Consider the following 47119-nt stretch of genomic DNA (forward strand, 5'->3'; position numbering starts at 1 on the left):
CGCCCCGCTCGCGCCCGCTCCACACACCTCCCCGGCCTCGTCGCGCTCCTCGCGCCCCCCTCGGGCGCTCGGAGGCGCGCGCCGCTGTATTCAGGCGGGTTTGTTCGCCTCCTCGGGGGCCAGGATTCGCGTCGTCGGAACCCGGAACGGGCCGCCGAAGCCGCCGGATACATTGGGCTTCCGGCGCTCATACGGCTATGGTTGCCGACGAGCGCAACGCCTTCGAAGTGTACCGCGACCGGGTGGACCGACCGCTCGGGCGGTTGTTCCACGAGTACGGGGCGTCCGAGGCGCACTGGCTCGTGATCGGGATGGTCGCCAACGTCGTCGCCCGGGTCGCGGGGCTGATCCCGCCGGTGGTGCTGGGCGTCGCCATCGACGCCGTCTTCACCGGCTCCGGCCCCTACACGCTCCCGATCGTTCCCGACGCGTGGCTGCCGACCGCGGAGGCCCCCCAGTTCCGCCTCTCAGTGATCCTCATCTTCGGGTCGTTCATCGTGACGGGCGTGTTCACGTACGTCTACGGCATCGCGGCGAACAACTTCGCGCACCGCGTGATGCACGCGGTCCGCACCGACTCCTTCGACCAGATGCAGCGGCTCGACATGACCTTCTTCGACGACAAGCAGACCGGCGAGGTCATGTCCGTCCTCAACAACGACGCCTCGAACCTGGAGGTGTTCTTAGACAACGCCCTCCAGAACTCCGCGCGCCTCGGCGTGATGGTGGTCGGGATCGCGACCGTCCTCGTCTACTACAACTACGAGCTGGCCGTGATCACCCTCGCCGCCATCCCGCTGATGTTCCTCTTCACGCTGTGGTTCATGCGCGCCGTCGAACCCCGGTACGTCGCGCAGCGCTCGGTCGTCGGCGACCTCAACACCGCCCTCGAGAACGCGCTCTCGGGCGTCGAGCTGGTGAAGACCTCCAACACGGAGGCTCACGAGAGCGAGCGCGTCGAGGACGCCTCCTTCTCGTACTTCCGGCGCACGATGTCGATCCTCCGGCTCAACTACGTCTACCGCCCCGGGATGGAGCTGCTCGCCGGGCTGGCGTTCGCCGCCACCTTCGCGGTCGGCGGCTTCTGGCTCGCGAACGGCCCGCCGGGCCCCTTCTCGACGGAGCTGACCGTCGGGACGTTCGTCACGTTCGTCCTCCTCACCCAGCAGTTCGTCGCCCCGCTCGCGGAGGTGTCGAACATCATCGACCAGTACGAGAACGCGAAGGCCTCCTGCGAGCGCGTGTTCGGCCTGCGCGACATCCCGGTCCGCATCGAGGACGACGACGACGCGATCGAACTCGGCGGCCAGACCCGGAGCGACGGCGGAAGTAAGCGCGGCCGCGGCGTCGACGGCACGGTCGACGACGCGACCGGCGACGCGGCCGACGCCGCGGCCGACCACGGCGGCGTGGCGGGCGCCGTCGAGTACGACGAGGTCTCCTTCGCGTACCCCGGGAACGCCCTCGTCGACCCCGAGGACGCCGACGAGGAGGTTCTCAGCGGCGTCTCCTTCTCGGCCGATCCGGGCGACACCGTCGCGCTGGTCGGACCGACCGGCGCGGGGAAGTCGACGCTGCTCAAGCTCCTCCTCCGGCTGTACGACGTGACCGACGGCGCGATCCGCGTCGACGGTCATGACGTCCGCGACGTGACCGTCGAGAGCCTCCGCTCGTCGGTCGGCTACGTCGCGCAGGACACCACGCTGTTCGACGGCACCATCGCCGAGAACATCCGCTACGGGCGGTTCACGCGGATCGATGAAGCGGACGCCGAGGAGAGCGAGGTGCGCGAGCGAGTCGTCGAGGCCGCGAAGGCCGCGGAGGCCCACGAGTTCATCGCCTCACTCCCGAACGGCTACGAGACGCGGATCGGCGAGCGCGGCGTGAAGCTCTCGGGCGGCCAGCGCCAGCGACTCGCGATCGCCCGAGTCGTGCTTCAGGACCCCGCGATCTTGATTCTCGACGAGGCGACCTCGGCGGTCGACACCGAGACGGAGATGCTGATCCAGCGCTCGCTCGACCGCCTCGCGGCCGACCGCACCACGTTCGTCATCGCGCACCGGCTCTCGACTGTGACCGACGCCGACACCGCCCTGGTGTTGGAGGACGGCGAGGTCGTCGAGCGGGGGAGCCACGACGAACTGCTCGCCGCGGACGGCCTCTACGCGAAGCTCTGGGGCGTTCAGGCCGGCGAGATAGACGAGCTTCCGGAGGAGTTCGTCGAGCGCGCCCGCGAGCGCCACGTCGACCGCGCGGTCGAGCGGGCGACGGAGAGCGAGGTCGACGCGGAGTCGCTCGACGACTGATCGGGAGACCGGTCGGCCTCGGTGGCCGGTGAAATATTCACCGGCGTCCCGTCGAGACGGGCGAGTGGCCTGAACCGGCGCCGTCGATCACTTCGTCTCGTCGCTTCAGATCGGCTCGTGCGTGTCCGGTTCGGATGATCGGATCGTATTAACGGCTATGAGCGCGAGCAGACTCGCCGCAGCGAGGAAGAGAGTAGGTACGGCGGTCTTGACGAGGAGGAGCACGCCGAGGAGTTCACCTGCGAGCGCGATGAGAAGGGCCACCGGTACGAGTCCGGCCGGCCGGTCCCGCGATTTCGAGGTCATACGCTGAACCGGTGGGAGACGGGATCGAGAGACGGTGAGGGCTCGGTGCTGTTGCGACCGTGTTCGTCCACGGACACAGGTCCGACCAGTAACGAAGGCGATAATAATCCTGTGGCGACTGACCTGGGAATCGCTCGGTGCGAGAGACGCGTTCCGTACGCCTCCAAGCTGTCGAAATCCATCGCCGACCCCGGGCTTCGACGATGCCGTGAGAGGCGGTGCGAATCAGTCGTCGCCGGAGATTTGCCCGGCCGCGTCGGCGTCGGCGTCCGGCACCGCGGCGGCGGGCGCGGGCGGCTCCTCGCGCACGTCGGCGCCCTTGCCCTCCGCGATGACCTCGGCGTACGCGTCGGGGAAGACGCGGACGAAGTCGTCGAGCGCGGCCTCCCAGTCGTCGAGCAGTTCGGCCGCGCGCTCGCTGTCGGTGTACTCGCGGTGGTTCTCGACGAGGCGGCGGAGCATCCGCTCGTCGGACCCCTCCAGCGTCTCGGAGACCGACACCATCCCGCGGTTCACCCGGTCGGCGAACCGGTCGTCGGGGTCGTACACGTACGCGATGCCGCCGGACATCCCGGCCGCGAAGTTGCGGCCGGTGTCGCCGAGGACGGCGACGACGCCGCCGGTCATGTACTCGCAGCCGTGGTCGCCGACGCCCTCGACGACGGCTCTGACGCCGGAGTTGCGGACCCCGAACCGCTCGCCGGCGACGCCGTTGACGTACATCTCGCCCGACGTGGCGCCGTACAGACAGACGTTCCCCGCGACGACGTTCTCGGTCGGATCGTACGACGCCTCCGCGGGCGTGTCGATCACGATCCGGCCGCCGGAGAGCCCCTTGCCGACGTAGTCGTTGGCGGCGCCGGACAGCTCCAGCGTGATCCCCGGCGCGAGGAACGCGCCGAAGCTCTGGCCCGCCTCGCCGTCGAAGCGGCACGAGACCGTGTCGTCCGGGAGCCCCTCGCCGCCGTGTTCGGAGACGATGCGGTTCGAGAGCGTCGCGCCGACCGCGCGGTCGACGTTGCGGATGTCGCGGGTAAGCGCGACCGGCGCACCGTCATCGATGGCGGGCGCGGCCTCGTCGATGAGGTCCCAGTCGAGCAGGTCGTCGATGCCGCCGTGCGCCTGCTCTCGGACCTTCGTGCGGGACTCGCCGGCGGGCTCGGCGATGACCGCCGACAGGTCGAGGTGCTTCGCCTTCTCGTGGTCGGTGTCGCGTTGGGCGAGCAGCCCGGGCCGACCGATGAACTCCGCCAGCTCGGTGTACCCCTGCTCGGCCATGATCTCGCGCAGCTCCTGCGCGATGAACGTCATGTAGTTGATGACGTGGTCCGGCTGGCCGGGGAGCCGCTGGCGGAGGTCCTCGCGCTGGGTCGCGACGCCGACCGGACAGGTGTTCTCGTGGCACTGCCGGGCCATCACGCAGCCCGACGTGACGAGCGAGGCGGTGCCGAAGATGTACTCCTCCGCGCCGAGGGCGGCCGCGACCGCCACGTCGCGGCCGGTCCGCAGTCCGCCGTCGGCCGAGACGCGAATGCGGTCGCGCAGGCCGGTGGCGCGCAGCATCTGGTTCGCCTCCGCGAGCCCGAGCTCCCACGGGAGCCCGGCGTTCTTGATCGAGGTCTTCGGCGACGCCCCCGTCCCGCCGTCGTGGCCGGAGACGTGGACGACGTCCGCGTTCGCCTTCGCGACGCCGGCCGCGATGGTGCCGATGCCGGCCTCCGAGACCAGCTTGACGTTGACGTCGGCCTCGGGACTGGCGGCCTTCAGGTCGAAGATGAGCTGCTTGAGGTCCTCGATCGAGTAGATGTCGTGTTGGGGCGGCGGCGAGATGAGCCCGACGCCGGGGGTGGAACACCGGACGTGCGCGATCATCTCGTTCACCTTCTCGCCGGGAAGGTGGCCGCCCTCGCCCGGCTTCGACCCCTGCGCCATCTTGATCTGGAGCTCCTCGGCGTTCGCGAGGTACTCCGAGGTGACGCCGAACCGACCGGAGGCGACCTGCTTGACCGTACACTCCTTCTCGGTGTCGAACCGCTCCGGCGGTTCGCCGCCCTCGCCCGTGTTTGACTTCGCGCCTAGGCGGTTCATCGCGATGGCGTTGTTCTCGTGGGCCTCGGGCGAGAGGCTCCCGAGGCTCATCGCGGCCGTCGAGAAGCGCTCGACGATCGACTCGACCGGCTCGACCTGCTCGACCGGCACGGGGTCGCGGTCGGAGTCGAACTCAAGGAGACCGCGCAGCGACTGGAGCTCCTCAGTCTGGTCGTTCACCAGTTCGGCGAACTCCTGATACTGCTCGTAGTCGCCCCCACGGACCGCCTGCTGGAGCGTGCCGACCGTCTGGGGGTTCCAGCCGTGTTTCACGCCCGAGGAGCGGTGTTCGTACTCGCCGACGGTCTCCAGCTCGGGGTCAGCGCCGAAAGCCATCGCGTGGCGCGTGCGGAGGTCGTCTTCGATCTGCTCGATCCCGATCCCCTCGGTGCGGATCTCGGTCCCCTCGAAGTACTCGGCGACGAAGTCGGAGTCGAGCCCGACCGCCTCGAAGATCTGGGCCCCCTGGTACGACTCCATCGTCGAGATGCCCATCTTCGCCATCGTCTTGAGGAGCCCGTCCTCCAGCGCGTGCCGGTACGCCCCGAGCGCCTCGTCCTCGTCCGCGCCGTCTGGGCCGGCGACCACGTCGGCGATCGAGGCGTACGCGAGGTACGGGTCGACCGCGTCGGCGCCGTAGCCGACGAGCGTCGCGAGGTGGTGGACCTCGTGCGGCTCGCCGGACTCGACGACGACGCCCGCGCGGTTGCGAAGCCCCTTGCGCACGAGGTGGTGGTGGACCGCGCCGGTCGCGAGCAGGCTCGGCACCGCGAGCCGGTCCGGCCCGACGGCGCGGTCGGAGAGGACGACCACGTCGGCCCCGTCCTCGATGGCGGCCGCGGCGTCCTCGCGGACGCGGCTCACGGCGTCGACCAGCGAGCCGTCGCGGTCGTAGGTGACGTCGACGGTGACGGAGGCGAACGCGGGGCCGTCGGACGCGCCCTCGTCCCCGGGGGTCCGTTCGCCCGGTCCGGGCAGGTCGCGAAGCGCTCCGGTCTCGGCGTCCGTCAGAACCGGCGTGTCGGCGACGATCTGCTCGGCGTGGGCCGGCGTCTCGGCGAGGAGGTTGCGCTGGTTCCCGATCCGGGTCTCCAGCGAGGTGACGAGCTCCTCGCGGATGTAGTCGATCGGGGGGTTCGACACCTGCGCGAACAGCTGCTTGAAGTAGGTGAACAGGGGGCGGTCGACGTCCGCCAGCACGGACAGCGGGGTGTCGTCGCCCATCGAGCCGACCGGGTCCTTCCCCTCGGTCGCCATCGGTTCGACGAGGTGGTTCAGCGAGTCGGTCGTGTAGCCGAACGCGGCCTGGTGGGCGCGGACGGTCGGCCTCGACTCTTCCCCGTCGCCCTCGGTGGTGGAGTCGGCGCCGATCCCCGCCGCGGCGCCGTCCTCGTCGGTAAGCGCGTCGAGGTCGACCTGCCCGTCCGCGACCCACTCGCCGTACTTCTCGTCGGTGAGCTCTTCGAACACCTCGTCGTCGGGGACGATCCGGCCCGCCTCGGGGTCGGCGACGAAGATCTCACCCGGCCGGAGCCGCCCGCGGCGGCGCACGTCGGCGGGCTCGGTCGGGAGCGCGCCCACCTCGCTGCCGACGACGAGGCGGTCGTCAGTCGTCACCTCGTAGCGGCACGGGCGGAGACCGTTGCGGTCTAGGACGCCGGCGACCTGCTCGCCGTCGAAGCCGATGACGAGAGCCGGCCCGTCCCACGGCTCGACGAGCGACGCGTGGTAGTCGTAGAAGTCGGTGCGGTCGTCGTTCATCAGGTCGTCGTCACGGAACGCCTCGGGGATCAGCATCCGCAGCGCGTGCGGGAGGTCGCGGTCGGTCTGGAGGAGGAGTTCGAGCGCGTTGTCGACGCTCGCAGTGTCGGACTGGTTCGGGTCGTCGATCACCGGCTTGATCGTGTCTAGCTCGGCCCCGAACGCCGGGTGGTCGAGGTCGGTCTCGCGGGCCCGCATCCAGTTGACGTTCCCGCGGATCGTGTTGAACTCGCCGTTGTGGACGATGTTGCGGTACGGGTGCGCGAGGTGCCACGCGCCCAGCGTGTTCGTCGAGAACCGCGCGTGGACTAAGGCGACGTGGCTCGCGAACCGCTCGTCGGTCAGGTCCGGGTAGTAGTCGGCGAGCTGCGACCCCTTCAACAGCCCCTTGTAGACGACGCGTTGCCGGTCGAGCGAGCAGACGTAGAAGCGGCCGGCGCCGTCGACCTCGGACACCGCGTTCTCGATCTCGCGCCGGGCGGCGTACAGCGCGCGGTCGAAGCCGAGCAGGTCGGGATCGGCGTCGTCGGCCCGGTCCTCCTCGCTGGTGAACCGCTGGGCGAGCCCCGCGCCCTCGACGGGGGCGACGAACACCTGCGACACCTCGGGCTCCGAGTCGAGGGCCGTCGCGCCGAGGTCGGAGTTGTCAGTCGGAACCGACCGCCACGCGAGCACCTCCAGCCCGTAGACGGCGCACACCTCGGCGATGACGTCGTGGATCTCCGCCTGAACGCTCGGCTCCGGGGGCATGAACACGGAGCCGACCGCGTACTCTTCGGGGAGGTCCGCCTCGACGACGTCGCGGAATAACGCGTCCGGCCGTGCGACCATGATCCCCGCGCCGTCGCCGGTGTTTTCCTCGGCACCCGTCGTCCCGCGGTGTTCGAGGTTTTCGAGCAGAGAGACCGCGTCCGTGACGGTCTCGTGCGTGGGCGCGCCGTCAAGGTCGACGACGCCGCCGATCCCGCAGTTCGACCGGTCGTCCGTCGGATCCGCGAGTCCCCCCTCCTGACCCGAGGGCTCCGAGTCGCGTACGCCCCGGGTGGTACTACGTGACTTGGTCATACGTCTCGCTTCGAATGAACAGGTAAAGGCATGACCCTGATAGGGGTAGGATCCATCGTACACACATTAGGGAATATAAGGTAATTATTCATCACGGGTGGTGAACAATTAACACGGACCAGAATCGATCAAGTATCTCGGTTGCTAGCTCCCGGAATAATATTATATCTATTTATATGATACGTGCGACTTTGCTAGGGCGACAGAAGTGGCAGATCGTCCAGTCGGAAGCTACTCTTCGAGGGGAACGAACGAGCCGTTGATGTCCCACTCGTGGATACAGTAGACGTTTCCGGGCTCCGCCGCGATCCGCCACCCGTCGGCCTCGTCGTCCCACCGCTCTTCGCGCCCGCACAGTTCGCAGGTGCGCTCCTCCGGCGGTGTGATGGTCACGCTCATGCGCGAGAGGACGGCACCGCCGAGCAAAAGCATATCGACGATGGGTGGCGGCCGAGGACCAGCGGTGAACCGCGCGAGTGAAGAGGCCACTCCGAGGTGGCGACCGCCCCGTCGCAGTTCACGAGTTGCGGCCGCGGCGCCGAGCGAGCAGCGACGCGCCCGCGATCGCCGCGGCCGACGCGACGGCACCGAACCCGGGGAGGTCGTACGCGGTCGAGCGTATCGGCGCGTCGTCGTATCCGAGGTCGCTCGGGGCGACCGAGTCGGAAGATGAACCGCTCGCCTCGGACGACGTCGACGACTCGGCCGAATCGGTCGACTGCGCGTCCACGCGCTCGTCGGCGCGGTTCGCGGTCGACTGCTCACCGCCCGAGGGGTCCGCAGGGCCGGGTCCGTCACCCCCGGTGAGGCCGCCGGTACCGAAGGCCTCGGACGGCCCGGCAGACGACGGGATATCGGTGCGACCCGGAGCGACCGAGATCCCTACGTCGGGGGGACGCGTCGAGCGATTCGCGTCCACGCCGGTCGACCCTCCCGTGGGGTCCGAACGGTTGCTGGCAGCGGCGTCGGCGGAGTCTGGTGGAGTAGTAGTGTCCGACGGAACGGCGGGATCAGCACCACTTCCGGCGTTAGCGGGGGCACTACCCGGACCGTCGCTCCCGTCCGACTCCCTACCTGTCGAACCACCCCCGGCGACCGGCCCGCCACCGGGGGCCGCCGACCCGCCGCCGCTGGCCGGCCCGCCGCCAGACGCGCTAGTGCCCGCCGTCGCCCCGGACGGGTTCGCCGCCGTCGGGCCGCCCGGCGCGCTCACGGCCGTCGATCCGTTCCGCCGAACGCTCGGTCCGTCTCGACAGTTGCGTTGGCACTACGCGATTGATCTGTTCCGGCGGTCTCGTTGTCGCTGAGCGATTGGTTCGTTCCGACCGTTTCGTTACCACTGGGCGATCGGTTCGTTCCGACCGTTTCGTTACCACTGGGCGATCGGTTCGTTCCGGCCGTCTCGTTGCCACTAATCGATTGATTTGTTCCGGCCGTCTCGTTGCCACTGAGCGATCGGTTTGTTCCAGCCGTTTCGTTGCCACTAATCGATTGGTTCGTTCCGACCGTTTCGTTACCACTGGGCGATCGGTTCGTTCCGGCCGTCTCGTTGCCACTAATCGATTGATTTGTTCCGACCGTCTCGTTGCCACTGAGCGATCGGTTTGTTCCAGCCGTTTCGTTGCCACTAGTCGATTGGTTCGTTCTGGCCGTCTCGTTGCTACTGAGCGATTGATTCGTTCCGGCCGTTCCCTCGGGCGTCGCGTTCTCCGCGAGGGAGTCGGCCGGATCGAGAGCACCGTAGGTCAGGTTGGTCGTCACGCGGTGACGGTCGTTCGCCGCGGTCTCGCGCAACCGATCGTCGTCAACTCGGAACGTGCCCTCGAACGTCTCGCCCGGATCGGGCGGTGTCTCGGTGCCGAACGCGTGCTCTCCGTCGGCGACGAGGAACAGGCCGTCCCGGTCGAGGTGGACCGCGGATTCGTTCGGCATCCGGCCCACTGCCTCGCCCTCGGTCGAACCGTTCGCGTCGTCCGCGTCTGCCGGTGCCACTCCGAACGACAGGCCGTCGAGACGAGCAAGGTCCTCCCCGCGTTCCAGCGACGCGTTCGCGGCCGCAGGAAGGCCGGTGAGTCCGGACGCATTCACCCCGTACACGACCGTGTCGTTCGCGGTCGCAGTCGCGGCGGGTGCGAGCGTTCCGTCGGCGATCGCCTCGCGTATCTCGGTCGCGTTCGCGAAGTCGCCCGCCGAGGCCGCCCGCGTCGTGTACGCGGTCAGGTTGCCAGTCGAGCGGGGTCCGACCGTGACCGTGGCGGTATCTGTGGCGGTCTCGGTGCCGTGTTCCGACCGCAGCGTGAGATTATACGTTCCGGGCGAGAGCGGGTCAGTATGGCCCGTGACCGACTCGATGTCAACTCCGGACCCCGTCGTGACGAACGCTGAAGAGTTCGGCGACGCATACGTGTTGACCGATACGGGAGTGGGTCCCGTATCAGTAGTTGTCATTTCGAGTGCTGTTGTACTGTTACCTGTCGTATTGGCAAGAACAAGTTCCAAATCTGGGACACTATGAGACAAAGAAGTCTTGATAGAGTCCGCATAAGCAACTCGGCTGGGGGAATCATTCAAACTGATGTCTTTTTTCTCTCGCCCAATAATGTCAAATTTTCTTGTGTTTCCAGTATTCGTGTGAATATAATATGTACCTGAAGATAGCAGTGAAGTGTTATACTGAATGTAGGATGAATTATTCACCCGCGTGCCTACTGAAACGACACGGGTTGTGTTGTCCTTACTAATTTTGTGTAATTCGACACTTTTTGGGTCTGAAGGACTTCTATAACAAATGGGTTGGCCAGAATATACTGGTTTATTTAGCGACTCGTTACGTTTAATGTGGATACCTTCTGAGCAGGAGACGTTTGTGCTAACAGTGGTTATTGAAATAACACCGCCATCTGCAACACCGTCGGAAACAAACTGCTCATTAAGATCAGAGTTACGAAGCAGCTCGGAATCCCTCGGAGAAATCCAGTCACCACCGCTATAGTCACGTGCTAGTTGAATAGCAACAGCATAACGATTACTGCGGAAAATACCACGCTTGTAAGTTGTAGTGTTGAAATAGAGAGAGACATTGTCATTCCATCCTGTCAGGACTTTCGAATTAGCTATTATATTATCTTTTAGAATATATCCAGTTGAATTGACTGGATGAAGTGATACAAAGAATGGAGTCTTTTCATCAATTGTATCAGAAACTCTGGCGAAAGAAACTACAATTTTATTTCTCTGTGGACTGCTATATGATCGATTATGGAAATATACATCTGCGGTAACAATGCGCCCACTATCAGTGGACAATGCCGAAGAGGTCATATTGGGGGGTAATTGTTCTAAAGTGCTATAATCAGAATCACCAAGAGTGGAGTTAGCAACAAGAAAAGCCTTGACATCACCTCCAGGGTGTGCTGTATCCACAGAAATTGATTCTTTCTGATTGAAAGTATTTATAGAGACACCTCGTTGTCCAATCACTTCATTCTCATCGTCACGTGTGATGAATAATGTAGAATTTGTATTCCCACTAAGATTGTCAACTGTTATTCCAATTGTTGTGGGTGTATTTCGATGTAACTGTGGTGAGCCAGTCGCCTGATCTGGGACGTTAAGAGTACCGTCAATGATTTTGAACGGACTTGTATTTGACACATCTTGTATTTCTCTAGAAGGATGTGTAGAACTATTAGTGACGCCGACACTATATGTTAGCTTCTCTGATTTACTTGCGTTATTTGTGGCAATTCCAGATATTTGAGCAGAGTCAATTTGTATTGAGTGAGCCGTTTTATTGGGACGAATAGTTGCTGTTAAAAATGACTTATGGTCAGAATTCAGGTAGGAAGTATTAGTTACAGATCCATTTTGAATGCTATTAATTGATATTGAAGCAGAAGAGGTGCGAACACCTTTTGATTTAACGCTAGTCAGGTTCACAAACAATTTGATACTTTGAACACTGTCTGCTTGATTTAATATAATGCTTATATTACTAATGTTTTGACTGGATTTGCCTACCCGAAGACTATCTGGACTGCCAGATTTATTTAAATAGACGCTCTGATCAGAATTTTGGGCTGTAACGGTATTTGCGCCGAGCAGTAGCGCAACAGTAACAATTACCAGACAGGCAACTATTCCGACCGACACCCATCGAAGCGATCGCGTTCGGATCATGGCGAACGGGCCGCGGATGCCAAGCGATAGCTCTCGGAACGGCCGAGGTCGACAGTCGACCCGGCGACCGCGAGGCGCGTCTTGTACCCGCGGGATCTCTCACTCCGGCCGATCGTTTATAAATGACTTACGGAGGTGAAAGCTTCCGCTCGAGAAAATAATCGCATGACTGCGGCGCCACGAGTGCGGAGATGAGTTTCGAAAACGGGTGGAACGTGGGTGGGAAGGCGAAGCGGTCGTTAGAAGCGGTCAGTGCTCGACCGCTTCCATCATCGAGAGGAGTTGGTCAGACTGGTCGATCTCGACGGGATGGACGCCCACCAGCGCGATCACGTCGTCGTCGTGCTGGACGGTGCCGATGTAGACGAGGACGGGAATGTCTTCGACAGAGCCGCTCTGACCGCCGTCGCCACTGACCTCCGCGCTGACGGTGGTTTCGAGGATCGAGACGGAGGTTTCCTCGTCGAGGATCGTCCGAGTCTCCTCACCGCGCTTCTCGATGTCGTCGGCTTGGATGTCGGTGCCGTTGCCGCCGATCCCTTGCTGGTCGACCTGACTGAGGAGCCGCCGGATGAGCTCCGCGTCGTCGGCCCGGACGAGCGGATTGACCGACTGCCCGCCGATCGAAGCGTTGGGGGTACTCGCCACGAACAGCGCTGATCCCACCGTCTGGTTGGTGTAGCGGGCGATCCACGTCGTTGCGGACACGTCCGCGTTCACGCCCGCGGCGTTGAACTCCTGATCGATGGTGAACGACTCCGGATCCTCACCGGAGAACCCCTCGGCGTACGCGCTCTCCGGGATGCGCGCCGGTTCGGCGTCGAACTCGTAGCTCCCGTCCTCGCCGGCGCACCCGGCGATTGCGACCGAAGTCGACGCTGCGAGCGCCGCGAGCCGCCCACGTCGTTTCATGCGTTCGGGTAGGTCTACGCAGTTCTTTAAGCCTATCGGCGCGGGTATCGGTCGCGAGAACCCCGCAGCCGAAGGCACAAAGTTCACGTCGGGCCGCGCGCGACGTGAGGCAAATGGAACGCCGAGGACAAACCGGGCTGGTGGAAGCGCTCTTCTTGGACGTGGTCCGCCTCCACGAGACGTGGATGGAAGTCGTCTTCCCGCGACAGCTCGACCCGAGCGCGGTCCTGGGGAAGTGGAAGCCCGAGACGGCCGTACAGTCGGTCGGCTACTACCTCTGGGCCGTGCTAGGTGCGCCGCTCGTCGCGGTCGCGTACCCACTGCTGCTCGTCGGGTTCGCCACGCGCTACTACGCGGCGAAGCTCGACTCGGCGGTCACCCGGATCGGCGTCGCCGGCGCGGTCGTCGTCGCCGCCGTCGTCTGGGGGACGCTCACGGTAATCACGCACCTTCAATTACCCTTTGACGCCGTGATCGCGGTCGGCGCCGCCAGCGCGGTCGCCGTCGTCTCGGCCGCCTTCGCCGCCGGCTTCTCGAAGCTCGGCGGGCGGTTCGTCAGCGTGTTGCTCGCGTACCCGTTCGCGATGACGGCGCTGTTCTTACCGCCGGTTGTCGCGGCGCTCGTCACGCCGACGTTAGAGGAGCTGATCCTCCCGCCGAGCTACGAGCTCGCGCGGTGGATCCTCGACACGTTCCTTTCGGTGGGCGGGATCAACGAGACGCTCCGCGGCGCGTTCGACTTGGAGACCTTCGGCGAGCAGTGGGGGCTACCGGGACTGGGATACGTCCTGATGTGGATCGGCATCTCAGTTCCGCTCGGGTGGTTCCTCGGACTGCTCGTCGCGCTGGCGAATCTGATCCGACCGGCCGAAGACGCCTGACTGGAGTCTCGGACGGGCGGTCGAGGTGGGAGCCCCGTTTCTACGGCCGTGCGGCTTCCTCACTCGTCGAAATCGTACGTCTCGCTGGCCGTTTCGAACGCCGACGCCGAGCGCTCTCGTTCTCGCCGCCGCTCGCGTTCGGCGATCGCTTCTGGATCCGGGCTCGCGTCGTCGTCGATGCGGGCGATCGACTCGTGGACTTTCGCGTGACACCAGCGGCACAGGCCGACCGTGATCTCGTGGGAGTCGTCGCCGCCGTACGGGAGGTGGTGTTCCTCGACGAGCGGGCGGGAGTCGTCGTGAGCCAGGCGCACGTTTTCGAGCCCGCACCGGACACACGTCTTCGCGTCGGTCGTCGACCGATAGTGGGGGCACGCGCGCCACTCGCCGTCGGCACCGACGTGGCAGTCGTAGCTGTCGGCGCGTCGGGCGGCCGCGAACTCGGGATCGTCGCCCGCCCGGGTCAGCGCGAAGCGGCACCGGCCGTCGTCGGTGAGGTGGTCGCAGACGCCGGCGACCGCGTAGCGGTCGTCGACGCCGACGGGCGTCCCGTCGGGGGTGCGTTCCATACCCGTCGGTGGGGGTGGAGTCACTTCAATTCGGTCGGCCACGGCGTGCGGCCGTCGCGGAAGGCGTCGGGGCCGTTCAGACGAGACTGCGGAAGGCGTCGGAGCCGTTCAGACGAGGCTGGCACCGTCGAAGTCCGTGCGGCCGTAGTCGATGTCGAGCAGTCGGAGGAGGGTGGGGGCGACGTCGAGGAGGTCGGCGTCGTCGACCGTCGCGTCACGGTGGTCGACGAACAGCGCGGCGTCGTCGAAGGCGTGCATTCCCGTCCGCGGTCCGTCGGGGTCGAAGACGCCGTCGTGGGGACGGAACCCGGACTTGAGGTCGAACCCGTCGTTCGGGAGGACGACGAGGTCGGGAGCGATGGCGGCATGGTCGCCGCGGAACACCGTCTCGCGGTCGACGACGCGGTCTGCGACGGGATTCCCGTCGGGGCCGGTCCACGACTCCAGCGCCTCGCGTAGCTCCGCGCGCGTCGCCTCGTACTCGCCTTCGGGGACGACGCCGTTCGGCTCGCGGCCCTCCACGTTGAGGTAGAAGCGGCCGGGGACGAGCGAGTACGCGCGGGCGTCGTCGTCGACGTCGGCCAGCGAGTCGGGGTCGTCGTCCGCGTAGGAGATCCACCCCTCGCGTTCGAGCCACTCGTTACAGTACACGTCGTACCGCAGGCGCCTGAACCCGTGCGTCGAGCCGACAACGAGCGTGACGTCGCTGGGGAGCGCCTCGCGGATCGAGCCGACGTGTTCGTCCATGGCGGCGTGGAACGAGAGCAGGTCCTCGCGGTACTGGCCGCCGTCCTCGTAGTCGCCCCACAGGAAGTGGTTGACCCGGTCGGGGGCGGTGAAGACGCCGACGAAGAGGTCCCAGTCGTCGCGCTCGACGTACCGCTCGAAGGCCTCGGCGCGGGCGTCGAGTGTCTCGCGGGCGTGGTCCAGGAACGCGGTCTTGTCCGCCTTGTGTCCGAGTTTCGCGTTGACGGACAGGCGGTAGTCGCTGTCGGCAAGGTACTCGCGGAACTCGTCGGGATGCGCGGCCGCGTCGAGGTCGGGGGAGAGGTAGCCTGAGACCATCCGCTGGACGGTCCGCTGCGGCGGGAACGTGACAGGGACGTTCATCACGGTCGCGTCGAGTCCCGCGTCGGTCGCGCGGTCCCAGACCCGGGGGCGCTGCACGTCGCGTCCCATCGGCACGTACGTGTCGTAGGAGCCGACTTCTCGGTCCTGAAAGCCGTACACGCCGGTCTCGCCGGGGTTCGTCCCCGTCGTGAGGCTCGGCCAGCAGGCGCTCGACTCCGCCGGGACGATGCTGTCGATCTGTCCCCCCTCACCGTCGTCCGCGATCGCCGACAGCGTCGGGAACGTCTCCGGGTTGTCGGCGACGAGCCGGTACGAGAGGCCGTCGATCCCGATGAACGCCACGCGCGGCGTGTCGCTCCCTCGCAGCCGGTCGAAGAGGCCCATACACACTCATCTGCGGTCGAGGGCAAAAGGATTGACATCGGACGCTCCGGGGAGTGCGGTCCGACGGGCCTCGGAGTCGAAGCGCTTGTTGGGTCGAGTTCGTCATGTCGGTAACGACCGGGGCGTCCGCGACGGCCCCGGACCCGCGACGACCGCGCACTGGCGTCGCCGCTCCGCTCGGGAAGGACCCCGTCCGCCTCGGAGCGCCTCGGGAGGCTTTTTGTTCGCGACCTCGGAGGGGTTCGACATGGAGACCCGACGCGCGCTGCTCGTCGACGCGTTCGCCGCGGAGCCGCTGGCCGGGAACGCCGCCGGCGTCGTCCCCGACGCAGAGGGGCTGAGCGACGAACAGCTGGCCGCCGTCGCCGCCGAGCTCGGCGCCTCGGAGACGGCCTTCCTGACCGGGGCCGACGGCGCGGCCGACGACCGGCTCCGGTACTTCTCGCCGGCCACGGAGGTCGACCTCTGCGGGCACGCCACGATCGCGATCTACGGCGCCCTGTTCGCCGAGGGAGCGATCGACGGCGGCGAGCGCACGCTCCGCACGAACGTCGGCGACCTCAGCGTCGCGGTCGACGCCGACGGCACCGTGTGGATGCGACAGCAGGCGCCGAGCGTCGAGGTCGTCGACGTCGATCTCGACCGGGTCGCGGCCGCGCTCGGCGTCGACCCCGCCGCGCTTCGCGACGTCGGCGCGGACCTCCCCGCCGCGGTCGCGTCCACGGGCCTCCCGTTCCTTGTCGTCCCAGTGAACTTCTTGGAGCGGCTCGGCGAGGCCGACCCGGACGACGCGGCCGTCGAGCGCCTCTCCGAGGAGTTCGACGTCGCCGGCGTGTACGCGTTCTCCTTCGACGCGCTCGACGCCGACTCGACGGCCCACGGTCGGGCGTTCGTGCCCTCACTGGGGATCTCCGAAGACCCGGTCACGGGCACCGCGAGCGGAGCGGTCGGCGGATACCTCCGTCACGTCGACGCCTTCGACGGGGACGAGCCGGACGAGCTCCGCTTCGAGCAGGGCCACTTCCTCGACCGACCGGGCCGCGTGCGCGTGCGAGTAGAGGCGGACGGCGTCCGCGTCGGCGGTCGGGCGACGGTCGCGCTCGACGGTGAGATCCGGATCCCCGGCGGCGAGGACGACGAGATCATCGAGGCGTGATCCCGTCGCGGAGACCGAACGTTTAGCATCGCTCGCGACGTACCGAAATCATGGAATTCGACCTTCCACGCGCGGCAGCGATCCTCGTACTGATCGTCGCGGTCGGCGCCGGCGGCCTCATCGGCGCGGAGATGATGCCCCTCCAGACGACCCTGATGATGGTCGTCCCGTCGATGCTCGTCTTCGGCGGGCTCGCGTTCGCGATCGGCGTGAAACACGGCGAGTTCCGGGCGGGACACGCCTGAACCGATCGAAGGGGCGGCCGAGACCCGCCTCGTAGCGAAACGGTAACGGCCGCCACCTCGGGCGGTCGCGGATCACGACCCTTTTGAAACGCCGTTGCGAACCGGGAGCCGTGCTGCCCGGGTCGCCACTCCTCGAACTGCTGTTGATCGCCGTCGGCGTCGCCCTCCTGTACGCCGGCGCCGAACTGCTCGTCGCGGGGGCGAGGGACCTCGCGCTCGCCGTGGGGCTGAAGGCGTCGACGGTCGGCGGCACCGTCGTGGCGTTCGCGACGACGGCCCCGGAGCTTTTCGTCTCCCTGCTCGGCGCCGTCACGGTGTCGACGGACATCGGACTCGGCGCGATCGTGGGCTCGAACATCGCGAACATCGGGCTCGTGTTGGGGGTGTCGGCGCTGATCCGCCCGCTCAACGTCTCCGACACGGTGTTTCGCCGTGACGTCCCGTTCATGGTGCTGGCCGCGCTGCTGTTGGTCGGCCTCGGTTGGGACGGGCGGATCGGGTTCCTCGACGGCGTCGTGCTGCTCGGGACGCTCGTGGCGTTCACCGCCGCGGTGCTGCGACGCGTCCGGGAGAACCAGTCGGCGATCACCGACAGCGAGCGGGACGAGATGCCGGACGCGAAGGCCCGCGACATCGCGATGGTCGTCGCCGGGATCGCGGCGCTCGTCCTCGGCTCGCGGTGGCTGATCGACGGCAGCGAGTCGCTGCTGGCGGCCGCCGGCTTCTCGGACATCTTCATCGGACTCACCGTGCTGGCGCTCGGCACGTCGCTGCCGGAGCTGGCGGCCAGCGTCGTGGCCGCGGTGCGCGGCGAGGCGGAGTTCAGCGTCGGCAACGTCGTCGGCTCGAACATCTACAACATCCTCGCCGTCATCGGCATCGTGGCCGTCGTGACGCCCATCGGCGTCGCCCCGGGCGTTCGCGGCTTCGAGTTCCCCGCGCTGCTCGCGTTCACGGCCGTCATCGTCGGCATCATGGCGTACAGCGAGCGGATCACCCGCGTCGACGGCGCGGTCCTCACCGTCGGATACGGGGCCTTCGTCTATCTGTTGCTCCCGTAGCGCGGACGGCCGGACCCCGGTCGACGCGCCCCCGCGGAGTCGGAGCAGAACCGACGGCTATTCCGTCGCGGGCGATCGAGTCGGCGTCGTGATAGCGATCGTCGTCAGCCGGGCCGACAGCGCCTCGGCGCACATCGGCGAGCGGCTGCTCGAGGTCGGCGACTGGGAGGCGCGCGAGGACGAGTCGCACCCCGACGCCGACGGGGGCGCAACGTACTACCGGGCGGCGGGGTTCGAGCTCCGCGAGTTCGACGACCTCCACATCCGCCTGTCGGACCCGGCCGCCGCGTTCGACTGCGACCCCGAGTTCCTCGCGTTCGTCTCCAGACACTCGGGGGAGACGGGCGAACTCCTGACCGCGCACCTCACCGGGAACTTCGGCGAGGCGAAGGACGGGGGCGACCCCGAGTCGCTGGCGCGGGCCGCGCCGGGCGCGGAGAAGCGCGCCGTCGAGGCGCTCGCGCGACATGCCCCGGAGGGGTACGAGGTCGGCATCGAGTGTACCCACCACGGGCCGACGGGCGTCTCCGTACCGTCGCTGTTCGTCGAACTCGGCTCCGACGAGCCGCAGTGGGAGGACCCCGAGGCGGCCGCGGCGGTCGCGCGGGCAGTCCTCGACCTGCGCGGGACCGGCGCGGACGTAGTCGGCGAGGGCGTCGCCGACGCCGCGACCGCGCCGCGCCCCCGTCACGTCGTCGGCTTCGGCGGCGGCCACTACGCGCCGCGGTTCACCCGTATCGTCCGCGAGACCGCGTGGGCGGTTGGGCACGTCGGCGCCGACTGGGCGCTCGCCGCCCTCGGCGCGCCCGAGGCGAACTGCGACGTTATCGAGGCCGCCTTCGAGCGGAGCCGCGCCGACCGGGCCGTGATCGACGGTGACCGCCCCGACCTCGCCGCGGTGGTCGAGGACCTCGGTCACCGGGTCGTGAGCGAGACGTGGGTCCGCGAGGTCGGCGATGCTCCGATCCCGCTCGTCGAGCGGCTGGAGGCGGCGATCGGACCGGTCGACGAGGGGTTGCGGTTCGGCGCGGTCGCCGACGAAGTCCCCGAAACGGCGGGGACCGAGGCGGAAGACGCCGGTGGCGACCGGGCGGACGGCACCGGCGGCGACGGGGCAGCGGTCCGGGTCCGCGACCTTCCGGCGGACCTATGCTCGCGGGCGCAGGGGCTCGACGCCGCCGCGACGCGGGAGGCGGTCGAGCGCGTCGCCGTCGCGTTCGACACGGAACAAGGCGGCACCCGCGCGGCGGGGCGGGTCGCGTTCGCGACGACTCCGGAGACGCCGGGGTACGCGGACCTCGTGGACGGGTTGGCGGCGGTGTTGGAGACCGGGTACGACGCGGTCGAGGTGGCGGCCGACCGGAACGCGGTGGTCGCCCGCGAGACCGCGTTCGACCCGTCGCTGGCGGCCGAACGAGGCGTACCGGAGGGGCCGGCGTTCGGCCGGCTCGCCGACGGGGAGGCGGTCGAGGTCGACGGCGCGACCGTCGAACCAGACGACGTGTCGCGAGCGCGGACGGAGCGGTTCCCGATCGACGGCGACGCCCTCAAATAATTTATAAAAGCCCGTGCGGCCGGCGGATCGACCGCGTCAGCCGTACTCGCTCGGGTCGGCCGCGAACGCCGGAGATTTCGGCGTCCGACCTGCGTCAGACGATCGGGCAAAAATAAATACGTCCGGGTCGCAACGACACCACATAATGGACTCCATCGTTGAGGACGCCATCGACGAAGCCGAAGAGGCCCCCGCAGAGGACGCCGGGGGAGCCGGCGAGAGCGCCGCCGGAGGGAGCGCCGGCGCGCCGCCACAGACCGGGACGATGACCGACGACGAGCTGCAGGACGTCCTCCAAGACCTCCAGACGAACATCACGGTCGTCGGCTGCGGGGGCGCCGGCGGCAACACGGTCAACCGCATGACTGAGGAGGGGATCCACGGCGCGAAGCTGGTCGCCGCCAACACAGACGTCCAGCACCTCGTCAACATCGAGGCCGACACGAAGATCCTCATGGGCCAACAGAAGACGCAGGGGCGCGGCGCGGGCTCCCTCCCGCAGGTGGGCGAGGAGGCCGCCATCGAGTCCCAAGAGGAGATCCAAGACGCCATCGACGGCTCCGACATGGTGTTCGTCACCGCCGGGCTCGGCGGCGGCACCGGGACCGGCTCGGCGCCGGTGGTCGCGAAGGCGGCCCGCGAGTCTGGCGCGCTCACCATCGCCATCGTCACGACCCCGTTCACGGCCGAGGGCGAGGTCCGACGCACGAACGCCGAGGCCGGCCTCGAACGCCTCCGCGACGTGAGCGACACGGTCATCGTCGTCCCCAACGACCGCCTGCTCGACGCGGTCGGGAAGCTCCCCGTCCGGCAGGCGTTCAAGGTGTCCGACGAGGTGCTGATGCGCTCGGTGAAGGGGATCACGGAGCTCATCACGATGCCCGGGCTCGTCAACCTCGACTTCGCCGACGTTCGCACGGTCATGGAGAAGGGCGGCGTCGCGATGATCGGCCTCGGCGAGTCGGACTCCGACTCGAAGGCGCAAGACTCGGTGAAGTCCGCGCTGCGCTCGCCGCTGCTCGACGTCGACATCTCGGGCGCGAACTCCGCGCTGGTGAACGTCACCGGCGGCACCGACATGTCCATCGAGGAGGCGGAGGGCGTCGTCGAGGAGATATACGACCGGATCGACCCCGACGCCCGGATCATCTGGGGGACCTCCGTCGACGACGAGCTCGAAGGCGAGATGCGAACCATGATCGTCGTCACCGGCGTCGAGTCGCCGCAGATCTACGGGAGCAACGGCGAACCGCCGGAGGGCGGCGCTGCTTCCGCCGACGTCGAGGACATCGACTACGTGGAGTAGTCGCCCCGTCCCGAGCCGCATCAAAAGGTAAAAACCGTCTCGTCTCGAATTCGCTGGTAACATGGACGTTCCGTACGACCTCAACAGCTACATTCGGGTGCTGAAGCTGGCGAGCACGCCGAGCACCGACGAGTTCCTCCAGGTGTCGAAGATCGCCGGCGCCGGGATCCTGCTCATCGGGTTCATCGGCTTCCTGATGTTCGCGATCATGAGCCTCCTCCCGGGGGTCGGCGCGTAATGCCGATCTACTCGGTCAAGACGACGGCGAGCCAGGAACGCACCGTCGCCGACATGCTCGCCGAGAAGGAGACGCCCGAGATCCAGGCCGTCATCGCCCCCGACCAGCTCACGAGCTACGTGATGGTCGAGGCGACCGACGGGGCCGCGTTCGGCCGGATTCTCGACGAGATCCCGCACGCCCGCGGCGTCATTCAGGGCGGCGACGGCCCGGCCGAGAGCCCCTTCTCCGAGGTCGAGCACTTCCTCTCGCCGACCCCGGACGTGGAGGGGATCGCCGAGGGCGACATCGTCGAGCTGATCGCCGGTCCGTTCAAGGGCGAGAAGGCGCGCGTCCAGCGGATCGACGAGGGGAAAGACCAGGTGACCGTCGAGCTGTACGAGGCGACCGTCCCGATTCCGGTGACGGTCCGCGGCGACCAGATCCGCGTCCTCGACAGCGAGGAACGGTAAGGCCTCCGGCCGGCCGATCGGCGCGGCGGCGGACGAGGAAGCGCGAGCCGACCCGACCGTCTGACGCCGGGATCGCACGCAACGACAAGGGCTTTATTCGACGACGACGGACCGTAGCGATATGTTCGGCCACGGCGCGCCGGCGGTGTTGAGCGTGATTCCCGACACGTTCACGTTCGCGTGGATCGTCGCGATCCTCTTCGCGACGGCGTGGCTGCTCGACGAGCGCGGGCTGGCCGCCGGTCGCGCGCTCGCGGCCGGGACGTGGGCGCTGTTCGGGCTCTTCTGGCTGTCGACGGTGCCGTACTTCGCGTTCGAACACCAGAGCTACGTCGAGTCGATCCTTGCGCTCGTCGGCTTCCCCGCCAGCGTGTACGCGGGGTATCTCCTCTACGACGGGCGCGCGTCGCTTTTCACGCTCACGCGGGCCATCGCGATCATGCTCTTCATCTACCTCCCGTTCGAGACGATCCCGGCGTTCACCGTCGGCGGGGTCGCGGTCCCGGAGCCCCGCCGGATCCTCATCGAGGTCGTGGCGACGCAGACCGGTGCGCTCATCGACCTGCTCGGGTACGCGCCGGAGGCGGTGACGAGCAGGGAGGGGTACGAGGCGGCGTACTCGTGGACGCTGGACGACGGCCACACCGTCATCATCCACATCGTACTGGCGTGTACGGGGCTGGGGAGTATGGCCATCTTCGGCGGCCTCGTCGCCGCCGTCGAGGCGCCGCTCGCGCGGAAGCTCCGCGCGCTCGCGGTGTCGATCCCGCTCATTTACGTCCTGAACATCTTCCGGACGACGTTCATTTCGGTGGTGTCTGGCAACCAGTACATGCACTGGTACCCGGACCTGGTGATGACGATGTTCGGCGCGACCGACCCGTACCGGGTGTCGTTCCTCATCTCCGACCGGATCATGAGCCAGCTGCTGGCGGTCGTGGCGCTCATCGCGATCACCTTCCTCGCGGTGCGCGAGCTACCCGAGCTCGCGGTCATCTTGGAGGACGTGCTCTACCTCATCACCGGCGAGGAGCACGACCTGACCGAGGCGCTCGACCTGCCGCGCGAACCGACGAACCGATAGGGCGGCGGGTCCGCGACGGCCCCGCTTTGGAGATACTATAGATTACTATATAGCAAGCTATAGACGTAGCGGGCCGGAACGGTCGGTCATGACTACGAGGGCGCGAGACGGACCGTCGGGCGCCGGTCCGAGAGCGCGGTCGCGCGGAGGTGGGCGGCGGTGATAGGCGGGGTCGACCCGTTCGTCTACCTCGAGACGAACGTCGCGAAGCTGGCGTTAGCGACCGCGCTCGGCATGTTCCTCGGGCTGGAGCGCGAGTGGTCGCAGAAGTCGGCGGGGATCCGGACGTTCGCGCTCGTCAGCCTCGCGGCGGCGGTGTTCTCGCTCGTCGACGAGCCCGGGCTGCTCGTCGTCGGCGGCGTGCTGGTGGTCGCCAGCGCGGTGTTACTGGCGGTCCGGAGCTTCGTCGAGGCCGAGGTCGACGGGCTCTCGCTGACCACGTCGGCGTCGCTGCTCGTCACGTACGGGGTCGGGGTGCTCGTCGCCGAGGAGTTGTTCATCGAGTCGGTGACGGTGGCGGTGCTCTCGTCGCTGCTCTTGGTGTTGAAACGGGAGCTCCACCAGTTCGCGTGGGGGCTCTCGCGCGAGGAGGTGCGCAGCGCGGTGGAGTTCACCATCCTCGCGTTCGTCGTCTTCCCCCTCCTCCCCGCCGAGACGATCGACCCGTGGAACGCGGTCCAGCCGCGGCTCGTCTGGTCGCTCGTGGTCGCGGTCAGCGCCATCGGCTTCGTCAACTACGTGCTGGTGAAGCGGTATCAGGGGCGCGGCTACGCGGTGACCGGGTTCTTCGGCGGGCTCGTCAACTCGACGGCGGTCGTCGCCGAGATGGCGAAGCGCGCGAAGGGGCGCGCCGACCTCGGTGAGATCGCGGTGGGGTCGATCCTGCTCGCCAACGCCGCCATGGCGTTCCGGAACGCCGCGGTCGTGGCCGTCTTCGTCCCCGAGGCGGCGCTCGTCGTCGGCGCGCCGCTCGGCGCGATCACGGTCGCGGGGATCGGCGTCGCCGTGTGGCGGAGCGACTGGCGGACGACGATGGAGGCGGAGCTCACCTCGCCGTTCAGCCTCGGGAACGCGCTCACGTTCGGCGCGCTCTTCCTGCTCGTGCTGCTCGCCTCCGCGGTCGCCGAGCGGACGTTCGGCGCTGGCGGGTTCGTCGCCACCTCCTTCCTCGCGGGGCTGGTGTCGTCGGGGACCTCGACGACCACGGCGGTCTCGCTGCTCGGGACCGGACAGATCGGCGTCGACACCGCGGTCGCGGGCGTGGTCGCCGGGACGGCCGCCAGCATCCTGGTGAAGACGGCGTTCGCGGCGAGCATCGCGCGCGAGCTGGTCAGGCCGGTGTTCCTGTGGAACCTCCTGTTGATCGCCGTGGGCGTGGTCGCGGGGGCGCCGCTGTTGCTGTTGTGAGGGCCCGCTGAGTCCGGTGGGCGAAGTGGGTCAGGCAGCCCGTCGGACCGGCCTCAGGAGATGTGTGCGGCGATGTCCGTCGACGACATCATCCCGACGTAGTCGTCGTCGACGACCGGGAGGTGTTTCACGCCGTACATGGTCATCATCGCGGCGACCTCCTCCAGCATGAGGTCCGGCGTCACCGTCTCGACGTCCTCGGTCATCACGTCGCGGACCGTCGTCGCCTCCGGGTCGCTCCCGTTGGCGACCGCTCCGACGACGTCGCTCTGCGTGAGGATACATCCTCCGCCCGTCGTCACGACGAGCGCACTGATGTTCTCGTCGCGCATCCGCCGGGCGGCCTCCCGGAGCGGCGCGTCCGCCCCGATCGTCTCCAAGGGCGTCGACATCACGTCCGCGACGCGGGTCCTGTCGTCGAGATCCATACCGCGCTGTGTGTTACCATGTTTCATTACTCTTCCGGAACGCACAACGCGACGCGATCTCGACTCGGATGCGGCGCCGTCACGCGGCCTCGGGCCGTCCCGGCGCCCGACCCGTCAGCCTCGCCGCGAGAGGTACGCCGTGAGGTCCGTCGTGGAGACCATGCCGATCGGTCTGTCGTCGCCGTCGGTCACCGGGAGGTGGGTGTAGCCGTGTGCGGTCGGCTCCGCCAGCTCCGCGACGGTGTCTTCGCGGCCGACCGTGACCACGTCGGTCGTCATGAACGCCTCGACCGGCGTCCGGTCTTTCGGGTCGTTGTCCCGGACGAGGGCGACGAAGTCCGTCGCGGTGATCAGCCCGGCGAGGGCCCCGTCGGAGTCGAGGACGAGGAGAGAGCTACCCCCGGACTCGCGCATCTGCTCCGCCGCGTCGGCCGCCGCGGCCCCGCGTTCGATAGTCGTCAGGTCGGTCGACATGAGTCGATCTACCGGCACGTCATTCATGATGCGTGCCAACGCCCCACATAATAATCAAACGTGCGGTCGGTTCGGGGGCGTTCGCCTCGCGACCGCGGACGCCTCACTCGTCGACGAGCGACTCGGGGGCGCCGGCGAGACCGACGAGGGCGTCAGCCTCGACGTGGTGGAGGTCACCCGGGATCACGAGCAGGTGGAGCGGGTCACCGAACTCGCGGTCGGCGAGCGCGCTCAGACGGTCGGCCGCGACGACCGCGTCCGGCGAGCCGGCGCGGGCGACGACGACCGCGAGCTCGTCCGCCCACTCCTCGGCCAGCAGTCCGGCGGCGACGTCCGCGGTCATGTACTCCTCGTGGTCGGGGTCCGGACCGGCGGGGCCCGTTCCCACCTTGATGTCGAGGTAGACGACGGTGTGGAGCCCGCGCTCCCGGTTCGCCTCGATCGTCTCGACCACGCTCCCGGGGACGTCGTCGCCGCCGTGAGCGTACGGGAACGGGAGCGTCGTCGCCTTGCCGAACCGGTAGTTCTGGAGCCCGGTGAGACTCGACGCCGCGGACTGGGCGGTCACGCCGTGGATCACGCGCGTGTCGATCCCGCGCTCCTCGGCGCGGAGGCGAAGGTCGGTGTGGGTGGTCGAGATCATCGTGTCGCCGGCGGTACAGAACGCGGCGTTGCCGGACTCGGCCGCCGCGAGTATCGGCTCCGGGTCCTGCTCGACGCCGGCGCGGTCGCGCACCTCGACGTCGACGCCGTGGTGCGCCTCAAGGTCAGCGACGTCGGCGCCGACCAGTCGGCTGGTGTAGAACTCCGCGAAGACCCTGTCGGCCGCGCGGAGCGCCTCCCGTCCCTCGACGGTGACGGAGCGCTCGTCGTAGAGACCGAGCCCGATGAACGTGAGCATACCCGGAGTCGGCGCGCGGCGAATGAAAAGAACGCGGAAAATCGGCTCGGCAGCGCGAGAACATTTGACACCCTAATAGACCTTCATGATTGTCCCTTGGGATTCCATAGCAAGCCATAAGAGGGAACCAACACAAGTTCAGGCCACGAGGCCCACTCGGGCTCACATACCATTATGACTGACGACGAACTCATCTGGCGGATATCGGGGGGATCCGGTGACGGGATCGCTTCCACCAGCCAGAACTTCGCGAAGGCCTTGATGCGATCGGGGCTCAACGTCTTCACGCATCGGCACTACCCGTCGCGAATCCGCGGCGGCCACACCTACACGGAGGTCCGCGCGTCGGCGGACCCCGTGAACTCCCGGGGCGACGGCTACCACTTCCTCTTAGCGCTCGGCGACTCGTTCGCTCGGAACCCGTCCGAGGGCGCCGTCTACGGTAACGAGGAGATCAAGCCGCTCTCGGAGAACCTGGATGAGCTCCGCGAAGGCGGGGTCATCATCTACGACGAGGGGCTGCTCGACGCCTCCGAGATCCCGAACTTCGAGGAGCGCGCCGAGGAGAACGACTGGCACGTATTCCCCCTCGACCTCCGCGGACTCGCCCGCGATATGGGTCGCGAGGTCATGCGCAACACCGCCGGCGTCGGCGCGACCTGCGCGATCACCGGCATGGAACTCGACCACGTCGAGGACCTGATGCGCGACGCGATGCCGGAGAAGATCCTCGACCCGAACCTCGAGATCCTCGAGACTGCCTACGAACAGGTCCAAGAGGAGTACGACGTCGACGCGCCGGACGTGTCGGTCCCGACCGGCGAACACGACGAGACCCAACTGCTCATGTCCGGGTCGGACGCCATCTCCTACGGCGCCATCGACGAGGGCTGCCGGTTCATCTCCGGCTACCCGATGACACCGTGGACCGAGGTGTTCACCATCATGACGAAGAACCTGCCGAAGCTCGGCGGGATCTCCGAGCAGGTGGAAGACGAGATCGCCGCGGCCGCGCTCGCGGTCGGCGCGTCCCACGCCGGCGTCAAGGCGATGTCCGGCTCCTCCGGTGGCGGGTTCGCGCTGATGTCCGAGCCGCTCGGGCTCGCGGAGATGACGGAGACGCCCGTCGTCCTCGTCGAGGCCATGCGCGCCGGTCCCTCGACCGGGATGCCGACGAAGCCGGAGCAGTCCGACCTCGAACACGTCCTCTACACCTCGCAGGGGGACTCCCAGCGCGTCGTGCTGGCGCCCGGCACCGTCGAGGAGGCGTACGAGCAGTCCCGGCTCGCCTTCCGGCTCGCCTACGGGTACCAGATCCCGACGATCCTGCTGTACGACCAGAAGCTCGGCGGTGAGATGACGAACGTCCCGAAGAGCCACTTCGACCGGGCGGCGAACCCGGACCTCGGGAAGACGCTCTCGGAGGACGCGCTGTCGGAGCAGCCCCACAGCGACGACGGGAAGTTCCACCGCTTCCAGCCCGAGGTCGACGACGGCGTCTCCCCGCGGTCGATCCCCGGCCAGAAGGGAGGTCGCTTCCTCGCGACCGGCAACGAGCACGACCCGACCGGCCACATCAGCGAGTCCCCGGACAACCGGGTCGCGCAGATCGACCGGCGGGCCGAGAAGCTGGCGGCGATCCGCGACGACCTCGACACGGTCGACACCGGGTCGTACGCCGGCCCGGAGGACGCCGAGTACGGCATCCTCACGTTCGGCAGCCAGCAGGGAACCGTCGAGGAAGCCGTCGGTCGCCTCAACGACGCCGGCGTCTCGGTGAAGTCGTACGGCGTCTCGGACATGCTGCCGTTCCCGACCGAGCAGGTCCGGGCGTTCATCGAGAGCGTCGACGAGGTGCTGGTCGTGGAGATGACCGCCTCGGGACAGTTCCGCGGGCTCGTCCAGAAGAACCTGGGCCAGTACGGCGAGAAGCTGTCGAGCCTGCTGAAGTACAACGGGAACCCGTTCGAGCCGGCGGAGATCGTCGACGGGTTCGAGACCGCGATCGTCGAGGGCGACGGCGACGCGCCCGGCCATCAGACCACCTTCGTCCCAGCCGCAGGTGACTAAGCAATGAGCACGTTTTCAGCAATCGGAGAGGAGCGAGAGATCGACCGCGACGAGTACACCCCCGGCGTCGAGCCGCAGCCGACCTGGTGTCCGGGCTGCGGTGACTTCAGCGTCCTGAAGGCGCTCAAGCAGGCGCTGCCGGAGGTCGGGCGCACGCCCGAGGAGACCCTGCTGTGTACCGGGATCGGCTGTTCGGGCAAGCTGAACAGCTACCTCGACACGTACGGGTTCCACACGATCCACGGGCGCTCGCTGCCCGTGGCCCGCGCCGCGAAGCTCGCGAACCCCGACCTCGAAGTGATCGCCGCCGGCGGCGACGGCGACGGCTACGGGATCGGTGGGAACCACTTCATCCACACGGCCCGGGAGAACCACGACATGACGTACATCGTGTTCAACAACGAGATCTTCGGGCTCACGAAGGGGCAGACCTCCCCGACGAGCCCGAAGGGCCACAAGTCGAAGACGCAGCCTCACGGGAGCGCCAAGGAGCCGATCAAACCGCTCTCGATGTCGCTGAACGCCGGCGCCTCCTACGTCGCCCGCACGGCGGCAGTGAACCCGAACCAGGCGAAGGAGATCATCGCCGAGGCGATCGAACACGACGGGTTCGCGCACGTCGACTTCCTCACGCAGTGCCCGACGTGGAACAAGGACGCGCGCCAGTACGTCCCGTACATCGACGTCAACGACTCCGACGACTACGAGTTCGACATGACGGACCGCGTCGAGGCCCAGGAGATGATGCGGACGACCGAGGAAGCCCTCTACGAGGGCGAGGTGCTCACCGGCCGCTTCTACGTCGACGAGGACCGCCCCTCCTACGGGGAGGAGAAGCGCTCGATCGGCGAGATGCCCGAGGAGCCGCTCGCCGAGCGCTACTGGGACGACGACTACGAGTGGGAACGCTCCCACGACATGTTCCTCGACAAACACGCCTGAGCCGACCGGCGGCCGTTCACGACGCGGCGAGTTCGTTTTTTGATTCGCAAGGTCTTTTTTCATTGGTGACAAACGTACTCATATGAGTACTGTATCGACAGAGGAACGGATCCTTTCCGTGTTAGAAGAGGACGCACAGGCGTCCTGCGGGGAGATCGCCGAGCGAGCCGACGTCTCGAAACCGACGGTGCGGAAGTACATCGACCGCCTCGAGGAGCGCGGCGTGATCGTCGGCTACTCCGCGGAGGTCGACCCGAAGAAGCTCTCTTCGCAGTCGATCGCCATGGTCGGCATGGATGTCGACTCGGGGCGGTACGTGGAGGCCACGCGGGATCTGAAGTCGCTCGACGAGGTTCAGGCGCTGTACACCTCCTCGGGCGATCACATGCTGATGGCGGAGGTCCGCGCCGGCGACGGCGACGAGCTCGGCGACGTCATCTCGGAAAAGCTGCTCGGCGTCGACGGCGTCACCGCGGCCCACCCCTCGTTCCTCCAAGAGCGGCTGAAGTGAGTCGGCCGAGAAGCGGTTCGTTTTGACTGTCGACGCCTCTCAGGTGAGCGCGTCGGGGTCCGCGACGACGATCGATTCGTCGCCCGCCGGGCTCCGCCGGGTCCCGCGAGGCGCGAACCCGTGCGCGCTGAAGAACTCCTCGGCGCTGGGGCGGTCCGAGGGGACGGTCGCGCGGAGCGTTTTCACCCCGCGGTCAGCGAGCGCGCTCCCCACGCGGGCGAGCAGCTCGGCCGCGACGCCCTCGCCCGCGCGGTTCGGGTGAACCCACAGCGCCAGTAGCTCGGCCTCCGTCCCGTCGGGATCCGGGTGCGCGATGGCGAGCCCGACGGGCCCCTCCTCGTCGTGTTCCATCAGGAACGACCACTCCGCCTCGGCGGCGGCCTCGCGGACGCCGGCGGCGGACACGTCGAGCAGTGGCGCGCCGATGTCGTCGAACACCGTCTCCTCGCGGGCTCGTGAGACCGCCGTTCGCAGGTCCTCCGCGTCGTCGGGGCGAGCCGCCCGGACATCCATGTTCGACCGTGAGTAAAGAACGCACCTATAGGTTTCGGGATGCGAATTGTTCCCACAGTATCGGTCGACGAAAGCTCCGACTCGTCGGGCGAGGATCGCGACGCGTTAAGCGAAAGCCACGGCCCGTCGGGGTCGTTACGCGACCGGTTCGACCCCGATCGTGACCGCGACGCCTTCGACCTCCCACTCTTCGACGAGTCCGCCGTCGGCGTCGGCGGCGTCGCTCGCGTCGTCGAGCCACGCGTCGGCGCGCACCTCGCCGGCGATCAGGTCGGCGTGCTCGTCCACGAAGCCGGCGACCCGGTCGTCGTCGACCGCGACGCCGACGCGAATCCGCGCCTCAACGTCGAGGTCCAGTTCCTTGCGCATCTCCTGGACCCGGCGGATCACGTCGCGGGCGTACCCCTCGGACTCGATGTCGGGCGTCAGCGAGGTGTCGACGTAGACGGTGCCGCCCTCGAAGTCGGCTCCGGAGACGTTCTCCGGCGGCTCCGCGACGTATTCGACCATCGCGTCGTCGAGGTCGACGGGCTCGCCGTCGACCGCGACCTCGCCGCCCTCGACCTCGGCGCGGGTCGCGCCCTGAACCGCCTCCATCACCTTCTGGGCGTCCCCGCCGAACGCCGGCCCGATGGCGGCCATCTGCGGCTCGGCGGTCTCGACCAGTTCGTCGAAGGCGTCGGTGACGACCACGTCGCGGGCGTTGACGCGGTCAGCGATCAGCGCTTTGAGGCGGTCGACCGCGGCCGCAACCGTCTCGTCGTCGGTCTCGACGACGACGCGCGGCACGGGCCAGCGGAGCTTGCGGCCAGCCTGCTGGCGCGCGTTCGCGGCCGCCTCCTCGATGTCGCGGAAGGCCGCCACGTCGCGTTCGAGGTCGTCGTCGCGCAGGTCCGCGTCCGGCTCGGGGTACGACAGCGCGTGGACCGTCGTCGCCTCGCCGTCGAGCCGCTGGTACATCCGCTCGGTGAGGTACGGGGCGATCGGCGCGAGCAGCCGGATCACCTCGTCGAGGACCGTCGCGAGCGTGGCGTACGCGCCGCGCTTCGAGGGGGAGTCGGTCTCCTCCCACATGCGGTCGCGGACGGCCTTCACGTAGAACCGCGAGACGTCCTGCGTGACGAACTCGATGACGGCGTTGACGGCGTCGCTGACGCGGTAGTCGTCCCACGCGTCGGCGACCTCCGTCTCCACGGACTGGAGCCGGGAGAGCACCCACTCGTCGACGAGTTCGAGGTCGCCGTCCGAGAGGTCGGCGTCGGCCGGGTCGTAGCCGTCGAGCTCCATGTACTCGAGGGGGAACCGGAACACGTTCCAGAGGATGTTGAGCTTGCCCTGGATCTCGCCGAGCCCGTCCCACTCGAACGCGAGGTCGACGCCCTGCTGGTCGTGGCTGAGCAGGTAGGTGCGGAGCGGGTCGCGGCCGGCGCGCTCGATGGCCTCCTCCGGCGTGACGATGTTGCCGACCGACTTCGACATCTTTCGGCCGTCCTCGTCGTTGGCGAAGCCGTGCATCAGCACCTCCTCGTAGGGGATCTGATCGACCGCGGCCGTCCCCATACCGAGCTGCGACCAGAACCAGCCGCGGGTCTGGTCGTGCGCCTCGATGATGAGGTCGGCGGGCCACAGCTCCTCGTGGGCGGTCTCGTCGCTCGGGTAGCCGAGCGTGCCCCACGAGGCGACCGAGGAGTCGAGCCACACGTCGAACACGTCTTCGACGCGGCGGTAGGTCGTCCCGTCCTCGACGATCGTGAGGCCGTCGACGGCGGGGCGGTGGAGGTCGATCGAGTCGGGATCGATATCCTCCTCGACGCGGTCGGCGAGCTCCTCGCGGGTGCCGACCACGATCATGTCCTCGTCGAGGTTCCCCGGCTCGGCGTCCTCCGGGACCCAGATCGGGATCGGGACGCCCCAGTAGCGCTGGCGCGAGACGTTCCAGTCGGGCGCGTCCTCGATGAAGTCGCGGAACCGGTTGTCCCGGGCCCAGTCGGGGTGCCACTCCGACTCCTCCATGTTGTCGAGGAGGTCGTCTTTCACGTCCGTGATCGAGATGAACCACTGGTCGGTGACCAGCTGGATGATCCCGGTGTCACAGCGCCAGCAGTGGCCGTAGCTGTGGTCGACGGTGCCGTGCGCGAGCATGTGGCCGTCGGCGACGCGGTCCTCGATGATGTCGTCGTTCGCGTCGCGCACGAACTGGCCGGCGTACTCGCCCGCCGCCGCCTCGAACTCGCCGTTCGGACCGACGGGACAGTGGATGTCGCGCCCGAGTTCGGTGCCGCGGTGGCAGTCCTCTTCACCGTGGCCCGGCGCGGAGTGGACCAGGCCGGTGCGGTCGGCCTCCACGTAGTCGGCCGCGTACACCTGTCCGGCGCCCTCGAAGTCGGGGTAGTCGGCGACGTGGTCGGCGAGCGGGTGGTCGTACGCCCAGCCGACGAGTTCGTCGCCGGTCAGCTCCGCCTCGACCGCGTACTCCTCGTAGCGGCCCTCCCCGAGTACGTCCTCGACGCACTCGGCGGCGACGTAGAGGAGCTCCTCCTCGCCGTCCTTCTCCGCGCGGACCGCGTTGTAGGTGAGGTCCTCGTCGACGGCGACGAAGGTGTTCGCGGGGATGGTCCACGGCGTCGTCGTCCAGATGACGAGGCTCCCCTCGCGGTCGGCGAGCGGGAACTTCACGTAGATGGAGGGGTCCTCGACGTCCTCGTACTCGACCTCGTTGTTGGCGAGCCCGGTCTCGCAGCGCGGGCACTGCGAGATGGACCGCTTCCCCTGCTCGACGAGCCCGTTGTCGGCGACCTCGGAGAACGCCCACCAGGCGGCCTCCATGTACTCCGGCGAGATGGTCTCGTACGGGTCGTCCCAGTCCATCCACGCGCCGATGGATTTGAAGTCCTCGTCCATCGCCGCCCGGTTCTCCAGGGCGAATTCCTTACACTTCTCGATGAACGGCTCCATGCCGTACTCCTCGATGTCCCGCTTGTTCTCGAAGCCGAGCTCCTCCTCGACTTTCACCTCGATCGGGAGCCCGTGCATGTCGTATCCCGGGCGGTCGGTGACGCGGTGGCCGGTCATCCGCTTGTACCGGATGACGGCGTCTTTCCGCGTCTTGTTCCAGGCGGTCCCGAGGTGCATCTGCCCGGAGGTGTACGGCGGGCCGTCCACGAAGAAGAACGGCGGATCGTCGGCGTGCGCCTCCTTCGCCGCCTCGTAGGCGTCGTGGTCGTCCCAGTACTCGTCGACCGCGGTCTCGACGTCCGCGGGCGCGTACTGGTCGTCGATCTGCTCCATACGCGTTGGTCTGCGCGCGCGTATTTGAATACGGCGGAGTCGTGGGAACGGTTCAGCCCGCGTCGGCGGGGCCGCCGTCGAAGTAGTCCGCGAGCCGCTCGGCCGCCTCGGTCGCTCGGGGCGTCACCAGCGCGAACCGGATCCACTCGTCGCGGGCGGTGCCGAACGCCTCGCCCGGCATCCCGGCGACGCCGGCCTCGTCGATCAGGCGCTTGACGTTCGCCATCGTGCCGGGGAACCCGTCGAAGCGCGCGAGGACGTAGAAGGCGCCCTCCGGGCGGCCGTACTCCGCGCCCGCCGCGTCGAGGGCGGCGGCGAACGCGTCGACGCGGTCAGCGAGCAGGTCGCGCGACGCGGCGTAGTAGTCGGACGGCGTCTCTTCGAGCGCGTGGTACACCGCGTACTGAGAGGGGCGCGCCCCGGTGACGTTGACGAGCATGTGTCGGGTCCTCGCGTCGCCGACGTGCGCCTCGGGGAACACCCCGTACCCGACGCGGAAGCCCGTGATGGCCATCGACTTCGAGAAGCCGCTCGTGACGATGACGCGCTCGGAGTCCAGCGTCAGCGCCGACTCGAACGAGCCGGTGAGATCGAACCGGTCGTACACCTCGTCGACGACGACGAGCGCGTCGACGGCCGCCGCGATTTCGACGACCTCGCGGACCGCGTCGAGGTCGTAGACGGCGCCGGTCGGGTTGTTCGGCGTGTTGAGGACGACGAGTGCCGTGTCCTCGCTCGCCGCCTCGCGGATCGCGTCGACGTCGAGCCCGCCGTCGCGCGCCGTGGGCACGAGCGTCGGCTCCCCGCCGAGCAGGTGCGTCTTCCCGGGGTAGTACGGGTACACCGGGTCCATCAGGAGCACCTCGTCACCAGCGTCGCGGTCCAGCGCCCGGGCCATCGCGAGGTAGTTCGCCTCGCCGGTGCCGTTGGTGACGACCACGCGCTCGGGGTCGACGCCCCGGCGCTCGGCGATCGCCCCGCGGAGCTCTCGGAGCCCGTCGCTCGGCGGGTACTGGAAGTCGGCTGGCGGGAGGTTGGCGTACTCGCGGAGGGCCTCTCGGAGCGCGGCGGGCGGCTCCCAGTCGGGGTTGCCGCTCACCATGTCGATGACGTCGCCGTCGGCGGCCGCGGCGTACTGCATCACGTGGAAGAACTTCGGCTCCTCGTACTCCATACGGTCGGGTCGGACGCGCCCGCCGTGGCTCTTTCGGCCCGTGAGCGTTTCGGCTCGTGAGTGGACCCCGGTCGACGGCGAGGCGGTGCGATCCTCTCCGGGTACGCCGCCCGGATCCGGTGGTTTGACCTGCCGACCCGCACACGCAGAGACATGAACAAACGCGGCCACGTCCTCAACGGCCTGCTGCTTGCCCTGGGGCTCGGCTTCATCGTCGAACCGGGTCTCGACGCGGCGACCGCGACGACCGTCGCCGAGATCACCGTCCCCGTCGTGTTGGGGGCGCTGTTCCCCGACGTGGACACCGCCTTCGGCCGTCACCGGAAGACGCTCCACAGCCTCCCCGTGCTCGCGGTGTTCCTCGCGTATCCGATCGTCTTCGGCAACCTCCAGTACGTGTGGATCGGCGTGTTGACCCACTACGTCCTCGACGTGGTCGGCAGCCGACGCGGCATCGCGCTGTTCCACCCGTTCTCGGACCGTGAGTTCGGAATGCCGAGCGGCGTGACGACGAGCAGCAAGTACGCCGACCTCGTCACGGTGGTCATCACCGGGGTCGAGCTGACGGCATTCTGGGCGATTCACACCTACGTCGTCAGCCTTGACCTGGACCTGTCCGCGGCGTCGGAGGCCGCGGCGGGCTTCGGGCTCTGACCGGGAAGCCGATCGGGATCCGGGCCGCCCCGAGACGCTCGCACGGCCGCTATTCGTAGACGCTCACGTCGTCGAATCGCCCCTCGTATGCGACGTTCGACGGGAGGGTCGGCTCGTTGCCGGAGAGGAACATTCGGTCGAGCTTCGTCCACGTGTTCTCGTAGCCGAGGTGCGCGAACTCCACGAGCCCGCGGAGCCGGTGGCCCAGTCCGCCGCGGTGGATCACCGTTCGGGGGCGTCGCTCGCGGAAGGCGTCGGCGACCGCCTCGGCGTCGTCGAGGTCGCCCTCGAAGGCCGTCCACGCCTCGCCGACCGTGCCGGAGAGGTGGGCGTACGAGGATCCGAACCCGGCGCAGCCGGTCTCCGTCGCGGTCCGGCGGGCGCGCGCGTTCTGGTGGGGGAGCAGCTTGGTGTTGTACGTCTCGACCGCGTCGATCCGGGCGGCGTGCGCGTCGACTTCGGGTCGCGTGAGCGAGATAGTGGCGAACCCGGGGTGCGGGACGAGGACGGCCGCGTCCTGCCGCTCGAACTCGGCCATCGCTCCCTCGAAGGTGATGTAGTCGGGGACGGGATCGGAGAGTCCGAGGACAAGGAGGTGTCGCCGGTTCCCCCAGTCGCCGGTGAACACCTCGCGGGCGGGGACGACGGTCAGCTCGTCGTCGGTGTACCGGGCCGCACGCTCGCTGATCGTCGGGAGGCGCGTGAAGTGCGGCGCGTACACGAGCGCGTCGATGTCGCGCGCCTTCGCCCGGGCGACGACCTCGTCGTCGAGTATCTTGACGTGGGCGTCGACGCGCGTTCTCGATCGGGTCACGGTCGCACGGTCGTCGCGCCCGCGCAAATGGGTATCGTTCGACGACGACGGTGCCGCGACCGCGGGGGTGAACCCGCGGTGCCGACCCCCGTCGACCCCCCGGCGCGCCCGCGCCGAGTTGGGAAACCGTTAATCCCCCTCGGGCGAGAGTCCGGGTATGGCCCCTCGCTGGACGTGCGGCATCGGCGACTGCGACGCCGCCTTCGACGACGTGGAGGCGGCGATCGTCCACCAGACGAACGACCACCAGCGCCACGAGTGTAAGGTGTGCGGCACGATCGTCCCCGACGGCTACTTCGCGATCCGGCACGCGTTCGACGAGCACACCCGCGCCGAGTTCGTCCGCGCGTACGACGCCGACTCGGCTGCGGTGCGCCGCCGCGAGGAGATCAAAGGCGAGGTCGAGTCCGAGGCGGACCTCCAGCAGGTCGTCGAACAGCTCGACCGAGGCGTCTGACCCCGGCCTCTCAGTACAAGACGCGCTTCCCGAACGCGCTCGCCGCCAGCTCAGTCGCGAGCTCAGCCGTCTCGTTGTGCTGGTCCAAGGTCGGGTTCACCTCGACGATCTCCATCGACCGGAGCGCGTCAGTCTCGTCGACGATCTCCATCGCGCTGTGCGCCTCGCGGTAGGTGACGCCGCCGCGGACGGGCGTCCCGACGCCGGGCGCGGCGTTGGGGTCGAGCCAGTCCAGATCGAGGCTGACGTGGATCCCGTCGACGCCCGCGGACGCGACCTCGAGCGCCTCCTCCGTGACCGCCGTGATCCCCCGCTCGTCGATGTCCGACATCGTGTACGCCGCGAAGCCGCGGTCGCGGATCAGCTCCGCCTCCGCCCCGTCGACCGAGCGGAGCCCGACCAAGGCGACGTTCTCCGGCGAGAGCCCCGGCGCGTTCGCCCACTCGGTGTCCGCGAACTCGCCGATCCCGAGGGCCGCCGCCAGGGGCATCCCGTGGACGTTGCCAGAGGGCGTCGTCGCGGGCGTGTTGAGGTCCGCGTGCGCGTCGAACCACACGGCGCCGACGTCCGCGTCGCGCGCGGACCCGGAGAGGCTCCCGATGGCGATGGAGTGGTCGCCGCCGAGCGCCAGCGGCACCTCGCCGTCGGCGAGCGTCGCGGCGACCTCGTCGCCGAGCCGCCGGCAGACCGCTTCCGTCTCGCGGATGAACTTCGCTTCCCCCTCGCTCGGCGCGTCCGCGTCCGGGTCGCGCTCCTCGGCCCGGGGGACGTGGAGGTCGCCCGCGTCGACGGTCTCGACGCCGGCGCCGGCGAGCTGGTCGGCGAGCCCGCCGTACCGGATCGCCGACGGTCCCATGTCGACTCCGCGTCGGTTCGCCCCGTAGTCTGTCGGCGCGCCGATGATCCTGACCGTGGTCATACCGGCTACGCGACGCCGCGGCGCTTGAATGGTGGGGATCGGCGGCCGGGTCGAGCCGACGGGGCGGGATCCGCCCGACCGCGGTCCGAGCGAATCCGACCGACCGGATCGGACAGCGTTTTGCGCCCGGGCCGCCACGGACGCCCATGAGCAGTCCCGATCCCCGCTCGGTCGACCCCGGCGACATCGAGCCGATCGGCGCGACCATCGCGGTCGCGTTCACCGGCGCGGCGATCGGGCTCGTCGGCGCCGGGGTCTCGTTCGTCGCCGTCGACTTCGGCGTCGCGCTGATCGGCGTCGGTGTCGTCGTCGCGCTGTCGAGCCCGCTCGCGTACGTGCGGATGAAGCGGCTACGCGGCGGGTGAGCCGAACCGGCCCGAACCGACGGTCTCCGGCCGCCGAGACGATTCCACACGATCGTTTATAAATGGGTTCCACCGCATTTAAGCGGGGGCGCGGTGTATTCCGCACCATGTCATCGATCGAGCTCACTTCGAGCCAGAAAAGCATCCTCTCGGCCCTCATCAACCTGTACGGGGAACGAGAGGACGCCGTGAAAGGCGAGGCGATCGCCGAGGAAGTCGACCGCAACCCCGGGACGATCCGGAACCAGATGCAGAGCCTCAAGGCCCTCCAGTTGGTCGAGGGGGTACCCGGCCCGAAGGGCGGCTACAAACCCACCTCGAACGCGTACGAGGCGCTCGACATCCAGCGCATGGACGAGCCCGCGAACGTCCCGATCTACCACGAGAGCGAGGAGGTCGAGGGGGTCAACGTCGACGGGATCGACCTCTCCAGCGTCCACCACCCCGAGCTGTGCCGCGCCGAGATCCACGTTCAGGGTTCGGTCCGCGACTTCCACGAGGGCGACAGCGTCGCCGTGGGGCCGACGCCGCTCTCCAAGCTCGTCATTGACGGGACGGTCGACGGGAAAGACGACACCGCGAACATTCTCATCTTGCGGATCGACGATATGCGAGCCCCCGACGAGCCGGCCGAACACTGACTGCGAGAGCCGCTGTTTCGTTGCGCCGTGGAGGTCGTTCGACGGAGAACAGCGTTTGAGTCGTCGCCGACCCGAGCCGAGGATCGAAAGCCGAGAGTCGCGTCGCTACCGCGCGTCGGCCGATCTCACATGTCGCCGAACGCGCTGACGCCGCGGCTCGCGGAGGAGACCTTGGCGATCCAGCGCGTGGCGATGCCCTTCTTCAGCAGCTTCGCGGGCGTGCCGCCGAACGTCTTGATCGGCATCCCCATCACGTCGTGAGCGACCGCCTCCTCACCGACCGAGATGACCGTCCCCTTGTCCTCGTGGGTCCACGAGCGGAGCGGCGCGCCGCGGGCGGCGCGGGCGAGGTTCGCGCCCGCGACCTCCGCGGCCTGCCAGGCGGCCTGCGCGGTCGGCGGGGCCACGTCGTCGTCGCCCTGCTCGACGAGGGCGGTGTCGCCGATGGCGAACACGCGGTCGTCGCTGGTGCTGAAGTCGGAGCCGGCGTGGACGCGGTTCGAGCGGTCGTCCTTCTCGACCTCGACGTTGCCCAGTTCGGGCTGGCCCGTGATGCCGCCGGTCCAGATCAGCACGTCGTAGCCGAGCTCTTCCGGCTCCTCGTCCTCGCCGCCACCGAGGTAGACAGCCCCCTCGTCGGCCTCCGAGATGAAGTCGCCGGTGAGGATCTCGATGTCGGCGTCCTCCAGCCGCTGGCGGAGCGCCCCCTGGATCTGCGGGTCGTTGCCGGGGAACACCTCGTCGAGCCCCTCGACCAGTTTGATCTCGAGCGGGGCGCGGTGCTTGTCGCGGTACTCGGCGATCTCACCGGCCGTCTGGATGCCGGAGAGGCCGGCGCCGCCGACGACGACCTGCGCCGGGTCCGAGCGGGTCGCGTCGGCGGCCGCCTCGCGGACGTCCTCGTGGATCGCCTTCGCGTCGTCGAGCCCCTTCAGCTGGTGGGCGTTCTCCTTCAGCCCCTCGATGCCGAAGAAGGCGGTCGTGGAGCCGACCGCGAGGAGGAGGTAGTCGTAGTCGACGGTCGTGCCGTCGTCGGTCTCGACGGCGCGCTCGTCGGTGTCGACGTCGACGACCCGGCCCTGGACGAAGTCGGACTCGGGGGACTTGATCTCGTCGACGGGGATCGTGATCTTGTCTTCGACCGCGGGGTTCCGGATCGCGCGGTGGGCCTCGTGGAGAACGAGGTGGTAGTCGTGTTCCGAGATCCACGTGAGCTCGGCCTCGCCCTCGCCGACCTCGTCTTCGAACGCCTTCACCGCCCCTGCGCCGGCGTACCCGGAGCCGACGACCACGACCTGTGTACTCATGCCTGCCGCTCCGCGGTCCGTGGGTAAAGTCGCTTTGGAACGCCCGCGCTCGGCAGCGAGCAGCGTGACGGCCGGAGCGCCCGCTACAGCGAGAGGCCGGCGTGCCAGCGGTCCGCGCCCGCCTCGCGTTTCACCTCGTCCATCCGCGTGAGGAGCTTCACCGCGAGGCTCGCGGTCTCGGCCGCGCGCGACTCGCCCTCGGTCCGGAACTCGCCGGTCACGCGGTTTGCGTACACCGAACAGACCGCGCCGGCGCGGAGCCCGTACACGTTCGCGACCGTGAGGATGGCCGACGCCTCCATCTCGATGTTCTTCACGTTCGCGTCCTGAAGCTCCGCGACGAGCTCGTCGGAGCCGGCGGCCTCGAACCCCTCGAACCCGGGTCGCCCCTGTCCGGCGTAGAAGGAGTCGGCGCTCATCGTGACGCCCGTGTGGTAGTCGTGACCGAGCCGCTCGGCGGCCGCGACCAGGGCGGAGACCACCTCGCCGTCGGCGCTCGCCGGGTAGTCCTCGCGCACGTACTCGTCGCTCGTCCCCTCCTGCCGGACGCCGCCGGTGGTGATGACGAGGTCGCCGACGTCCATCTCCGGCTGGATCGCGCCGCAGGAGCCGACGCGGATGAACGTGTCGACGCCGACGCGCGCGAGCTCTTCGACGGCGATGGCGGCCGAGGGGGAGCCGATCCCGGTTGAGGTGACCGAGATCGGGGCGCCGTCGTAGCTGCCGGTCGCGGTGCGGTACTCGCGGTGGCGCGCGACCTCCTCGTGGTCGCCCCACAGCGCGGTGATCTTGTCGACGCGCTCGGGGTTACCGGGAAGGAGGACCGCGTCCGCGACGTCGTCGGGCGCGGCCTCGACGTGGTATCCGGCCTCGTCGTTGGGGTCCTCGCTGTCGTCGGTCATGTCTCCGCCCTTCGGCGAGCCGTTTAAAAGTAGTTCCGTCTCGGCCGGACGGGTCTCCCGCCGATCTAGTCCTCTCTCGCGTCGGTCCTCCCTCGCGTCAGTCCTCTCTCGCGTCGTCGAGCGTGCCCTCGTTGATCGTGTTCGGGAGCAGTTCCCCGAGCGTGTACTCCGTGACCGCGTCGTCGCCCTCGTCGCAGGCGACGACGAGGTCGTCGGCCGCGAACTCCGCGAGCGTCTGCCGGCACATCCCGCAGGGGGTGACCCCGTCGCGGACGCCCGACGAGACCGCGATCCGGTCGAACTCGCGGTGCCCGTTCTTCACCGCCTCCGCGAGCGCAACCTCCTCGGCGTGGAGGCTGTTGGAGTAGTTCGCGTTCTCGATGTTACAGCCGGTGTAGACGGTGCCGTCGGCGGTCCGGAGCGCGGCGCCGACGCGGTACTCGGAGTAGGGGACGTGGGCGGCGTCGAGGGCTTCGCGCGCCGCGGCGATCAGCTCGTCCATACGGCCGCGTGACGCGGCGGACCGATAACTGTACTGTGTCGCGGTCGCGCCGTCCGGCTCCCGCGTCGCCGGGCGTCCACGGGGCGGTCACTCCCCGTCCGTCCACGCCGAGAAGCCGCCGTCGATGAGGGCGTCGGCCTGCTGGCGGATGTACTCGCGCTGGGTGTCGACCACCGCGGTCGCGAAGTCGTCGCCGTCGTCGAGTCGGGCGCGGACGCGGTCCCGCTTCCAGCTCGCCGGAGTCGTGCGGTTCGCGACGCGCCACCGCAGCGGCGCGATCCATTTCGCGGCCTCGTCGTCCGCGCAGCCGGCGGTCCGGAGCCCGGCCTCCGCGTGATCGAGGAGGTCCGCGTACATCGCGTCCGAGTCGGTCGTCCGGTGGCCGTCGCGGTCGATCCACTCCATGTCGGCGTCGAGCCCGTCGGCGACGGCGGCGTAGAAGTTGTCGCGCGCGGTCTCCCACTCGAGGCCGATGACGGGGTGTTCGTGCTGGGCGAGCGCCTGCATCAGCCCGGCGAAGGCCGCCTGAAACGCGATGGAGTCGCGGACCGTGGGCTGGCCGGGGATCGGCCGGAACTCGATCCGGGCGTTCGCGGCCGAGCGGCTCGCCCCCTCGAAGACGGGGCGAACCCAACGCCAGTAGCTGCCGTGTTTCGTCCGGAACGTCGCGAAGTCGTCGTCGAAGCGATCGCTGCCGCCCGGGTCCGGCATCGGGATGAGCGTCTCGTCGGCCGCGATGCGGTCGACCGCTGTCTCGACGTCGCGGAACTCCCGGGGGAACCGGACCTTGTCGGCGTCGGTCCGCGCGTTGAGGACGGACTCGAAGACGTGGACCCGGTTCTCTGTCGCCCCCTCGGCGAGGACACGCTCGCCGTCCCAGCCGTCGTCGTACAGCGCCGGCGGGAAGAACGGCGAGTTGACGCCGAGCGCCAGCAGGGGGCCGGCGATCCGAAGCGCGTACCGGAAGTGCCGCGGCAGCGTCTCGGCGTGCGCCACCTGATAGTGGGGCTGGATCGACGTGATGAGGCTCTCGGGCATCACCGTCTCCGCCGCCAGCGACACGCCCGGCGCGTCGAGGGTGACGACCGGCTCTTCCTCGGCGTCGGTCGCGGCGCCCCCGTTCGCGTCGGTGGCGTTCAGGTCGTCTCGGCGCGAGTTCGCCATCGCGTGGTACCGGACCGCGTCGCTCATGTTGACCGCGACCACCACGCCGTCGACAGCGACGCTGTCGGTGAGGTATCCCTCCGCGGTCTCGCCCGCCGGCGGGATAGTCCAGAGGCCGTCGGAGACGAGGCGCATCCCCTCGACGCCCGCGGTGTTCTCTGCGGCCTCCAGTCGGGCGCGGACCTCGGCGAGCTGGGCGCGGAGCCCGTGGTCGGAGAGGGGCTGCGGGCTCGTGGACATCTCGGCGTTGTGGAGCCCCAGCTCCTTCTCGAAGCCCATCAGCTCCAAGAGGCGGCGCGGCACGCGCATCAGCGCGTACTCGCCGGCCCGGGACTCCTCGCTCCACCGGCCGTCGCCGACCGCGTAGAACTCGTACTCGAAGCCGACGATCGACTGGTGGTTGTCGAAGGAGCCGTCGCGTAGCTCCTGTTTGACGATCTCGGCCTCCTCGGCCGCGCGCTCGGCGAACGCCTCGGCGTCGACCGAAAGCGCCTCCCGGACCCCGTCGGCCAGCGCGGACTCGGTGGTCATGCGACCGGGGAAGGACGCGGCGGAGTAAAAAGGCCACCGGCCGAGAGGTTCGCGCCGTCCGGTTCGGCAATCAGTCCGTCAGATTCGGGTCTCCGTCCGCCCGGTCCGACTACTGGTTCGCCGAGCGCGCGTCGAGCGCGACCGGTATCGACCGGCTCGCCACGTCCCCGGCGAACACCTCGCCGTCGGCTTCCAGCAGGTCGAACGTGTCGTAGTGGATCGGGACGACGAGGTCGGGGTCCATCGCCTCGGCCAGGTCCGCCGCCTCGCGGGGGTCCGAGACGATGCCGCCCCCGCCGATGTTCGCGAGGAAGACGGAGACGTCGAGCTCGGCGAACCCGTCGAGCGCGTCCGAGTCGCCGGGCCAGAAGACGGTGCGCCCGCCGAGCGACAGGAGGAAGCCGCAGCCGAACCCGGACGGGTGCGCGACCGAGCCGTCGGCGTCCGCGTTCGGCCCCTCCGGATCGTTGTGTGCCGGGACGGGCCAGACCCGTACCTCGCCGGCGGGCGTCTCGACGTCGACGCGGTCTTCCTCGCCGACGCGGACGACCTCGTACTCTTCCGCGAGCGCGTCGATCGGCTCCACGTCGCGGTCGATGCCGGCGGGGTCGACCCCGTCGTAGATCACGAGCGTCGCGTCCTCGCTCGCGACAGACCGGATCCCGTCGCTGTCGTAGTGGTGGTCGTGGGTGACGACGACGAGGTCGCCGTCGCGCGCCCAGTAGTTGTCGAGGACGCCGTACCGGCCGGGGTCGGTGTAGGCCACCGGCCCCCCGTCCGTCTCCAGCCGCGCCGTCGCGTAGCCGAGCCACTCCACCGAGAACTCCTCGTAACAGACCGTCATGATACCGTCTGCGGGCGCGCTCGTCTTGAGGGTGGCTATCGGTCGCGATCGCGCTCGGCGTCGAGGGCCGTGTCGCCGATCGCCCCGTCGTCGACCGAGCCGTCGTCGACCGATTCGCCCTCACCGATCACGAGCAGGTCCCACGCCGCCGTGAGCGTCTCGTCGTCGATCGACCGCCCCAGCGCGTGCTCGGGAACGAGCGGCATCGGAATCGGAACGTATCCGGCCTCGCGCAGCGCCGCGAACCCGCTGACCGTCTCGACGACCGTCCCGTCGCCTCCCCGCCGGACGCGGAACCGCTTGTCGTCCGGATCGCGGCGGTACGCGAACGGGAACGCCTCGTCCGGCGGGGTCTGGAGGCTATCGACGCCGGCGAGGACGGCGACCGCCTCGCCGTCGACCTCGCAGAGGAGCCGGGGGACGACGGGTCGCCCTTCGTCGTCGACCGCGGCGGCGTCGACGTCCGAGCGGGCCGTCACCGGGCCGAGGGGCGTGTCCGTCTCGCGCCAGCCGAACGTCGGATGGCCGAGGCCGTCGGCGCGGACGCAGGCGTAGCCGCCGCCCGAGACCGGGACCCGGTCCGGGCCGAGGTGGAAGGTTCGTCGACCGTCGGTCCGCTCGGCGAGCAGCGGCGGGTCGGCGAGGAGGTCGCGCACGGCCGCCGCGGTGTCGGCGTCGCGGGCGACGAACAGCGCGCGGCGGCCCCGGTCGAGCGCGTGGCCGAGCCGCGAGGCGATCACGATCGGCGTCGCGTCGTCCGCTGCGAGCGGCTCCACCGCCAACCGGTCGTCGCCGCGGGTCGCGACCGCCGGCGGCTCGGCACCCGTCTCCGGGCGGTCGACCTCGAACCCCGCCGCCGCGAGTCGCTCGACGGCCGCGTCGGTGAGGTCTCGCCGCGTCGCGTCGCCGAGCGGGCCTGGCATGTGTTACCCTACGAACCGGACCGTCAAGGAGTTTCGCGTGTCGGAACGTCAGCCGTCGCCGGCGAACCGACGGACGCGGGCGAGCGAGTCGGCGTCGTCGACCCCCTTGTCTTCGCGGACGCCGACGAAGCGGGGGAAGCGGAGCGCGTAGCCTGCGGAGTACGTCGGCGAGGTCTGGATCTCCTCGTAGCCGACCTCGACCACGAGTTCGGGGTCGAACGAGACCGTCGTCCCCGTCTCGTCGACGACGTGCGGCTCCAACCGCTCCGTGAGGTCCGCGAGCGCCTCGTCGGTGATCCCCGTCGCCACCTTGCCGACCGTGGCGTACCCCGGTGGCGCGGGGTCGTCGGCGTCGCGGCCGCCGGCGTCGCGGTCGGCCGCGTCGTTCCCGGCGTCTTGTGCCGCGGACTCGTCCCCCTCGCGGACCGCGAGCAGGAACGTGCCGAACAGCTCCGCACGGCGCCCCTCGCCCCACTCGGCCCCGACGACGACGGCGTCGAGCGTCTCCACGTCGGGCTTTCGCTTCAGCCAGTCGCGCCCGCGGTCGCCGGGAGTGTACGCCGCGTCGGGGTTCTTCAGCATGACGCCTTCGTGGCCCGCGTCGAGCGCGGCCCGCTCCTCGGCCGCGATCGAGTCCGTGTCCGCGGCGACGGTGAGATCCGCGGCTGCGTCCGGGAGGAACTCGTGGAGCCGCTCGTGGCGCGTGGTGAGGGGTTCGTCGAGTAAGTCGTCGCCGTCGGCGTGGAGGCAGTCGAACGCGTGGAGCCGCAGGGAGACCGCCTCGCGCATCCGGTCGATGTCGTGTTTTCGCCGGAACCGCCGCAGCACCTCCTGAAACGGGAGCGGGTCGCCGTCGTCGTCGACCGCGACGACCTCGCCGTCGAGGATGACGGGCGCGTCGACGCGGTCGGCGACGAACTCGACGATCTCGGGGAGCGCGTCCGTCACGTCGTCCATGTTCCGCGAGTAGAGCCGTGGACCGAGCGCGGTGCCCTCGCCGCCCGGCGCGTCGCCGTCCGGCACGCCGTCGTCCGCCTCGGCTCCGTGCGGCGCGTAGTGAACCTGAACGCGAGCCCCGTCGAACTTCGTCTCGACGGCGACCTCGCCGAACGCGTCGAGCGCGTCGGTCGCGGTGCCCGCCTGCGCGAGCATCGCCTGGACCGGGCGGCCGACGCGCAGCGACTCCTCGCGGAGCCCCGCGACTCCCTCGTCGCGGGCGCGGACCGCGACCCGCCCGTAGTCGTTCGTCACCTGAAGCGCGCGCTCGACGGCCGCGACCGCGTCGTCGGGCGCGGCGAGTTCGGGACCGTCGCCGTCGGCGGGGCCGTCATCGTCGTCGTCCCCAGACCCGTCGCCGTCGTGGGCCGTCTCGGAGGTCAGGAACGCCTCCGCGATCGCGTCCCGGACGGTTCCCTCGCCGACGCCGAGCCGCATCTCGCCGAGGACAAGGCGGGCGAGGAAAGCCGCCTCGCTCGGCGAACAGCGGGTGAACAGCCCGAACAGGGCGTCGCGTTTGCGCGACTCGCTGCCGTCGCCGCTCGCGGCCGCGAGGTTGCGGAGTTCCTCGTCGAGCGCGGCCACCGTGAGCGCGTCGCGACCGGAGCCGAACGCGGCGAGGCCCCGCTGGCCGCCGAAGTCGTACGCGGCCGCGACCGCACCGATCTCGCCCCGCTCGGCGAGGCGGTCCTCGACGTCGGCGGCGTCGACGTTCGGGCCCGCGGCGCGGGCGATCGCCTCGCGGCAGAGCGCGGGCCCGACGTCGAGCGTACGGGTGTCGTGGGCGGGGAAGACGCGACCGAGGAGGAACCGGACGACGACCGGGAGGTCGTCGGTCGACCCGTGGTTCGCGCCGCCGTCGCCGGCGTCCGCGAGCAGGTTGGCGACCGCAAGGGTCGTCTCGATGTCGCCGTCGTGCGCGGCCACCCGTTCCGCCCGCTCAGCCAGCGCGGCGAATTCCATACGCGTCGGGTCGGCGGCCGGCGGGCAAAAGCGACGCGATGACGGCGGACGACCGGGCCGGGGAACCGCTTTTCACCTCCGCCCTCGTACAGCCGTCTATGTACGTCCGCGACGCCAAAAACCGTGACGAGGCGTGGTTGTTGGACGCGATCGAGCAGCTGGGGCTCGACGACGTCGCCTTCCGGTCGCGGGACTACGTGATCGCGGTCGACGAGGAGTCGGGCGACCGGGCCGGGTTCGGTCGGCTCCGCCTCCACCGCGGCGACGAGGACGAGGAAAACCGGATCGAGCTCACCGGCATCGGCGTCCTCCCCGAGTGGCGCGACCGCGGCGTCGGGGCGCACGTCGTGGAGCGCCTCGTCGACACCGCGGCCGCGGACGGGTTCGAGACGGTGTACGTGCTCACGGACCAGCCGGAGTACCTGACGCAGTTCGGCTTCGAGCGCGTCGACACCGACGACCTCCCGCCGGCCCTCTCGGACCGCCTCACCGAGAAGCGCGAGTTCCTCGGCGGCGGGGTCGTCGGCCTCGAACTGACCGTCGACGCGTTTGAGATGGCGGACCGGTTCCGGCGGGCGTTCAAGGACGCCGAGCCGACGGGCGACGACGAGCCGGAGGAGTCGGCGGAGGACTTCGGGATCGACCCCGACTCGGCGACGTACAAGTACGACACCGGTCGCTGAGCCGCGGGACTGGTTTTTTGTGGCCGCTGTGGCGCGTGCCTCCGAGCGTCCGAAGGACGCGAGGAGCACGCGCGAGGGAGTCGGTGGTCCGGAGCGGAGCGGAGGACCGCCGACGAGGCTGGGGAGG

Annotated in this window: 42 protein-coding genes; 19 read left to right on the plus strand and 23 right to left on the minus strand. The window is 68.8% G+C overall.

The annotated features are described in order from the left end of the window. The first annotated feature begins 197 nt into the window (after window positions 1-197). Window positions 198-2306 (plus strand): ABC transporter ATP-binding protein, encoded by a 2109-nt coding sequence (locus B9H04_RS08405; RefSeq protein ID WP_049931105.1) that lies wholly within the window; start codon window positions 198-200, stop codon window positions 2304-2306. 105 nt (window positions 2307-2411) lie between these two features. Here the strand turns inward: B9H04_RS08405 and B9H04_RS18645 are convergent, their stop codons facing one another. The 6 genes from B9H04_RS18645 to B9H04_RS08435 form a co-directional block, all read right to left on the minus strand. Continuing rightward, complete coding sequence (locus tag B9H04_RS18645) at window positions 2412-2570, minus strand: hypothetical protein (RefSeq protein WP_155120034.1); 159 nt, start codon at window positions 2568-2570, stop codon at window positions 2412-2414. Window positions 2571-2837: 267 nt separating this feature from the next. Then, complete coding sequence (gltB, locus tag B9H04_RS08415; RefSeq protein WP_085682608.1) at window positions 2838-7526, minus strand: glutamate synthase large subunit; 4689 nt, start codon at window positions 7524-7526, stop codon at window positions 2838-2840. Window positions 7527-7757: 231 nt separating this feature from the next. After that, the gene (locus B9H04_RS18650) at window positions 7758-7925 is read right to left on the minus strand and encodes an HEWD family protein (RefSeq protein ID WP_167373064.1); all 168 of its coding nucleotides are present in this window, start codon (window positions 7923-7925) and stop codon (window positions 7758-7760) included. A gap of 118 nt (window positions 7926-8043) precedes the next feature. Further along, window positions 8044-8445, minus strand: coding sequence for a PGF-CTERM sorting domain-containing protein (locus tag B9H04_RS08420; protein WP_049931110.1), 402 nt, complete (start codon window positions 8443-8445; stop codon window positions 8044-8046). A 290-nt stretch (window positions 8446-8735) separates the two neighbouring features. Further along, window positions 8736-11705 (minus strand): hypothetical protein, encoded by a 2970-nt coding sequence (locus B9H04_RS18970; RefSeq protein ID WP_211277040.1) that lies wholly within the window; start codon window positions 11703-11705, stop codon window positions 8736-8738. Window positions 11706-11954: 249 nt separating this feature from the next. Then, entirely contained in the window at window positions 11955-12617 is a 663-nt protein-coding gene (locus B9H04_RS08435; protein WP_085682609.1) for a DUF6517 family protein, read from the minus strand. Window positions 12618-12757: 140 nt separating this feature from the next. Here B9H04_RS08435 and B9H04_RS08440 point away from each other — a divergent pair, with 140 nt between their 5' ends. After that, window positions 12758-13498, plus strand: a complete 741-nt coding sequence (locus B9H04_RS08440) for a hypothetical protein (RefSeq protein WP_049931344.1) — start codon at window positions 12758-12760, stop codon at window positions 13496-13498. A 59-nt stretch (window positions 13499-13557) separates the two neighbouring features. Here B9H04_RS08440 and B9H04_RS08445 read toward each other — a convergent pair whose 3' ends face one another. Both B9H04_RS08445 and B9H04_RS08450 read right to left on the minus strand, forming a co-directional pair. Further along, window positions 13558-14067: a DUF7097 family protein gene (locus tag B9H04_RS08445; RefSeq protein WP_085682610.1), complete on the minus strand. Its 510-nt coding sequence runs from the start codon at window positions 14065-14067 to the stop codon at window positions 13558-13560. Between the two features lie 108 nt (window positions 14068-14175). Next, window positions 14176-15522: an alkaline phosphatase family protein gene (locus tag B9H04_RS08450; RefSeq protein ID WP_049931117.1), complete on the minus strand. Its 1347-nt coding sequence runs from the start codon at window positions 15520-15522 to the stop codon at window positions 14176-14178. Window positions 15523-15769: 247 nt separating this feature from the next. Here B9H04_RS08450 and B9H04_RS08455 point away from each other — a divergent pair, with 247 nt between their 5' ends. From B9H04_RS08455 to B9H04_RS08495, 9 genes are all read left to right on the plus strand, one after another. Next, window positions 15770-16678, plus strand: coding sequence for a PhzF family phenazine biosynthesis protein (locus B9H04_RS08455; RefSeq protein ID WP_085682611.1), 909 nt, complete (start codon window positions 15770-15772; stop codon window positions 16676-16678). 50 nt (window positions 16679-16728) lie between these two features. Next, complete coding sequence (locus tag B9H04_RS08460) at window positions 16729-16923, plus strand: DUF7333 family protein (protein ID WP_049931121.1); 195 nt, start codon at window positions 16729-16731, stop codon at window positions 16921-16923. A 110-nt stretch (window positions 16924-17033) separates the two neighbouring features. Next, window positions 17034-17984, plus strand: a complete 951-nt coding sequence (locus tag B9H04_RS08465; protein WP_085682612.1) for a calcium/sodium antiporter — start codon at window positions 17034-17036, stop codon at window positions 17982-17984. Between the two features lie 88 nt (window positions 17985-18072). Then, window positions 18073-19539, plus strand: coding sequence for a D-aminoacyl-tRNA deacylase (locus B9H04_RS08470; protein ID WP_085682613.1), 1467 nt, complete (start codon window positions 18073-18075; stop codon window positions 19537-19539). 145 nt (window positions 19540-19684) lie between these two features. Then, window positions 19685-20845, plus strand: a complete 1161-nt coding sequence (gene ftsZ / locus B9H04_RS08475; protein WP_004598343.1) for a cell division protein FtsZ — start codon at window positions 19685-19687, stop codon at window positions 20843-20845. Between the two features lie 61 nt (window positions 20846-20906). After that, on the plus strand, window positions 20907-21083 hold the full coding sequence (locus B9H04_RS08480; RefSeq protein ID WP_006628863.1) for a protein translocase SEC61 complex subunit gamma: 177 nt from the start codon (window positions 20907-20909) through the stop codon (window positions 21081-21083). Next, the gene (locus B9H04_RS08485; RefSeq protein ID WP_049931127.1) at window positions 21083-21535 is read left to right on the plus strand and encodes a transcription elongation factor Spt5; all 453 of its coding nucleotides are present in this window, start codon (window positions 21083-21085) and stop codon (window positions 21533-21535) included. The genes B9H04_RS08480 and B9H04_RS08485 overlap by 1 nt, the downstream gene beginning before the upstream one ends. Window positions 21536-21656: 121 nt before the next feature. Then, on the plus strand, window positions 21657-22619 hold the full coding sequence (artA, locus tag B9H04_RS08490) for an archaeosortase A (protein WP_049931130.1): 963 nt from the start codon (window positions 21657-21659) through the stop codon (window positions 22617-22619). A gap of 159 nt (window positions 22620-22778) precedes the next feature. After that, on the plus strand, window positions 22779-24026 hold the full coding sequence (locus tag B9H04_RS08495; protein WP_049931132.1) for an MgtC/SapB family protein: 1248 nt from the start codon (window positions 22779-22781) through the stop codon (window positions 24024-24026). Window positions 24027-24079: 53 nt separating this feature from the next. Here B9H04_RS08495 and B9H04_RS08500 read toward each other — a convergent pair whose 3' ends face one another. From B9H04_RS08500 to dph5, 3 genes are all read right to left on the minus strand, one after another. Continuing rightward, window positions 24080-24454, minus strand: a complete 375-nt coding sequence (locus B9H04_RS08500; protein WP_049931134.1) for a CBS domain-containing protein — start codon at window positions 24452-24454, stop codon at window positions 24080-24082. Between the two features lie 114 nt (window positions 24455-24568). Continuing rightward, on the minus strand, window positions 24569-24955 hold the full coding sequence (locus tag B9H04_RS08505) for a CBS domain-containing protein (protein ID WP_049931137.1): 387 nt from the start codon (window positions 24953-24955) through the stop codon (window positions 24569-24571). Between the two features lie 76 nt (window positions 24956-25031). Beyond that, the gene (dph5, locus tag B9H04_RS08510) at window positions 25032-25829 is read right to left on the minus strand and encodes a diphthine synthase (protein WP_049931139.1); all 798 of its coding nucleotides are present in this window, start codon (window positions 25827-25829) and stop codon (window positions 25032-25034) included. Window positions 25830-26003: 174 nt separating this feature from the next. On the opposite strand from dph5, the gene B9H04_RS08515 reads away from it, so the two are divergent. The 3 genes from B9H04_RS08515 to lrpA1 all read left to right on the plus strand — a co-directional run bounded on the left by B9H04_RS08515 (window position 26004) and on the right by lrpA1 (window position 29352). Then, window positions 26004-27899 (plus strand): 2-oxoacid:acceptor oxidoreductase subunit alpha, encoded by a 1896-nt coding sequence (locus tag B9H04_RS08515; RefSeq protein WP_085682614.1) that lies wholly within the window; start codon window positions 26004-26006, stop codon window positions 27897-27899. Between the two features lie 3 nt (window positions 27900-27902). After that, window positions 27903-28841, plus strand: a complete 939-nt coding sequence (locus tag B9H04_RS08520) for a thiamine pyrophosphate-dependent enzyme (RefSeq protein ID WP_049931144.1) — start codon at window positions 27903-27905, stop codon at window positions 28839-28841. An 82-nt stretch (window positions 28842-28923) separates the two neighbouring features. After that, window positions 28924-29352: an HTH-type transcriptional regulator LrpA1 gene (gene lrpA1, locus B9H04_RS08525; protein WP_049931146.1), complete on the plus strand. Its 429-nt coding sequence runs from the start codon at window positions 28924-28926 to the stop codon at window positions 29350-29352. A gap of 39 nt (window positions 29353-29391) precedes the next feature. On the opposite strand, the gene B9H04_RS08530 is transcribed toward lrpA1, so the two are convergent. The 3 genes from B9H04_RS08530 to B9H04_RS08540 all read right to left on the minus strand — a co-directional run bounded on the left by B9H04_RS08530 (window position 29392) and on the right by B9H04_RS08540 (window position 34327). Next, window positions 29392-29865 carry a GNAT family N-acetyltransferase gene (locus tag B9H04_RS08530; protein ID WP_049931147.1) on the minus strand — a complete coding sequence of 158 codons (474 nt, stop codon included), beginning with the start codon at window positions 29863-29865 and terminating at the stop codon, window positions 29392-29394. A gap of 135 nt (window positions 29866-30000) precedes the next feature. Beyond that, a complete protein-coding gene (gene ileS / locus B9H04_RS08535) occupies window positions 30001-33153 on the minus strand; it encodes an isoleucine--tRNA ligase (RefSeq protein WP_085682615.1) in 3153 nt (1050 codons plus the stop codon). A gap of 52 nt (window positions 33154-33205) precedes the next feature. Then, entirely contained in the window at window positions 33206-34327 is a 1122-nt protein-coding gene (locus B9H04_RS08540; RefSeq protein WP_049931151.1) for a pyridoxal phosphate-dependent aminotransferase, read from the minus strand. Between the two features lie 153 nt (window positions 34328-34480). On the opposite strand from B9H04_RS08540, the gene B9H04_RS08545 reads away from it, so the two are divergent. Continuing rightward, window positions 34481-34981 carry a metal-dependent hydrolase gene (locus tag B9H04_RS08545; protein WP_049931154.1) on the plus strand — a complete coding sequence of 167 codons (501 nt, stop codon included), beginning with the start codon at window positions 34481-34483 and terminating at the stop codon, window positions 34979-34981. A gap of 49 nt (window positions 34982-35030) precedes the next feature. On the opposite strand, the gene B9H04_RS08550 is transcribed toward B9H04_RS08545, so the two are convergent. Further along, on the minus strand, window positions 35031-35822 hold the full coding sequence (locus B9H04_RS08550; protein WP_049931155.1) for a PHP-associated domain-containing protein: 792 nt from the start codon (window positions 35820-35822) through the stop codon (window positions 35031-35033). Between the two features lie 130 nt (window positions 35823-35952). Between B9H04_RS08550 and B9H04_RS08555 the strand changes: the two genes are divergently transcribed. Continuing rightward, a complete protein-coding gene (locus tag B9H04_RS08555; protein WP_049931157.1) occupies window positions 35953-36252 on the plus strand; it encodes a DUF7565 family protein in 300 nt (99 codons plus the stop codon). Between the two features lie 10 nt (window positions 36253-36262). Here B9H04_RS08555 and rocF read toward each other — a convergent pair whose 3' ends face one another. After that, a complete protein-coding gene (gene rocF / locus B9H04_RS08560) occupies window positions 36263-37171 on the minus strand; it encodes an arginase (RefSeq protein WP_049931159.1) in 909 nt (302 codons plus the stop codon). Between the two features lie 146 nt (window positions 37172-37317). Here rocF and B9H04_RS08565 point away from each other — a divergent pair, with 146 nt between their 5' ends. Together B9H04_RS08565 and B9H04_RS08570 are read left to right on the plus strand one after the other, a co-directional pair. Then, on the plus strand, window positions 37318-37536 hold the full coding sequence (locus B9H04_RS08565; RefSeq protein WP_049931161.1) for a hypothetical protein: 219 nt from the start codon (window positions 37318-37320) through the stop codon (window positions 37534-37536). A gap of 107 nt (window positions 37537-37643) precedes the next feature. After that, entirely contained in the window at window positions 37644-38177 is a 534-nt protein-coding gene (locus B9H04_RS08570) for an Rrf2 family transcriptional regulator (RefSeq protein WP_049931162.1), read from the plus strand. Window positions 38178-38302: 125 nt separating this feature from the next. On the opposite strand, the gene B9H04_RS08575 is transcribed toward B9H04_RS08570, so the two are convergent. The 7 genes from B9H04_RS08575 to B9H04_RS08605 all read right to left on the minus strand — a co-directional run bounded on the left by B9H04_RS08575 (window position 38303) and on the right by B9H04_RS08605 (window position 46309). After that, window positions 38303-39484, minus strand: coding sequence for an NAD(P)/FAD-dependent oxidoreductase (locus B9H04_RS08575; protein ID WP_049931168.1), 1182 nt, complete (start codon window positions 39482-39484; stop codon window positions 38303-38305). A gap of 83 nt (window positions 39485-39567) precedes the next feature. Next, entirely contained in the window at window positions 39568-40386 is an 819-nt protein-coding gene (locus B9H04_RS08580) for a nucleoside phosphorylase (protein WP_049931170.1), read from the minus strand. A 97-nt stretch (window positions 40387-40483) separates the two neighbouring features. After that, complete coding sequence (gene cdd / locus B9H04_RS08585; protein WP_049931171.1) at window positions 40484-40888, minus strand: cytidine deaminase; 405 nt, start codon at window positions 40886-40888, stop codon at window positions 40484-40486. A gap of 87 nt (window positions 40889-40975) precedes the next feature. Beyond that, complete coding sequence (locus tag B9H04_RS08590; protein ID WP_049931175.1) at window positions 40976-42583, minus strand: hypothetical protein; 1608 nt, start codon at window positions 42581-42583, stop codon at window positions 40976-40978. A 109-nt stretch (window positions 42584-42692) separates the two neighbouring features. Beyond that, window positions 42693-43427 (minus strand): MBL fold metallo-hydrolase, encoded by a 735-nt coding sequence (locus tag B9H04_RS08595; RefSeq protein ID WP_049931178.1) that lies wholly within the window; start codon window positions 43425-43427, stop codon window positions 42693-42695. Between the two features lie 35 nt (window positions 43428-43462). Further along, the gene (locus tag B9H04_RS08600) at window positions 43463-44350 is read right to left on the minus strand and encodes a hypothetical protein (protein ID WP_049931179.1); all 888 of its coding nucleotides are present in this window, start codon (window positions 44348-44350) and stop codon (window positions 43463-43465) included. Window positions 44351-44398: 48 nt separating this feature from the next. Continuing rightward, complete coding sequence (locus tag B9H04_RS08605) at window positions 44399-46309, minus strand: ATP-dependent DNA ligase (RefSeq protein ID WP_049931181.1); 1911 nt, start codon at window positions 46307-46309, stop codon at window positions 44399-44401. A 98-nt stretch (window positions 46310-46407) separates the two neighbouring features. Between B9H04_RS08605 and B9H04_RS08610 the strand changes: the two genes are divergently transcribed. Then, entirely contained in the window at window positions 46408-46992 is a 585-nt protein-coding gene (locus B9H04_RS08610; protein ID WP_049931183.1) for a GNAT family N-acetyltransferase, read from the plus strand. The last annotated feature ends 127 nt before the right edge of the window (window positions 46993-47119 follow it).

This window comes from Halorubrum ezzemoulense DSM 17463 (assembly GCF_002114285.1).
GTDB lineage: Archaea > Halobacteriota > Halobacteria > Halobacteriales > Haloferacaceae > Halorubrum > Halorubrum ezzemoulense.

What these genes read in the sequence shown, in the direction of transcription:
- B9H04_RS08405 (WP_049931105.1), top strand. Translation starts at nt 198, where the DNA reads ATGGTTGCCGACGAGCGCAACGCCTTCGAAGTGTACCGCGACCGGGTG.
- gltB (WP_085682608.1), bottom strand. Translation starts at nt 7,526, where the DNA reads ATGACCAAGTCACGTAGTACCACCCGGGGCGTACGCGACTCGGAGCCC.
- B9H04_RS18650 (WP_167373064.1), bottom strand. Translation starts at nt 7,925, where the DNA reads ATGAGCGTGACCATCACACCGCCGGAGGAGCGCACCTGCGAACTGTGC.
- B9H04_RS18970 (WP_211277040.1), bottom strand. Translation starts at nt 11,705, where the DNA reads ATGATCCGAACGCGATCGCTTCGATGGGTGTCGGTCGGAATAGTTGCC.
- B9H04_RS08435 (WP_085682609.1), bottom strand. Translation starts at nt 12,617, where the DNA reads ATGAAACGACGTGGGCGGCTCGCGGCGCTCGCAGCGTCGACTTCGGTC.
- B9H04_RS08445 (WP_085682610.1), bottom strand. Translation starts at nt 14,067, where the DNA reads ATGGAACGCACCCCCGACGGGACGCCCGTCGGCGTCGACGACCGCTAC.
- B9H04_RS08450 (WP_049931117.1), bottom strand. Translation starts at nt 15,522, where the DNA reads ATGGGCCTCTTCGACCGGCTGCGAGGGAGCGACACGCCGCGCGTGGCG.
- B9H04_RS08455 (WP_085682611.1), top strand. Translation starts at nt 15,770, where the DNA reads ATGGAGACCCGACGCGCGCTGCTCGTCGACGCGTTCGCCGCGGAGCCG.
- B9H04_RS08460 (WP_049931121.1), top strand. Translation starts at nt 16,729, where the DNA reads ATGGAATTCGACCTTCCACGCGCGGCAGCGATCCTCGTACTGATCGTC.
- ftsZ (WP_004598343.1), top strand. Translation starts at nt 19,685, where the DNA reads ATGGACTCCATCGTTGAGGACGCCATCGACGAAGCCGAAGAGGCCCCC.
- B9H04_RS08480 (WP_006628863.1), top strand. Translation starts at nt 20,907, where the DNA reads ATGGACGTTCCGTACGACCTCAACAGCTACATTCGGGTGCTGAAGCTG.
- B9H04_RS08485 (WP_049931127.1), top strand. Translation starts at nt 21,083, where the DNA reads ATGCCGATCTACTCGGTCAAGACGACGGCGAGCCAGGAACGCACCGTC.
- artA (WP_049931130.1), top strand. Translation starts at nt 21,657, where the DNA reads ATGTTCGGCCACGGCGCGCCGGCGGTGTTGAGCGTGATTCCCGACACG.
- B9H04_RS08500 (WP_049931134.1), bottom strand. Translation starts at nt 24,454, where the DNA reads ATGGATCTCGACGACAGGACCCGCGTCGCGGACGTGATGTCGACGCCC.
- B9H04_RS08505 (WP_049931137.1), bottom strand. Translation starts at nt 24,955, where the DNA reads ATGAATGACGTGCCGGTAGATCGACTCATGTCGACCGACCTGACGACT.
- dph5 (WP_049931139.1), bottom strand. Translation starts at nt 25,829, where the DNA reads ATGCTCACGTTCATCGGGCTCGGTCTCTACGACGAGCGCTCCGTCACC.
- B9H04_RS08515 (WP_085682614.1), top strand. Translation starts at nt 26,004, where the DNA reads ATGACTGACGACGAACTCATCTGGCGGATATCGGGGGGATCCGGTGAC.
- B9H04_RS08520 (WP_049931144.1), top strand. Translation starts at nt 27,903, where the DNA reads ATGAGCACGTTTTCAGCAATCGGAGAGGAGCGAGAGATCGACCGCGAC.
- lrpA1 (WP_049931146.1), top strand. Translation starts at nt 28,924, where the DNA reads ATGAGTACTGTATCGACAGAGGAACGGATCCTTTCCGTGTTAGAAGAG.
- B9H04_RS08530 (WP_049931147.1), bottom strand. Translation starts at nt 29,865, where the DNA reads ATGGATGTCCGGGCGGCTCGCCCCGACGACGCGGAGGACCTGCGAACG.
- ileS (WP_085682615.1), bottom strand. Translation starts at nt 33,153, where the DNA reads ATGGAGCAGATCGACGACCAGTACGCGCCCGCGGACGTCGAGACCGCG.
- B9H04_RS08540 (WP_049931151.1), bottom strand. Translation starts at nt 34,327, where the DNA reads ATGGAGTACGAGGAGCCGAAGTTCTTCCACGTGATGCAGTACGCCGCG.
- B9H04_RS08545 (WP_049931154.1), top strand. Translation starts at nt 34,481, where the DNA reads ATGAACAAACGCGGCCACGTCCTCAACGGCCTGCTGCTTGCCCTGGGG.
- B9H04_RS08555 (WP_049931157.1), top strand. Translation starts at nt 35,953, where the DNA reads ATGGCCCCTCGCTGGACGTGCGGCATCGGCGACTGCGACGCCGCCTTC.
- rocF (WP_049931159.1), bottom strand. Translation starts at nt 37,171, where the DNA reads ATGACCACGGTCAGGATCATCGGCGCGCCGACAGACTACGGGGCGAAC.
- B9H04_RS08565 (WP_049931161.1), top strand. Translation starts at nt 37,318, where the DNA reads ATGAGCAGTCCCGATCCCCGCTCGGTCGACCCCGGCGACATCGAGCCG.
- B9H04_RS08570 (WP_049931162.1), top strand. Translation starts at nt 37,644, where the DNA reads ATGTCATCGATCGAGCTCACTTCGAGCCAGAAAAGCATCCTCTCGGCC.
- B9H04_RS08575 (WP_049931168.1), bottom strand. Translation starts at nt 39,484, where the DNA reads ATGAGTACACAGGTCGTGGTCGTCGGCTCCGGGTACGCCGGCGCAGGG.
- B9H04_RS08580 (WP_049931170.1), bottom strand. Translation starts at nt 40,386, where the DNA reads ATGACCGACGACAGCGAGGACCCCAACGACGAGGCCGGATACCACGTC.
- cdd (WP_049931171.1), bottom strand. Translation starts at nt 40,888, where the DNA reads ATGGACGAGCTGATCGCCGCGGCGCGCGAAGCCCTCGACGCCGCCCAC.
- B9H04_RS08590 (WP_049931175.1), bottom strand. Translation starts at nt 42,583, where the DNA reads ATGACCACCGAGTCCGCGCTGGCCGACGGGGTCCGGGAGGCGCTTTCG.
- B9H04_RS08595 (WP_049931178.1), bottom strand. Translation starts at nt 43,427, where the DNA reads ATGACGGTCTGTTACGAGGAGTTCTCGGTGGAGTGGCTCGGCTACGCG.
- B9H04_RS08600 (WP_049931179.1), bottom strand. Translation starts at nt 44,350, where the DNA reads ATGCCAGGCCCGCTCGGCGACGCGACGCGGCGAGACCTCACCGACGCG.
- B9H04_RS08605 (WP_049931181.1), bottom strand. Translation starts at nt 46,309, where the DNA reads ATGGAATTCGCCGCGCTGGCTGAGCGGGCGGAACGGGTGGCCGCGCAC.
- B9H04_RS08610 (WP_049931183.1), top strand. Translation starts at nt 46,408, where the DNA reads ATGTACGTCCGCGACGCCAAAAACCGTGACGAGGCGTGGTTGTTGGAC.